Raw genomic sequence first — 57671 nt, forward strand, 5'->3', positions numbered from 1 at the left:
TACAATACTCAATTTGATGAGAATTTAGAAATTTACAAGGAGGTGAAAGCAAATGTGGAAGCTAAGAGAAGCGCCTTAGATGAGCCGAAAGAAGATTCAGACTCAACCTCAGTAAAAACAATTAAGTAAAACAACTTTAAGATTCTTCTTCTTTATCGTGATATGCGATAAGTTTGATACTGTCTTCTATTGATCTAAATTCAAAATTTAATAGCTCTTTGATTTTTGAATTATCGTAAATTAATTTAGAATTCAGATTTTGTATTAAATTCAAGTTGATTTGTTTCTTGTAGCCAAACACAGAAATCATCGATTCTATCACCCAGAGAATATACATCAAAGTTTTGCTAAGCTTAATGCTAGGAGGTTTTGCACCATACGCATTAGCGATAAGCGTCATCACACGTTTAAAGTCTGTATTTTCGCTGACCAAGATAAAACGTTGTTGTTTAACCTCATGTTGTGTGAGTTGATACATGATTTCAACACAATCATAAACATCAACAAATCCCGTTTGTTTAGGAATGTAAAAAGAAAAACCAGCTTTTGCCTTTTTGAGGATTAATCCGCTGCCTGACGCTTCAAAACCATCACCAAGCACAACACCAGGGTTCACAATAACTGCATTTAAGCCTTCTTGCGTTGCTCTCCAAACCTCTCGCTCTGCACCATATTTTGCAATGGCATAAATGTTTGTTTTGTCTTGCTCAGAGATCGTGATTTTTTCGGTGATTCGGTCAGAAATTTCATCAGGACTCAGTGTCGCAATTGAGCTGACGTGACAAAGTTTTTCAACTCCGTAATCCAAAGCAAAATTGACAATGTTTTTAGTTCCCTCAATATGTAATCGTCTCATTTGTTTATAATCTGAAGGCGAATTGCTGATAAGCCCAGCGCAATGGTAAAGATGCTTAATTTGAGTTTTAAAAATCTCTTCTAATCTAGGAACATCTAAAATGTCCGCTTTTTCCCATTTGATGTTTTCAGAAATAGATTCTGAGGTAATTGCATCATATTTTAAAAGAACATCAATACTGTGTTTTTTCTTTAGTTCACTCCTAAAAATAGCAATTGATCTTTCTTTTTGAAGAATTAATTTGGCTAATAGATGCGTGCCTAAAAAACCTGTTGCGCCTGTCACTAAATTCATGCTGTAAATATACTCAGGTTATAGGAAAAAAGAAGCATTATAATATCTTTGTACCAAATTATTAAAAGATGAAAAAGGATTTTGTAAAAGAGGTCACCTGGAGAGGAATGGTACACGATGTCATGCCAGGTACACAAGAGCATTTGAATGAAGAGGTAAGAGCTGCATACGTTGGTATTGACCCCACTGCAGATTCACTTCATGTTGGGCATTTGGTTGGTGTGATGTTGTTAAAACATTTTCAGTTGTCAGGTCATAAACCTGTTGCTTTAATTGGTGGTGCAACTGGAATGATAGGTGATCCGTCTGGGAAATCAGATGAAAGAAATCTACTAGATGAAGAAACGCTTGCAAAAAACCAAGCAGGCATTAAAAAACAATTATCTAAGTTTTTAGATTTTGAAAGTGATGCTGAAAATGCTGCAATTTTGGTTAATAATTATGACTGGATGAAAGAATTTAGTTTCATTGATTTTATTCGTGATGTTGGAAAACACATGACTGTCAATTATATGATGTCTAAAGACTCTGTCAAGAAAAGATTAGATGCATCATCTCAAGTCGGTCTGAGTTTTACTGAATTTACTTATCAATTGGTTCAAGGCTATGATTTTTTACATTTATTTCGCCATCATTCATGCAGTTTGCAAATGGGTGGTAGTGACCAGTGGGGAAATATCACAACCGGAACTGAGCTGATAAGAAGAGTTGACCAAGAAAAAGGTTATGCCTTGACTTGTCCTTTAATCACAAAAGCTGATGGAGCTAAATTCGGAAAAACAGCCTCTGGTAATATCTGGTTAGATCCTGAAAAAACATCTCCTTTTAAATTTTACCAATTCTGGTTAAATACAAGTGATGATGATGCAGAAAAGTTTATCAAGATTTTTACTTTTAGAGATCAAGAAGAGATTGAAGGCTTAATTGAAAAGCATAAAGCAGAACCTCACTTGAGAACTTTACAAAAAGTATTGGCTGAAGATTTAACAATCACGGTTCACAGTGAAGTTGAATTAGAAAAAGCCAAAAAGGCAACGCAAGTTCTTTTTGGTAAATCAACTTTTGATGATTTAGCGTCAATTGATGAACAAACTTTTTTGGATGTGTTTGATGGTGTGCCTCAAGCTGAAACTAGCTTAGAAGATTTTAATGATTTAGAAATTGTTGAGGTTTTAACGACCTTGTCTGGGTTTATGAAATCAAAAGGAGAGGCGAGAAGAGCTTTAAAGCAAAACTCTATATCGGTGAATAAACAAAAAATTGATGCTGATAAAAAAATGAGTCCAGAGGACCTTATTAACAGTAAATATGTGCTAATAAGTAAAGGGAAGAAGCAGAATTATCTTTTAGTTGTAAGATCATAAAGGCTGTAAAAATAATAAAGCCCCGAAAATTCGGGGCTTTACCTTAACTAACCAATCTATTATGAAAAAACTTCATCCTACCACAAACATAAAACAATTTTTCAATTAAAAAATGATTTTCAAATAAAAATTATATTTTTATATAAAAGTCATAACGCCATAAGGTTACAGCCCCTAATATCACTATTGTCAAATCTTCCTATCACTTCAAATTTACTTTTTGTTAATTTTCTTCCTAAATCTTGTGTTGCAATAAAGCTACATGAGTGTAAGTTTGCAAGATCAATAACATTAATACCCCCATTTTTATTTTCACCAATGAGCTGTAAAGGATCTTCAGTATCACGTATTAATACTTGCATTTGTTTTGGTAAATCGAAAACTCCATGGCCTTTGCTATAGGCTTGCGACAATAGTTCTGTCATCCCATATTCGCTGTGTATTTTATCTGTATTGAAACTCTTTTTTAATAATTGATGTACTTCTTCACGAATCATTTCTTTGCGTCTGCCTTTCATGCCGCCTGTTTCCATGACAATAATGTTTTCAAGATCAACATGGTAATTTTCAGCAAGATCTAGCAAAGCAAAAGTGACACCGATTAATAAAACTTTCTTTTTCTTGATTTCGGGGTTTTCTAAAGTTTTGACGAGTTCGTCTAGGTTGTTTAAATAAAAGCCACTTTCACTGGATTGACTTCTTTTAATAAAGTCATTTGCCATGTGAACCAAGGATGAGTTATCTCTTTCTAAATAAGAAGGTAACAAAGCTAAAACCGTGAAATCTTCAACTGAACCATAAAACTTCTCAAAAGTGAGAAGACAGCTTTTTTCATATAAATCTGTATCAGCAACATAATGAATGCTTCTTTGCTGACCAGTTGTACCGCTACTCATAAATTGAATGTCAGCATCACAGTTTTTATTTAAAACTTTATGAGATTTGAAAAACTCAATAGGCAAAAAAGGAATTTCTGCTGTTTTTTTTACCTCATCTGGATTGACCTTAAGCAAATCGCAATATTTCTGGTAAACCAAAGTATGCTCATATTGGTATCGAAAAACTTTTAAACAAGTTTTGATAAAATCTTCCTCAGATTGAATATTAAAGATTTCTTCTTCAAGTTTCATAAAAATTGTTTCAGACAAAAAAAGCACCTCAACAGAGGTGCTTTTGCAAATATATTTATTTTAAATTGATTATCTAACAATCAATTTCTTTGTAATGCTATTTGACTCTTGAGTGATTTTAACTAAGTAAACTCCAGATTTTAAAGCTGAAATGTTCAAGCTTTCGTTAGAGTTCATTTCTTGAGAAATAACTGCTTTACCTAAAATATCATAAACTTCAACAGTAAAATCATCTGAATTTGAAGTGTTGATGTTTACATAAGTTCCTTGAGTAGGGTTAGGATAAACGCTAAATTCAGTAGCGTCAAAAGATGTGTTTCCTAAAGTTGCATTGAAATCATCTAAGCTTCTTGGGAATAACTGACCATCTCCTCCAAATTCAGAAACAATACCTACAACATTGTTTAATTGAGTTGATGGAATTACTTCACCAATAAAATCAGCATTTTGAAATTGAGTTCTAAGAATAGTTGAGTTTGATCCATCGGTTAAAGTGTAGTTAGTTCCTGCAGCGAACATTGCAGTACCATCACCTTCAGTAATTGTTACATTTTCGATAGCAACAACTTCAGATTCGTAGTTATTAAAGTTTGTAAGCAACTCATTAATCGTGATAATTTGTGGCACAATTTCGTTGTTATTAGAAGTTGCGACACCTGGATCTTCACTTGGGATGAATTGCATGATACCGTTGTATTCAGATACAGAACCTGTGATCCCAGTGATACCATCTCCAATATTATAAGATGTTGTAATGTTTCCAGCAGGATCATCAATTAATATAGCAGCAGTAGCATCTTCAATATACTTTTGACCTCTAAAGTTTTGTTGGAAAGTCAATATAGCCTCGCTTGATAAAGTGAATAGGCTTCCATCTTGAGCGCTAGCTCTTAAAGCTGCGATATCAGAAACAGTACTTGTAGAAACAACATTAAAGTTAACTTCAGCAGTTACAGCAGGAGATAAAGGTTGGTCGCTTTGATCAAGCAATTCCATGCTAACACTGTGTGCACCTTCACTTAAACCAACTAGGCTAATAGGAGTTGAATCATATTGAGCAATTGGTGTACCACCATCAACAGTGTAAGAGATATAGCCATCACCAGTTCCATTTCCTAAAGCGAAGTTTTGAACGCTAAATTCAACGTCAACGTCACCAGAAGAAATGTTTTGACCTTCAGCAGGTGTTAAAATTGCTAATGCAGGACCAGATAATGCTTCAACTTTAAAGTTGTCAATGTAAAATAAGGAACCATCAACCCAGTCATCAGCGATATCATAAAAACGAATACCAAATTCTTGAGAACCATCTGCTGTTGGCGTGTATTCAAAAGAAATTGTTTGCCATTGGTTAATAACAGCAGGATCAGAATATTGGCTTGGTTCATAACCAGTAGCGTTAAAGACTCTAACTCTTGCTTGGCTGTTAGTTGCGTAAACATCTAGACTTACCTTATAAGTTGTTCCGCTAACTAAACTCACTGACTGTCTGATGTCAGTATTTCCTTGATCCTGAGTAAGTAAATTAACACTTGCAGATGAGTTACCTTCTGAAACAAAAGCTGCATCAGTGTTTTCTGTCAAGTCAGTTGTTGAAAAATCAATAACTGGCCATCCGTCAGGTGCACCTGATGTCCAATCTTCAAAGCTACCGTTGGTTGCCAAGTTTTGACCAACCATCGCAAAGCTAAAAAGCAAAGCAAATAATAAAGTAATTTTTTTCATAATGTTTGTTTTTAATTTTCGCTTCAAATATAGGCTTTTTTAAGCTATTTGTCATTCATAAGTTAATAGACTTAACGATTTGATGATATAAGTCATGATTATCATTTTTAAAATATGGATTTGATAAAGGAAAAATTAATAGTATTTTTATTTGATAATAAAAACTAAAAGAGTTAATGAACATTATCAATTATTGAAAATGCAAACTGCTCTTTTTGGTATAATATTTTTTAGTTATTAAAGGTTAACTAAAGTTTACTAAAAAACTCCTTATCATAATTATTTATTAATTTAGGTGTCTGATATATTTGTCTAAATTTGTATCAGAAATATTTAAAATCTTTATGGAAAAATCAGAGATTACAATTTTAATTGCAGATGACGATCCGGATATTTTAGAAATATTAAGTTATAATCTTAAACAAGAAGGTTACAAGGTTGTAAAAGCTGAAAATGGCGCTAAGGCTGTTAAGAAAGCCAAGAAGAAAAAGCCTGAACTCATCATCTTAGACGTGATGATGCCTGAAATGGATGGAGTTGAAGCCTGTGAGAAAATTAGAGAGATTAAAGGTTTAGAAAATACCGTCATTACATTTTTAACAGCAAGAGCAGAAGATTACTCTCATGTTGCAGGTTACGATGCTGGAGCTGATGACTATATTACCAAGCCTATTAAGCCTAAAGTATTGATGAGCAAAATCAAAGCTTTGCTGCGTCGTTTTAGAACTGAAGGACCTGAAGAATTAAATATTTACAGCGTTGGCGATATGACTGTTAATCGAGATGAATATAAAGTCACTAAAGCTGATCAAGAATTTTCGCTCCCACGAAAAGAATTTGAGCTTCTCGCTTTGCTATCTTCTCAACCTGAAAAGGTTTTCAAACGTGAAGATATCCTCAATACAGTTTGGGGGGATGAAGTGATTGTGGGCGGCCGTACAATTGATGTTCACATTAGAAAACTGCGTGAGAAAATTGGTAACGATAGATTTAAGACCGTTAAAGGCGTTGGTTATAAATTTGTTGTTTAATGTCTATTAAATATAAACGCTCATATAAATTTGCTTTTTTCACTTCGACTTATATCACATTATTTCTAAGTGCACTTATTCTTGTTTACCAGTATTATTTTTTTGAAGTCTTATGGCTTTCTATCTTGATATTTGCACTGCTTTGTTATATCTTTTCTTTTTTTATTATACAATTACGTATAGAGTATTTTATATACAAACGTGTTAAATCTGTTTATGATAGCGTTGCATTGTTAGATGCCGAGTCTTTGAGTTCTCAACGATTAACTTCAGATATGAAAACTTTAACTGCAGAAGTTGAGCGATTTGCCAAACATAAAAGATTAGAAATAGAGACTCTAAAAGGTCGTGACAGTTACCGAAAAGAATTTATGGGTAATGTAGCTCATGAGCTTAAAACGCCACTGTTTACAGTGCAAGGTTATATCTTGACTTTGCTTGATGGCGCTTCTAATGATGAAAAAGTTAGAGATAAATACTTGGCAAGAGCTAGTAAAGGTGTTGATCGTTTGATATACATCGTGAAAGATCTAGATATGATTACCAAATTAGAAACAGGTGATCTTAATCTTTTTCAAGAGAAATTTGATATCAATGAACTTTTGGATGGCGTGCATGATTTGTTGGAAATGAAAGCTGCCAAAAAAGAAATAAGTATCAGTATCCACTCTTATGCAAAACCAATTTTTGTTAAAGCTGATAAAGAACGTATGCAGCAGGTTTTAGCAAATTTAGTAGTTAACTCAATTAAGTATGGTAAAAAGGGAGGGATTGTTAAAATGGTCGTTGAAGACATTTCTTCTCATAAAATAAAAGTAAGCGTTAGCGATAATGGAGAAGGTGTTAAGGCTCAAAATATTCCTCGACTTTTTGAACGCTTTTACAGAGTTGACAAAAGTGGATCACGTAAAGAAGGCGGTTCGGGTTTAGGTTTGTCTATTGTTAAACATATTGTTGAAGCGCATCAAGAAAAAGTGAAAGTCGATAGTGAATATGGTGTTGGTAGTGAATTCTCATTTACTCTAACGAAGTATCAGGAAGAATGAGTTTAGTATCTTCAGAATTCAATTTTTGAAATCCAGTGTATTTTTGGTCCATACTCATGAAATCTGCGGCTTCAATGTCTTTTTGATTTTTGTAATCAAAGATTCCTTTCTTTTTGAGGTGTTTGGCTAAATAAATTTGTTCTGGTTGCTGAGGTGTCGGAATCAGAATTCCTTTTTTATGAAGCCGCGCTAAATCCATCAAACTTGAATAACCAGATCTACATATTATATATGACGATGCATTAAGTGTGTCAGAAAGTTCCTGACTTGTCATATAATTGACATAAGTGAATCTATGATATTTGAAGGTTTTCTGTTCATCCTCTAAGCGTCCACCTATCATAATTGATTTTTCTTCTTTCTTCTCAAAAATAGCAATCAATTTTTTTTCTAATAAACTGCGCTGAGGCTCTGGGCCAGACAACAAAACACAAAAATCATAAGTTGAAGGAGCTTCTTTTTTTTTAAAAGCAGAACATAAGCCGATGTAATGTATTTTATTCTCAGCTTTTTTCCATTGAGATAGCCGACCACTTAATTTGTTTTCCCCTCGACTATCAGGAACCCAAATTTGATCAAATTTATTAAGGAAATATCTGTAAATAACATGAGGGAGCCAAGCTGAAAAATGATATTTAAGGTTGAGCTGATGTGAAACGATCACCGATTTTACAGTTTTGCTTCTGACGCCTAAGCGATTATCAGAAATAATTAAATCGATTTTTTCAGCATTACAAATTTCACGTGTTATCCTTTTTTCTCTTTTTATATGAAGAAGCATTTTAAAACTCGCTTTAAATAAGCTGAGTTTCATGTAGGTTTTCCCTTGACTATAAATAATATCAGCAGATTGAAATTGATAGCTTTTTAATTCTGGAAATTCTTTATTTAATATGTCTAAAGCTTTGCCATCACTTGCAATCACAATGCGGTGCTCTTGAGATAGTAGTTTTCTAATAATCGGAATACAACGCGTCGCGTGACCCAAACCCCAATGAAGTGGTGCTACAAGAATATTTAATTTTCGCATCAATTTTTATTTCAGTTTGAGTACAACCTTTAAATCCTTAATTTTACAAAAAATTTAATTGTGGGGAGTAAAAATAAATTAAAACGTTTTAAAGAAAACGAAACATTTGAAAATGTTATACAGCCAACGCGAGAAGAAGTCGTTGAAGAAAGAATGAAATACAGAGGCCAGTGGGCTTCTTCATTCTTTAATAATGAAAATCCAATTGTATTAGAGCTTGGTTGTGGCAAAGGCGAATATACTGTTGAGTTGGCTAAACAGAATCCTGACAAAAATTTTATTGGTATCGATATTAAAGGTGCACGTTTTTGGCGAGGCGCAAAAACAGCTACAGAAGAGAATCTTGATAATGTTTGCTTTATCAGAACACAAATAGAGCTCGTCCATCATATTTTTGAAGAAAATGAAATCAGCGAAATCTGGATTACCTTCCCTGATCCTCAAATTAAATGGAAAAGAACAAAACATAGAATGACAAATCCTGCTTTCTTAGAAAAATATAAACATATTCTCAAGCCAGAAGGAATTATGCATCTAAAGACAGATAGTGAATTTATGCATGGTTATACATTAGGTATTTTAGAAGGTTTATCCTATAATATCATATATGCACATCATGATATTTACGTAAATCATGAAGCGCCAACAGAAGTTGTAGGCATCCAAACTTTTTATGAATCGCAATATTTGAAAGAAAACAAAGCGATTACATATTTAAAATTTAATTTTAAATCATAATTTGGTAGAGCTACAAGTTTATATACTCACTTACCTTGCAGCCTTGGCTGGAGTTATTCCGCCTGGTCTAATCAATATGTCTGTTGCAAAAGCTTGCCTCAATCGTGGTAAAAGAGCTGCATTTATGATGGCTGTTGGCGCCAGTATTATCGTTTTAATTCAAGCCACAGTTTCAGTTCTTTTGTCCTCATATATTTTTAATCATCCATTTGTTAAAGGGATGTTGTTAAGAACAGGTTTGGTGATTTTAATTTTGATGATGCTTTATTTTTTATTTACAGCGATTTATAGTAAATCCAAAAATGAGATAAGTAAATCGAAATCTTCTCGTAGCTTCTTAAACGGTCTTTTAATTGCTACTTTAAATGTTTTTCCTATTCCTTATTTTGTAGTTTTATCAACTGTTTTTGGATCTGAGTTCGAATTTAAATTCACGATTATAAATATTATTCTTTTTGCTTTAAGTGCGGCATTGGGGACATTTACAACCTTATATGCTTACATTGTTTTTTTTATAAAAATTGAAGATAAGACCACAACCTTTAAAAAATATTCAAACTATTTCATGGCAGCTTTGATGCTTATCTTGGCTTGCGTTACTACATGGAGAATTTATTATAAAGGCGGATGAAAAAGACAGAAGATTTTTATGAAAAAGTTTATGAGGTTGTCCGTCAAATTCCTGATGGAAAAGTCACCAGTTATGGAGCAATTGCAAAAGCAATAGGCGCAACCAAAAGCGCAAGAACTGTTGGTTACGCCATGAATAATTCATTAAAAAGTGACGCTGGATTACCTGCTCATCGCGTTGTAAACCGAAATGGCGTCTTGACAGGAAAACATCATTTTAATGAAATTGATCTGATGCAAAAACGACTTGAGGCTGAAGGTCATGTTGTTGAAAATGATCAGATTAAGAATTTTCAAGAAGTTTTTTGGGATCCGTTCGAACTCTATTAAAATCAAGATAAAAGCATCTTTATTAATCGCATAAATCGTATATTTGCATTTAGATTAAATCTTAATAAATATCCCATAAGTTTATGAAACTCAATAAAGAAGATATCAAAAAGGCATTGTCAACAATAAGCGTTGCTGGCGAGGGTCAAAACATGGTTGAAAGCGGTGCAGTTCAAAATATAATCACTTTTGGTGATGAGGTTATTGTTGATTTGAAATTGAAAACACCAGCTTTAAATATTCGTAAACGTGCCGAAGTAGATGTAATGAAAGCTATCCACGAAAAGGTTTATGAAAAAGCAAAAGTTGAAGTTAAAGTTTCTGTTGAAGCATCATCTCAAAAGAAACAAACAAACGAGATTAAAGGTAAGCCTATTCCAGGTATTAAAAATATAGTCGCAGTTGCTTCTGGTAAAGGTGGCGTCGGAAAATCTACAATCACAGCTAATTTAGCTGTTAGTTTATCTAAACTTGGTTTTAAAGTTGGCTTGCTTGACGCTGATATTTACGGACCTTCTGGGCCAATTATGTTTGATGTTGCTAATGAAAAACCATTATCAGTCAATGTAAATGGTAAATCAAAAATGAAACCTATTGAAAACTACGGCGTCAAAATGCTATCAATTGGTTTTTTTACTAAACCAGATCAAGCCGTTATTTGGAGAGGACCAATGGCTGCAAAAGCATTGAACCAAATGATTTTTGATGCTGATTGGGGAGAGTTAGATTTCCTTTTAGTCGACCTACCTCCAGGAACTGGAGATATTCATTTATCTATCATGCAATCAATGCCTATTACAGGCGCTGTTGTTGTGAGTACGCCTCAAAATGTTGCTTTAGCCGATGCAAAAAAGGGTGTTGCAATGTTTAACCAAGAAAGTATCAATGTACCAGTTTTAGGTATTGTCGAAAATATGGCTTACTTCACACCAGCTGAATTGCCAGATCATAAATATTACATCTTTGGTGAAAAGGGAGCAAGCTATCTCGCAAAAGACTTAGATGTTCCATTTTTAGGTGAAATTCCACTTGTACAAAGTCTTCGTGAATCTGGCGATATCGGAAGGCCTGCTGCATTACAAGATGATACATTATTAAGTAATGCATTTTTAGAACTAACAAGAAATGTGGTACAGCAAGTTGTTGATCGTAATGAGAATTTACCTGAAACGGAAGCAATTCAAATCACAACGATGGCTGGCTGTAGCGCTGTAAATAAGTAGAATAATGACAGGACAAGAATTACATGATAAAGTGCAAGTTGCACTTGAAGAAATCAGACCATTTCTTAAAAATGACGGTGGTGATATCGAGCTGCTTGAGATCGAAGATGATAAGCATGTAAAAGTGAAATTGCTTGGGACTTGTATCGATTGCACAGTTAACCAAATGACATTGAAGTCTGGTGTTGAAATGACAATTAAAAAACACGTGCCGCAGATTGAATCTGTGACAAATGTGAAGGCTTAAAAACATTAAGCAAATTTGACAAAAGTCATTTGAATTCTTTTTAGGATCAATGACCTTTGCATTTTCAAAGTAAAAAAATATGATTGAAACAGATATTCTTATAATAGGTGCTGGACCAACAGGACTTTTTACAGTTTTTGAAGCAGGATTATTGAAATTAAAATGCCATTTAATTGACGGGCTTCCACAGCCTGGTGGACAACTTGCTGAACTCTATCCAAAAAAGCCTATTTATGATATACCAGGTTATCCAGAAGTTTTAGCTGGTGATTTGGTTGATAATCTAATGGAGCAAATCAAACCCTTTGAGCCTGGATTTACATTAGGAGAAAGAGCGCAGGATCTAGAAAAACTTGATGATGGAACTTTTATCGTTACGACAGATGAAGGTACAAAACATCACGCCAAAGTTGTTGCTATTGCTGGTGGTTTGGGTAGCTTTGAGCCTCGAAAACCACCAATATCAAACCTAGCAGATTACGAAAAGAAAGGTGTTTCTTATATGGTGAAGAATCCTGAAGATTACCGTGATCAATCTGTTGTTATTGCAGGTGGCGGTGATTCAGCTCTCGACTGGTCTATTTACCTTGCTGATATTGCTTCAGAAGTGACTTTGATTCATAGAAGAAATGAATTCAGAGGTGCTCTAGAATCTGTCGATCGTGTTAAAGAATTAAAAGATTTAGGTAAAATAAAACTAATCACTCCAGCTGAAGTTGTCGGTATAGAGGGTGAAAGCCAGCTTGAATCTCTCGTCATTAGAAAAAACAATAATCCTGAAGAGGATTTTAAAATAGAAACAGATCATTTTATTCCACTTTTTGGATTGTCTCCTAAATTAGGACCAATTTCAAAGTGGGGATTAGAGATTGAAAAAAATGCTATTAAAGTTGATAATTCATTAGATTACCAAACGAATGTTCCTGGTGTTTATGCCATTGGCGATGTGAATACATATCCAGGTAAACTCAAATTGATTTTGTGCGGTTTTCATGAAGCTACGATGATGTGCCAAAGTGCTTACCAGCGTATTTTTCCTGATAAACGTTACGTGATGAAATATACAACTGTTGGTGGTGTAACAGGTTTTGATGGGTCAAAAAAAGAAGCACCTAAAGCTGTGGTTAAAGCAATCGATTAATTTATGGATATCAAAATAACGATTACAGATCGTGAGGGAGAAACTCATGTCGTTGATGCGCCTACTGACATAGCGATGAATTTAATGGAAATCGTAAGATCATACGAATTGGCCCCAGAAGGAACAATTGGTATTTGTGGCGGAATGGCTATGTGTGCATCTTGTCAATGTTATATTAAGTCCGACACTGAGTTACCAGAAATGGAAATGGACGAAGAAGCCATGCTTGCTGAAGCTTTTCATGTAAAAGAAAATAGTAGGCTGGGGTGTCAGATTCCTATTACTGAAGATTTAGAAGGCCTAGTCGTAGAATTAGCACCTGAAGAATAATATATTTTTATAACATTTAAACACTGTTGTTGATTGAATAAATTGGCAGCAGTTCTATTTTGCAATACCTTTTTGTAACTGAATTGTTTTCAAAATCTGATTCCAAACTTTTTCCCTAAGCTGATAAAATGTTTTTAAATTTTCGATTAGTTTTTCACAATTTGTGTCCTGATAAACAATCATTTCTTTGAGTTCATTTTTTAGGTTTTGAGTTAGATGCTCATTCTTTATTTCTTTTTCAAAAAACATTTTCAAAATTTCAAAATTATGTTTTGGAAACTTTTGTTGTAAATATTTAATAGTATTTAAAGATAGATTTGCAATCACTTTTCTTTGACTGAAAACTGAAAAAACTAACTTATGATGCTTTTGACTTGAAGAAATTTTTGAATAATAAAAATCAAAAAAATCCAATTGAGCTTGAGATAGTTCAATATTTTTAATGTCATTAAATTTTATATCAAGATAATCAAACAAGGCGGTAATTTCAGGTGAAGAATTATCTTTGTTTGAATTCATCTTTTCTAAATAATAAATTTCAATTGCATAACTTTCCAAAAAGCAATTTAAATCCTGAGGACTTTCTATCAGTGGAAATAAAAAGTGATCTCTGGTTTCACTTTCATTTTGTCTCGATATTTCTTCTAAGTTCTTTATACAGCTCATATTAAATAATAAAAAAAGCGGCTTTGATTAAAACCGCTTTTGAAGTAAAAATTAATTTTTTTTTATTTAAAAGCAGGAATTCCTGTGACATCTGCACCTGTAATTAGTAGGTGGATGTCGTGTGTTCCTTCGTAAGTGATGACACTTTCTAAATTCATCATGTGTCGCATAATGCTATATTCGCCAGTAATTCCCATGCCACCAAGCATTTGTCTTGCTTCTCTAGCGATATTAATTGCCATGTCTACATTGTTACGTTTTGCCATAGATATTTGTGCTGTAGTCGCTTTGCCTTCGTTTTTAAGTTGACCTAAGCGTAAAGCAAGCAATTGTGCTTTTGTGATTTCAGTAATCATTTCAGCAAGTTTCTTTTGTTGTAGCTGAAAGCTTGCAATAGGTTTGTCAAATTGCATACGTTCTTTTGAATATCTTAAAGCCGTGTCGTAGCAATCCATCGCGGCACCAATTGCACCCCAAGCAATACCAAATCTTGCAGAATCTAAGCAAGAAAGTGGAGCGCCTAAACCACTTTTGCCAGTTAGTAAATTTTCTTTAGGAACTTTCACGTTGTCAAAAATAAGCTCACCTGTTGCTGATGCTCTTAGCGACCATTTGTTATGTGTTTCCGGTGTTGAAAATCCTTCCATGCCACGCTCTACAATTAATCCATGGATACGACCTTCTTCGTTTTTCGCCCAAACAACAGCGATATCACAAAAAGGAGCATTCGAAATCCACATTTTTGCACCATTGAGTAGGTAATGATTACCTTTATCTTTATAGTTTGATGTCATTCCGCTTGGGTTAGAACCGTGATCTGGTTCAGTTAAACCAAAAGCACCCATAAATTCTCCTGAAGCTAATTTTGGAAGAAATTTCTTTTTTTGTTCATCAGTTCCATAAGCGTAAATCGGGAACATCACGAGTGATGATTGTACAGATGCAGTTGATCTTACACCGCTATCACCACGCTCGATTTCTTGCATGATTAAGCCATAAGAAATTTGGTCTAAACCTGCGCCGCCATATTCTTCTGGAATGTACGGGCCAAAGGCACCGATCTCTGAAAGACCTTTGATAATTGATTTCGGGAATTCAGCTTTTTGTGCTGCTTCTTCAATAATCGGACTGACATCTCTTTTAACCCAATCACGGGCAGCTTGCCTGACAAGTCTGTGTTCTTCGGTTAATAAATCATCAATATTGTAATAATCTGGAGCTTGAAAAGTATCTTGTTTCATAATTTCTAATAAATTGACCCAAATTTAAGGAATATTCAGATCATCTTGACTTGACTTTTGTTATAATTTTAGAAAATTCTTAGTCAAAACAAGTTTGTTTTTTATAAGAAGCCAGTTTACATTTTGAGATAGAAATCTTTTACCAAATTGATGTATTCTTCAGTGTAATCATGTCTCGCATTTTCAATCACAAGTTCAGAGATTAGCGTTTCTGTTTTAGTAAACGTCAAATTGATCAAACTTCTTTTAATTTCAGTTTCTTTTCGTCCTTTTATATTTAAAATATCAGAAGGATAGAGTTGATATTTTTCAGCGATTTTAAGAAATTCATTTTCAGCTTGAGCAGGAATAATCACTGAGAAATTTCCTTTTTGAGATAGAAATTTTTTAACGCCAAATATCAATTCTTCAAAAGTTAAGGCATCTTGAAAACGTGCTTTTTCACGTGAAAGATCTAAATTTAAATTGTTTTGCTTTTTAAAGTAAGGTGGGTTAGAGACAATGAGATCGTAAGTTTCGTCGACCTCTTCAGTGAATTCTTGAAAACTAGCGTGATAACAGAACAGACGGTCGCTCCACGGACTTTCTTCAAAGTTGTGAACACATTCTTCAAAAGCGGAATCATCTAATTCAATCCCATCAATTTGTTCAGCATAACTGCGTTGTGCAAGCTGTAAAGCAATAATGCCTGTGCCGCTGCCAACATCCAAAATGCTTTTAGTATTGTCATTAATTTTTGCCCAAGCACCAAGTAAAACAGCATCAGTGCCAACCTTCATGGCAGCATGTTGATGATGGATAGTAAACTCTTTAAAACGAAATGGTTTCTCTGACAAAACTGAAGTTTGTTTTATAGGTATAAATCAAGAAGACCTTCAGGTAGATTAAAGTCGATGCGTTTATTATCTTTATCAATCTCTTTGATAAAAGCATCATTCACAGGTACTAAAATTTCTTTTCCGTCTTTATCAATTAAAAACAAAGCCTGTGGCGAGTTGCTGTCAATACCTTTTATTTTACCAAAAAAACCTTCTTGAGCATCGTGTGCTTCAAATCCGGCAACTTCATGAAAGTAAAATTGTGAATCATCGAGATCAGGAAGTTCAGAAAGTGGTAAGTAAACAGCCTTTTTTATCAAATCCAAAGCATCTGCTTCGTTGTCAACATCTTCAAGTTTAACGCGGAGAAGGTTTGTTTTCTGCAGATTAGATTTTATAATAAAAAAAGGAATCAGCTTGTCGTTAAAATCGACAAGAACTGATTCCAAGTTTGTGTAAGCTCCAGGCTCGTCCGTATCAAGTTTGATTTGAACTTCACCTTTGAAACTAAATTTACTGACAATTTCTCCAAGATAAAAACATTCATCTTTTGTCATCGCCAATTTTTTAAGCTTTGTCTTCTTCGTTAGACTCTTCAGCTTGCGCTTCTTCAGTTTTACCTTCAGCAGCCTCGGCAGCTTCAGCTTCTGCAGCAGCTTTCGCCTCATCATCAGCAGCTTTTGCTTCAGCCTCGCGCTTAGCGTTCACTTCTTTTTCAGCAGCTAATGCTTTTTCTTTAGCATCTTTCTCTTTCTGACGAGCGCTAGCGTTAGCAGAATCAACTTTTGAATTTTTTTCTTCTAACCAAGCTTCAAACTTTTTGTTTGCTTCTTCTTCAGTTAATGCGCCTTTATCAACTCCTGCAAGCAAGTGTTTCTTAAGCATCGCACCTTTGTAAGATAGAATTCTTTTTGCTGTATCAGTTGGTTGAGCACCTTTGCGTAACCACTTCACAGAAGCATCGACATCTAATTCTATCGTTGCTGGAATTGTTGTTGGATTGTAAATTCCTAATTTCTCAATGAATTTACCATCTCTTTTTTCACGACTATCTGTCGCAACTACCCAAAAAAACGGTTTTCCTTTTCTACCGTGTCTTTGTAATCTGATTTTTGTAGGCATAAAAAATTAAATTTTGAGGTTCTCGACCTCCGTTATTAATAATCGGCAAAGATAAGTTTTATTTTTCTAAAATTTTCAATTATGTATTCATAATTTTTATATTACATTTGTTAGCAAAATTTTAAGAATGAAGCGATTTACCCTAGTTTTTCTTATTGCCATCCTTACTTTAAGTTGTTCTGATACAATTACAAGAGATGAAACAGTGTTTCAAACAATGATTGATAATGACTTTTTTAGATCTCAAACAGGAGTAGCTTATCTAAACGATGAAGGACATTTGACTATTGAAAGTACAACGAATGAGAGTGTAAAATTAACCACCGAGTTTAGTCAACCAGGTATTTATACACTTGCACCAACGGGAGTTAATTCTGCAACCTATAAAACTTATTTAGGAGATGTTTATACCTCAAAACATTCAAATGTTGACGGAGTTATAGAGATTTTACAAATTAATGAAGATGGTTACGATGGTAATTTTAACTTCAATGCTGTCAATGAAACTGGTGATACGATTGTTTTTCATAAAGGTGCTTTTTTTAATGTGCCATTAGGAAATCCTGGCGGAGGTGATATTGACGAGCCAGGCGATTTGCCTACAGAGTATATGTTAGCAACTATTGATGGAACTTTACTGGAAACTCAAGGCGTAACAAGATCAATTTCGGATGGTCGTATTTCTGTAACTGGTGATTTTGACGGAGCTGAAATTAATATTTCTTATCCAGAAACACTCGAACCAGGAACTTACACCATCGCTGATCAAGCTGATTTAAGTATGGATTATACTGAAGGCGGAACACTTGATGCAGCAACTTCAGGTCAATTGACAATCAACGCTGCCGAAAACGGATTTTATTTAGGAACTTTTAATTTCACAACAGAGTCAGAACTTCTTATTGAGGCAGGCTCTTTTAATGTACAATAATATTTTGGGCGTTACCTTGCTTAAAAAAAAGCAAGGTCAGGCTTTCCGCTGTATCTTTGCTTTTAAAAAAAAGCAAAGGATGCCGCATCAATCCTTAACGCAAGTTGAGGATTTTTTTATTTAAAAGTTTTCTAATAAAAACAGAAATCAATTGAAGTTTCGCCTCGCACTTTTTAATATCTCACTCAATTCATTATCAAATTTCTTTTTTTATTAATAAAGATTTCTTGTTTTGAGATTCTTATTTAATTATTTTAAACCCAATTTATAATTGTTTTCAGAAAGTGTTTTTAGCTAAAAATCATTGTGGATAACTTCTTGACTTAAGCATCAAGCTCGCATCTTTTTTTGTGTAATTTTACGCAAAATCTTGCTCTATGTATATCATATTCGATACCGAAACTACGGGTTTACCAAAACGCTGGAATGCGCCAATCTCCGATGTTGATAATTGGCCAAGAGCCATACAAATCGCATGGCAGGTGCATGATGAATGGGGCGAACTTGTAGAGCATCAAGATTTTTTAATCAAGCCTGAAGGTTTTGATATTCCTTATGATTCAGAGCGTATTCACGGAATTTCTACAGCTTTAGCCGAAGAGAAAGGCGTGCCGATTCTTGAGGTTTTAGAAAAATTTAATATTGCCTTAGGCAAAGCTAAATTCGTAGTTGGGCAAAATGTTGGTTTTGATGTCAATATTATGGGAGCGGAATATTACCGTGCTCAAGTTGACTCGCCAATGACGGAAATGCCAGTGCTTGATACCTGTACAGAAACCACAGCTGAACTTTGTCAAATTCCTGGCGGTCGAGGTGGTAAGTTTAAATTACCAACATTAACTGAATTACACGAAAAGTTATTTGGCGTTCCTTTTAGTGAAGCGCACAACGCAACTGCAGATGTTGAGGCGACAACACGTTGTTTTCTTGAGCTGATCAGAACAAACATTTATTCTGAGAATAAACTTCAAGCTGAAAACGGTTATCTTCAAGAGTTTCAAGCAAAAAACCCAGAACCTTTTAAAGGCATTGGTTTAAAGCATGTGAATCTTCAGAAGGCTTCAGAAAAAATTAAAAAGGCGCAAAGCGATTCTTCAAACGAGCCAACGAAAGCTGAAATGAATGAGAATCTTGAAAAAATTCAAGATGCAAATTTTATTCATTTACATAACCATAGTCAGTTTTCAGTTTTACAATCTACAACATCGATTCCTGATTTGGTTGAGGTGGCTGCCAAACATAAAATGCCAGCAGTTGCTTTAACAGATCATGCCAATATGATGGGCGCTTTTCATTTTGTGAATGCAGTTCAGAAGCATAATAAATCTATTGATGAGGAAAGTGATCAAGTGAAAATCAAACCGATTATTGGCTGTGAGTTTTTTGTGTGTGAAGATCATTTAGATAAATCTCACAAAGACAATGGTTATCAAATTGTGCTTTTAGCTAAAAACAAAAAAGGCTATCACAATTTGGCAAAAATGTCTTCTATTGGTTTTACAAAAGGTTTTTACTATGTGCCACGTATCGACAAGAAAGTCGTTGAAAAGTATAAAGATGACCTGATTGTATTATCAGGAAATATGTATGGTGAAATTCCAAGTAAAATTCTGAATATCGGCGAAAAGCAAGCCGAAGAAGCTTTGTTGTGGTGGAAAGAAACTTTTCAAGATGACTTTTACATCGAGTTGATGCGTCACGGTCAAGAAGATGAAGATAGAGCAAATGAGGTTTTAATCAAGTTTGCAAAAAAACATCAAGTTAAACTAGTGGCTTCTAACAATACTTACTACGCAGATCAAGAAGATGCCAACGCACACGACATTTTACTGTGTGTAAAAGATGGTGAAAAACAATCGACACCAATTGGTCGTGGTCGTGGTTATCGTTATGGCTTGCCAAATGACAAGTATTATTTTAAGTCAACAGAGGAAATGAAATCTCTTTTTAAAGACGTTCCTGAAGCAATTACGCATACGCAAGAAATAGCTGATAAAGTTGAAGCTTACGAATTGGCGCGTGATGTATTATTGCCTGCCTTTGGTATTCCTGAGCGTTTTCTTGATGCAAAAGATGAAGAAGATAATGGCAAACGAGGTGAAAATGCTTATTTAAAATACCTCACTTTTGAAGGTGCAAAAGAGCGTTATGGTGAAATAACACCTGATATTGAAGAAAGACTGAATTTTGAATTATCAGTGATTGCTAATACAGGTTATCCGGGATACTTCTTAATTGTTGAAGATTTTATTCGTGAAGCCAGAAAAATGGATGTTTCTGTTGGGCCAGGTCGAGGATCGGCAGCGGGAAGTGCTGTGGCTTATTGCTTGAAAATTACAAATATTGACCCGATAAAATACGACTTGCTTTTTGAGCGTTTTTTGAATCCTGAACGTGTGAGTATGCCAGATATTGATATCGATTTTGATGATGAAGGCCGAAGTCGCGTCATGGATTATGTCATCGATAAATATGGTGAAAATCAAGTTGCCCAAATTATCACTTACGGAACAATGGCTGCTAAATCTGCCATTCGAGATACAGCGAGAGCTTTAGATCTACCTTTATATGAAGCTGATCGTATTGCAAAGTTGGTTCCTGATATGTCAAAACTCCACAAGATTTTTGGCAAAGATGAAAAAGAATTAAGAGCAAAATTCAGATCTGAAGATGTTGAAAAAGTGATGGAATTAATCGGGATTTCAGAGCAAAATACACCTGAAGCTGAAACGGTTAATCAGGCTAGAATTCTGGAAGGCTCTGTTCGAAATACAGGAATTCACGCTTGTGGTGTGATTATCACACCAGATGATATTACCAAATTCGTCCCTGTTTCTGTCGCAAAAGATTCAGACTTATACGTCACTCAATTTGACAACTCAGTTGTTGAAGACGCTGGTCTGCTCAAGATGGACTTTTTAGGTTTAAAAACTTTGACGCTGATTAAAGACACGGTTTCTATTGTTAAAGCTAGACATGGTTTAGATCTTGATCCTGAAGCTTTCCCTTTAGATGACGAGAAAACTTACGAGCTTTTCCAGCGTGGAGAAACAGTTGGTGTTTTTCAATATGAATCTCCAGGGATGCAAAAACACATGAAGGATTTAAAGCCAACTGTTTTTGAAGATTTGATTGCGATGAACGCGCTTTATCGTCCAGGGCCGATGGAATATATCCCGAGTTTTATTAAAAGAAAACATGGCGCTGAAGAGATTAGCTATGATTTACCTGAAATGGAGGAATACCTTGAGGAAACCTACGGAATTACGGTTTACCAAGAGCAGGTGATGTTACTATCGCAGAAATTGGCAAGTTTTACCAAAGGTGAAGCCGACGTGTTGCGTAAAGCCATGGGGAAAAAGTTGCAAGATGTTCTTGCGAAGCTTAAACCAAAGTTTATTGAGCAAGCGAAAGCAAATGGACATCCTGAAGATAAACTAGAGAAAATTTGGAAAGACTGGGAGGCTTTTGCGAGTTATGCATTTAATAAATCTCACTCCACGTGTTATGCTTTTGTGGCTTATCAAACCGCTTATTTAAAAGCGCATTATCCAGCAGAATACATGGCGGCTGTACTTTCGAATAACATGAACGATATTAAAAAAGTGACTTTCTTTATGGAAGAATGTCGACGAATGGGATTACCTGTTTTAGGACCTGATGTCAATGAATCTTACCATAAATTCTCTGTGAATAAAGAAAATGCCATTCGTTTTGGAATGGGAGCGGTCAAAGGCGTTGGCGGTGGGGCTGTCAAAACAATAGTTGAAAACAGAAAAGAAGATGGACATTACAAATCTATTTTTGATCTAGCTAAACGTATTGATTTACGAGCCGCCAATAAAAAGGCTTTTGAAAGTTTAGCCTTAGCAGGCGCTTTTGATAGTTTAGGAAATGTGCACCGTGCGCAATATTTCCATCAAACAGAAGGCGAATTAACTTTTATTGAAAAAGTTGTCAAGTTTGCAGCAAAATATCAAGAGAATAAAAATTCAGCTCAAGTCAGTCTTTTTGGAGAAGCGAGTGACGTTCAAATTCCTGAACCAGAAGTGCCACCTTGTGATGAATGGCACACCATGAAAACACTGAAAGCTGAAAAAGAAGTGATAGGCTTATTTCTTTCAGGACATCCGCTTGATGATTTTAAACTTGAAATGAATAATTTCTGCTCTCATGATTTACGCGTTTTTGAGTCTATCGAAGATCACTTGAATAAAGAAATTAGTATTGGTGGCGTGATCACGGAATTTGCTCATAAAACCAGTAAAATGGGAAAAGGTTTTGCCGTTTTTACTGTTGAAGATTATTACGATAGCCACGAGTTCTGGATTTTTGGTGAGGAGTATCTGAAATTCAGACACTTTTTAACGCTTGATAGTTTTGTGCATATAAGAATGACAGCAACACAATTTATTGATAGAAAAACAGGCGAACCTGGTCGTGTACGCATCAAGTTTAAAAACTTCAAACAATTGCATGAAGTTTTAGCTGAGTTTTCAAAACGAATCAAATTACAGCTTGACATCAATCAGTTAACTGAAGAAAACATTGAAAAGTTGGAAGAGTTGATTCTTTTAAATCAAGGTGAGAAACAATTGAATTTTCTGCTTTTTGAAAGAGAGAATAAAATCAAACTCGATATGGCGAGTCGATCAAAATCTGTCGATATCAATAAAGAATTATTAGCAGGTTTAGATGACATTAATTTTCATTATAAATTGATGAAATAATTTAAGATTAATTAAACCTCTTGATATTTTAAATATGTTAAGGGGTTTACTCATTCTTATTGATTATTGTAATTTTGAATAAAAATTATAAGTGATGAAAATCTTATTAAGATTGATTATTTCTGCGATTATTGTTGTGGTTTTAGCAAACATACTTCCTGGTGTTTATGTTGATAGCTTTTTAATTGCTGTTGTTGCTGCTGCAGTGATATCAATGCTGAATCTTTTTGTAAAGCCAATTTTACTCATCTTAACTTTACCAGTGACCATTATAACTTTTGGTTTATTCCTGTTGGTCATTAATGCTATTATTATTTTGCTGGGTGATGCCTTGGTGTCAGGATTTCAAGTTGACGGTTTTTGGTGGGCATTATTATTTAGTTTATTGCTGACTTTCTTCCAATCTCTTGTATTTCAGCTTGCCGAAAAAGCATAATTTTTTATGAAGAAAATCAATCTTTTTGCAGCGTCAGTTGTGACGCTATTTGTCTTTCCAGCGGTTGCTTTTGTTGTTGGACATTTCAGCGATTCGTTTGATTACTTTTCAATTTTCCCAGAGTTTTTTAGCGGTTTATCAATAGGAGTAGGGTTATTATTTGGTCTCATTGCTTCAGGATTAGGGATTCTGCTTTTAAAGCTTGATATCTTTAAAAATGTCAAGAGTTTTTATTCAGAAATCTTTGCAGATGTAGAGATCAAAACACCAGATATCATTTTTTATTCACTGTGCGCAGGCATAGGAGAGGAGATTTTCTTTAGAGGAATGTTGCAAGAGTTCTTTGGTATCTGGCCAGTCGCAATCTTCTTTGTTTTGATTCATGGTTACTTGAATTTCAAGGATTGGAAGAAAAGCATTTATGGCGTATTTCTGATTCTGATTTCTGCTGGTTTTGGTTATTTATATGAGTATTTTGATATCTATGCTGCCATATTAGCACATACGATTTATGATATTTTTATGTTTAAACTCTTGTTGAAATCTAAGGAAAAACAAACTTGATTTTCATTCATAATCAAGTCAATACCTCAAAATAAACTTGATTTAAGTATTTGATGAACTGATTATCAAAAACTTGTCAAGACGTTAAATAAATTGTAGTTTTGCAAACTCAAAAAACTATTGGATAGAAATGGATATAAGTTTAGAAAATAAAGATGCATTAAATGCAGTTGTAAAAGTTGATATCGCTAAAGAAGATTATAGCGAAAAGGTTGATGGTGTTTTAAATAATTACAGAAAAACAGCTAACATTCCAGGTTTTCGTAAAGGAATGGTTCCTAAAGGAATGATTAAAAAACAATATGGTCAAGCGGTTTTAGTTGATGAGGTGAATAGACTTTTACAAGATTCACTGAACAATTATATCGCTGAGCAAAAGTTAGATATTTTAGGAAATCCACTTCCAGTTCAACAAGACAATTTTGATTGGAATGCTGAAAACTATAGTTTTGAATTTGAGTTAGGTCTTGCGCCTGAATTCGAATTAAGCCTTGATAATAAAGAGCCAATTACGCATTACATCGTAACTGCTGATGAAGAAATGATTGACAACCAAGTCAAAATGATCCAGAAGCAATATGGAAAAATCGTTTCTCAAAACGAAGTTAAAGAAGGCTACACAATTGAAGGTGTTTTCCATAATGAAGAAGAAGGTATTGAGCACAACACAAGTTTCAATATTGATGAAGTTGACGGAAAAACAAATGCTAAACAGATTTTAGGTGCTAAAACTGGTGAGCAAGTGACTGTTAAGACTAACAAGCTTTTTAAAGACGATGAAACTTTAGCAAGTAAATTAGGTATTGATGCTGAAAAAGCTGAAGACCTTAAAGTTGAATTGACCTTAACGATTAACGAAATCAACGAAAATATTCCTGCTGAACTGAACCAAGAGCTTTTTGATAAGTATTTTGGTGAAGGTGAAATCACTTCAGAAAAAGAAATGCGTGAAAAGATCGCTAAAGATTCTGAGCAAACTTTCGCACAACAAGGCGATCAGCAATTATTAAATGACATTACTGAGCACTTAATCGGTTCAGTTGATTTTGAATTACCATCAGAATTTTTGGTCAAATGGTTGCAAACGCAAGGTGAGCAAAAAATGACTGAGGAAGAAGCGCGTGAAGAGTTTGAAAATTCTAAGAAAGGTTTAAAATACCAATTGATTGAAGGAAAGATTATCAAAGCAAACGATTTAGAGGTTTCTCAAGAAGACCTTAAATCAATGGCGATTGATAGAATTAAAGCGCAAATGGCGCAATTTGGTCAAGCAAATTTACCTGACGATCAGTTAGAAGATATCGCAATGCGTGTGTTGTCAAATCAAGATGAGGCAAGAAAAATGGCTGAACAAGCGATGAGTCAAAAGCTTCTTGATTTTTATAAAGAAAAAATGAACCTTAAAGAAGAAAAGGTTACTTATAAAGAGTTTATCGATAAGGTTTACAAATAAACATCTATTCATAGACGAAGAATTTAAATATGCTAAAAGATAACTTTTAGCATATTTTTTTCATAAACTAATCAAGTTCAGTTTATCTTCGTAGCACAAATTTGAAAATAATGGATTTAAATAAAGAATTTCAAAAATTTGCGACTAAAGATCAAGGGATCAATAGCAATTATTACGACAAGATTATCACGAGTATGTATCCTGTTGGGATGACGCCAAACATTATTGAAGAACGTCAAATGAATGCCGTGGCAATGGATGTTTTTTCTAGATTAATGATGGATAGAATCATTTTCTTAGGAACACCAATCAATGATCAAGTCGCGAATATTATACAAGCACAACTTCTGTTTTTAGAAAGTACCGATGCAGCAAAAGATATCCAAATTTATATCAATTCTCCAGGCGGAAGCGTTTATGCAGGTCTCGGGATTTATGATACAATGCAGTTTATCAAACCAGATGTTGCGACAATTAATACAGGTATTGCTGCCTCTATGGGAGCGATTTTGTTATGCGCAGGAGCAGAAGGTAAAAGAAGTGGTTTGCCGCATTCACGTGTGATGATTCACCAACCTATGGGTGGCGCTCAAGGTCAAGCTGATGATATTGAGATTACTGCTAAGCAAATCATTATGTTGAAAGAAGAACTTTATAAAATTCTCTCTAAACATACAGGGAAATCTTATGATGAGGTTTATGAAGATGGTGACCGTGATTTTTGGATGAATTCTTCAGAAGCAAAAGATTACGGAATGATTGATGAAATCTTGAAGAGAGATTAAAAATAAGTTATGGCTAAAGAAGTATTAGAATGTTCATTTTGTGGACGTAAAAAAGCAGAAACCAATTTATTGATTGCTGGTTTAGATGCACATATCTGTGATCGTTGTATTGAACAAGCGCACGGTATTGTGATAGAAGAAGCGAAACAAGATTCTAAATCTGATTTGTCTTCTGAGCTCAAACTCAAAAAACCAAAAGCAATTAAATCATTTTTGGATGAATACGTCATTGGGCAAGATCAAACCAAAAAAGTAATGTCAGTTGCTGTTTACAACCATTACAAACGTATTCTGCAACCAAAAACCGATGATGATATTGAGATTCAAAAATCAAATATTGTTGTAGTTGGACAAACAGGAACAGGAAAAACATTGGTCGCAAAAACAATTGCAAAAATGTTAAACGTTCCTCTAGCTATTGTTGATGCTACAATATTAACAGAAGCTGGTTATGTAGGTGAAGATGTTGAAACCATCTTAACAAAACTCCTTGCAGCTGCAGATTATAATGTTGAAAAAGCACAAAGAGGAATTGTTTTTATCGACGAAATTGATAAAATAGCACGTAAAAGTGATAATCCTTCTATTACACGTGATGTCAGTGGTGAAGGTGTGCAACAAGCATTGTTAAAACTTTTAGAAGGCACAACGGTTAACGTACCGCCAAAAGGAGGCCGAAAGCATCCTGATCAAAAATTCATTGAAGTTGATACAGAAAATATTTTGTTTATTGCAGGTGGTGCTTTTGATGGAATAGAACGTACTATTTCAAAACGTTTGAACATGCAAGCTGTTGGTTATGGCGCTTCAAAAAAAGGTGAAGATATTGATAAAGAAAATTACCTGAAATACATCACACCAAGAGATTTAAAAGAATACGGACTCATACCTGAAATCATTGGACGTTTGCCTGTGTTGTCTCACATGAATCCTTTAGATAAAGACACCTTAAAACTGATTTTGACAGAACCTAAAAATGCAATTATCAAACAATATCAAAAATTGTTTGAAATGGATGATGTTGATTTTAGCATTACTGATGGTGCGCTCGACTATATTGTCGAAAAAGCATTGGAGTATAAATTAGGCGCAAGAGGCTTGCGTGCATTATGCGAGACAATTCTCACAGATGCAATGTTTGATTTGCCTGAAAGCGATGTGAAAGAATTTAAAGTCACAAAAACCTATGCAGAAAAAGCATTAAACAAATCAAACCTTAAATTGCTGAAACAAGCGAGTTGATAGTTATAACATATTCTTTATAGAAAAGACTTATCTCAATTTAAGATAAGTCTTTTTTATTTATAAGTAATCTGTTATTTTTCAAATAATATCATAAATACTTAATAATGAGTTAATGTATAAATTATTAAATTTGTACCGAATCAAAACAATTATATTATGAAAACAAATTTACTAGGCTATAAGTATGTTTATAGCTTTATGTTATGTGTAACCATGCTGTTTAGCTATTCGATTAGTTGGGGGCAAGGTTTAGAAGATTTTTCAAACTCTAATCAAGGATCCAGTTATTCTGATAATAGTTTCTTAGGGAATAACGGTATAACTTGGAGTTATGTAGAGTCTCGCGATGGTAATGGTGATGAGAATAATTCAGGAATCAATTTGCCAGCACTCATGTTAAGAAGAAGTTCAGATAATAGTGCTGTGACTTCTAGTAGTATCTCAGGTGGTATCGGTAATTTTTCCGTAAAACTATATAAAGGTTTTACTGGAGGAGGGAATAGACAAGTTGAACTTTTTGTTAATGGAGTCTCTCAAGGTACTTCAACACCTTTTGATGATTTCAATGAGCATGTATTTACTGTGAATAATATTAATATTTCTGGTGATATTACAATTGAGATTAGAAATATTACGAGTAAGCAGATTATTGTGGATGATATTTCGTGGACAGCTGCAGCTCCTACTGTAGGACCACAAATCACTAACATCACTACAACACCTGCAGGAGGAATTACCTCTTCGGATGCTGTAACTGTAAATGCAGATGTTATCGATGCTGCAGGAATTGCAAATGTAGCTTTAAAATGGGGAACTACTTCTGGAAGCTTAAGCAATAGCCTTGCAATGACAAATACTACAGCAGATGTTTACGAAGCGATTATTCCTGCACAGGCAGACGGGACTACGGTATATTATGCACTAGAAGCAGAAAACACTACCGGAGATACCAATACATCTACCGAGATGTCTTATACGGTAGAAGACCCAGTTGTAGTTAATTTACCTTATACAGTAGATGCAACAACTGTAAATCTGTTTACTGACGGATGGACAACACAAGACTTAGCAGGCGGAAATACATGGCAATACAATACCGGTAGTGGTGTTAGCATGAATGCTTATAGTGATAATTGTGATGCTGAAGATTGGTTAATTACACCAGCATTTGATCTTTCTACAACAGCTAATGAATTACTTTCTTTTGAATTATACGAGAATTATTCAGATACCTCTATAGATGTATTATACTCTACAAATTATGATGGAGTTTCAGATCCTAATACAGCTACTTGGACTAACATTACAACAATACAATCTGGAAATTCTGGAGTTATAACCGATAATATTAGCTTACAAGGACTATCTGCAAATAAAGTATATGTAGCTTTTTTATATGAAGGGACAGGAGGGTCTTGTTCAAGTTGGGAGTTAACCAACTTCTCTTTGGAAGAAGAAATAAACGTTATAGCTACTACATTAGGTTTTACAATAGAACCTATAACTACAATTGTAGATGACGTGATGTCGCCTGCAGTAAGCGTTGCATTTACAGATGCTAGCGGAAATATAGATGTAAGTAAGAATGGTATTGTAAGCTTAGCTACTAACGGAACTTTTGCAACAACAGCAACCACTAGTGTTACTGCTGTAAACGGTGTTGCTGTATTTGATAATTTAGTGTTTTCTGCAATTCAGTCAGGAATTACATTAACAGCAACTACAACAGAAACAGGAATAACAGGAGACACTTCAGCAACTTTTGATATTGTTGAAGCGCCAACTGTTCCGTCATTAATTTTTACAGAAATTGCAGACCCGAGTGATATTTTTGAAGCTCGTTTTATAGAAGTGTATAATAATGGTTCAGCGCCTATAGATTTTAATACAACAGTAGTTTATTTAGCACGCTATGCCAATGGGGGGATTTCACCGCAAAAGGTTCAACTTACAGGGGTTTTAGCAGCAGGAAGCTATTATACGGTAGCTTATGATGAGATGGAATTTAACACGGCGTATGGTTTTGATGCAGATTTAAGTAGTGGTATTATTAATGGAAACGGGAATGATGTTTATGCTTTATATTTTGATGGAGATGATACTACAGGAGTTTTATTTGATATTTATGGAGAGATAGGAGTTGATGGTTCAGGAGAAGTATGGGAGTATGAAGATTCTCGAGCAGTTAGAAATGATATTAATACTTTACCTAATACGGTATGGACTGCTTCTGAGTGGACTATATCTCCAGCTGCTACTACAGATATGACACCAGGAGAAGGAGAAGCTCTACCAGCCGATTACACCTATACTTCAGGTTCATGGTCTCCAGAAGATCCTAATGGAATGGCTTCACCTACAGATAACATAGAAGTTTTAGACGGTACTGCAACTTTTAATAATGCCATAGGAATAAATAACCTAAGTATAGCTACAGGTGCTACTTTGGAAGTAAAAGATGTTTTAACCGTAAATGGAAACATTACCAACGACGGGAACATTATTTTTAAAAGCACCGAGACAAAAACGGCTCAATTAGATGAATTTAATGGGACAATTTCTGGTAATGGAGATGTCGTTGTTGAGCGTTTTATTCCAGAAAAAAGAGCATTCCGCTTACTTTCATCACCTGTTAATGGACAAACTTTTGCTGATGCATGGCAACAAAACACGCATATTACAGGAGAAGGAGGTGCTACTAATGGTTTTGACCCTACACCAACGAATAATCCGTCATTATTTATATTTAATAATTCGTCGTCAACACAAGCTGAAGGAGCAGCTTGGGAAGCAGTAACAAGTACATCTGATGCTATTTCAGCAGGCCAAGGCTACAGATTAATGGTGAGAGGTGATCGTACAATTGATTTAACAGATCAAAATGCGACGCCAACACCAACAACTTTAGTTTCTGAAGGTGTTCTTACGACAGGTAATTTTACACCAACTCTAGCTCAAGCAGCTGATTTTTATAGCTTTGTTGGAAACCCTTATCAAGCTGTAGTTGATTTTTCAGCATTGACTTTCGCTGGAGATATTGATGATTCAAGAATGTATGTTTGGGACCCAACTTTAGCAGGTGCAAACGGTCGTGGAGCTTATGTAACAGTTGATGTTAATACAAACTCACCAAGCCCAAGTTCTTCACAGGCCAATAAATTTATTATGCCAGGTCAGGCGTTCTTTGTTCAAAACAAAAGTACGGTCAACCAAGCGCCAAGCATAACTTTTACAGAAAGTGCTAAAACGACTTCTGAAGTTCAAACTGAAATTTTCTCTAATGTTGATGAGTTTTATGTCAATATGCGTTTATACAAGCAATCAGCTTTACAAAACGGAGAGACAGAAAGTGATGCTATCGGTTTAAGATTTGCTGATTATTACACGACACCTTCAAGCAATGAAGATGCAAGTAAGTTAGGTAATCCTGGCGAAAACTTTGCGGTTTTAAATGATAAATATACTTCTATTGATAACAGGGCTTTCCCTGATGAAAACGAGGAGATTCAATTATTTGTTTCTGGTTATGATGAAGAAAATTATGTCATCCAGTTTACCATGGATCATAAGCCTGAAGATTTAGAAGTTATTCTTAATGATACTTACACAGATGAATCTTTAGAACTTTCAGATGCTGTTAATTATGTTTTCAATATTGATTCTAATATTTCTGAATCAATTGCTTCTGATCGTTTCTATATCAGTTTTGAAAATGTAACCATGGGAACAACTCAACCAGACTTAGCAAATGCGATACGTCTATATCCTAACCCAACTGAAGATTTATTGACAATTGATGTTAATGATTTTGATGTGGAGCAATTGAAACTATATTCAATTCAAGGTCAAGAGCTAGACTCAATGACAATGCCTGAGAATAATACGTTGAATGTTTCACACTTGAATACAGGCGTTTATATTATTAAAATAATTACTAATCAAGGAACGTCAGTTCAGAAATTTATTAAAAAATAAAGCTATGAAATCATTGTATAAATATTTAATCATTATGTTTTTGGCTGTCAGTTTTACAGCTGAAGCGCAATCATTGGAAGATGCGCTAGGTTTTAATGATAATGTGCAAGATATACCAGCAGCTCCTATTAATGGGTTGATTGGGATTGCATTAGCAGCTGGAGCCTACCTAGGGTTCAAGAAGCTTAAAAAATAATATTGTTTAACTCAAATGATAAAGCCGCTACAATTCGTAACGGCTTTATTTTTTGACACGTTTTTTATTTTGAGAAATAAAGGCTTCCCAACCTGTGTAAGATTTTGAGCCTATTGTTTTTGAGCTGTTATAGAAATGACAAACAGCAGCTGCAAGTCCATCTGTAGCATCTAAGTTTTTTGGAAGGCTTTTTAATTTTAATGTACTTTGTAACATTCTCGCAACTTGTTCTTTGCTGGCATTTCCGTTTCCTGTAATTGCCATTTTTATTTTTTTTGGAGAATACTCTGTAATTGTCACTTCTCTTGACAAACCTGCTGCCATAGCAACACCTTGAGCTCGCCCCAACTTTAGCATTGATTGAACGTTTTTCCCAAAAAAAGGTGCCTCAATAGCAATTTCATCAGGATGGTGACTGTCTATCAGTTCAATTGTTCGCTCAAAAATTAATTTTAATTTAGTGTAATGATCTTTATATTTCTTAAGATCTAATTCATTCATTTGTATAAATGACATTTTTTTGCCATCAATTTTAATAACGCCAAACCCCATAATGGTTGTTCCTGGGTCAATTCCTAAAATAATTTTTTCAGCCATTACAGTATTTTAATTTATTACTTTTGTCAATCTCATGACAAACAAAACTAAACAAATATTTATCAAAGGACTTCAGCTCATTGTAGCTATTATTTGTTTGCTTTATATTTCTTATGAGATTTCAGAGGAAAAACAATATGTCAATACTCTTGTTGCTTACCAAGAAAATATCAACTTAATTGATAAGCTTTTACCTCTTAGCGCTGTACTCTTTATTTCTGTGTTAAATTGGTCTATAGAGTTTCTAAAATGGAAAATTTCAGTTTCTCATTTTCGCAAAATTAATTTTTCAAAAGCAGCTTATCATTCATTTGCATCTCATAGTATCGCCATTTTTACGCCGCAACGTATTGGGGAGTATGCTGCCAAATTCATTTTTTTTCATAAAAGAAATAGGAAAAAAGTTTTATTGGCAAATTTTAGAACTTCGTACTCGCAATTGATGAGTACCTTAGTTTTTGGTCTAATTGCTTTGTTTTATTTTGTAAAATATTATGGTTTAGAATTAAATAATACAATTATGTATTCAGTATTGATATTAGTGATTTTATCTGCGACAATCTTATTTTTCACAAAGGAAAATTTTCAAAATAAAATAAAATCTCTACTGATCAAAAGGCCAAAACAATTGATGCTATTAATTACGCTATCTTTAATCAAGCATTTAGTTTTTAGCCATCAATATTTCTTTTTATTGAATTTTATAATTGAAGTTGATTATCTTGAAACGATGATGGCGATTAATTTGATGTATTTATTTGCTTCATTTTTACCGAGTTTTTTTATTGTTGATTTCGCTATTAAAGGAAGTGTCGCCATTTTTATATTTAATTATTTAGGTGTTTCTGCTACTGCGGTTGGGCTTGTTAGTTTTGTTATGTGGTTTCTTAACTTTGCTTTGCCAGCAATCATAGGAACTGTTTTGTTAAGTCAACATACACTTAAAAAAACAGCTTTAAGTTGAGTTTACTTATGATCATATTCAGTGCTATTGCAATTCTATATTTCCTCACAATTGGTTGGGCAATAAGGAAAATTTCAAATTTTAAATTTTCTGAACAAAAATTTAATTCAGATTCTGAATTGACAAGATTTAGTGTTTTAATATCTTTCAGGAATGAAGCTAATAATCTCCCAAAATTATTACAATCCGTATCAGAAATAGATTATCCATTGGATAAATTTGAACTCATTCTGATCGATGATCATTCGTCAGATATGTCAAGAACTGAAATGATTGATTTGATCAATAAATTTGATATGAATATTCGTCTTTTTCATTTATCAGATGTTGGTTTATCAACTAAAAAACAAGCGGTTAAATATGGCGTGAGTCAAGCTTCTGGAGAATATGTATTAACAACGGATGCAGATTGTGTTTTACCAAATGGGATACTCAAGGCACATCATTTACAGATTATCGATCAACAACCAGACTTGATAGCGGGAGCGGTGAGCTTTATAAAGAAAAACACCTTTCTGAGTCAATTTCAATACTATGATTTTATGGCAATTCAGGCTGTGAGCATGTCTTGCATGATTCATGGAAAACCAATTGCAAATAACGCTGCGCACATGAGCTTTAAACGTTCTGTTTTTTTGAAATTAAATCCTTATCAAAACAACATGAATATTGCGAGTGGTGATGATGTTTTTTTATTGGAAAGATTCATTCAAATGGAACGTAAAATCAGATATTTAGAATTTCCTGAAATAGTTTTATCTGCTTCTCAAGAATCTTTTTCAGCTTTAGTTCAACAGCGCAAAAGATGGTTTCTTAAGTCTAAATATGTAAAGAATAGAACTGCAAAACGTATAGGTTTAATTTTGTTTTTAGGGCAAATAAATATGGTTTTTGGCTTTATATTATTGTTTTTTTTAAATCAAATAGAACTTATTTTTAGTTTGTTCATAATTGTCAAATTCATTATCGATTATCGGCTTTTAAATCAATTTTCTAAGAAGTTTCATTTAGGGTTTTGTGCAAAAGAACTTTTATTATTCTACATAGTTTATCCTTTTAGTCTTTTTATTTTTATTTTTGCATTAGCAAATCAAAATTATAGTTGGAAGTCACGCCAATTTAAAATTTAAACATATTTAATTTACCTCACTATGAAGTTCACCTACTCACTTTGTTTATTATTTTTAGTATTTTTTGCGAGTGCGCAAAATAATTTGACCATAGATCAAAAAGTTTATGATGTAAAACCTTTAGTTGACGGTGAGTTAAGCTTGTATTCAGAGAAAACGACTGGTGATCATCTCTACATCATGAGCTATAATAACAAACACGTATTATTAGAAAGAGATAATTATAGACAGCAAATCGAAAGCTTGCTTGACCGTTCTTTAGATATTAAGAATTTGAGCTATAGAACGCGAGCTTTTGTGATATTTACAGAAAAATTTAATCATCGTATTGACGAAAAAATAGATAAGCTTAGTCTTGGATTAAGTGTTTATGGAGGTGTTTCAAATGAATTTTTGTTCACCAATCCAAATAACGAGAAATATGGTATTATTGGAGCTGAACTTGAGCTCTATAATAGAAAGATGTTTAGAAGACACAGCCTTTTCTTTCAGTTTAATCAAACGATAAATACGTCAGATTACGATTTTAATCTTTCTCAATTAACTTTAAATTACAGATTCAGATTTATTGATACAAAGTATTTTTATGCTGCTGCTAATGTAGAATTTTTTAGTTTGAACTACGTTTCATTTGAAAATTCATATTACAATCAAGATGAAGAACTGGTGGTTGAAGACCAGGAGGCAACTGCACTTGATACGCCAATTAGTTTTGGCGCAAGTCTTAATTTTAATGTTTCTAAGGTTACAACAATTTTTTTGAGTTATAATGATTTTGTTGCTCTTGGTGTGAACGATAACGGTGAAACGCCTCTTGACTTCAGTTTTGGTTTGCGCTTCGCTTTATAACTATTTAAATTGTAAAGGAATATCAAAACTCAGTTTAACAGGAACACTTCTTTTTTGCGCTGGGTAAACAGGTTCTAATTTAGAGATGCAGCTATCAATTTTCTGTGAAAGTTTTAAATTATTTTTTGTCGAAGAAGCTAATGAGTCGAAGATTATTTCTCCACTTTTAGAAACACTCAAGTGCAATTGAAAACAATCGCTTGTGTTTTTAAGTTGAGTAGGAAGACATTGATCTAGATTTAAATAAGCACCAATATTTTCAGTAAAGCATAAGAAGCTTTTTTCTTTACTTAATCCTTCTTTACAAAATTCAAAACCTGGATAAATATCAACTTCATTCCAATTGATATGCTGTTTTTCGTTTTCTAAAATTTGTTGTGCATTTTGCTTTTCAAATTTTTGGCATCCTAAAATCAGGAAAATAAATAAAACAGCTAAAATTGATTTCATGATGCTAAATTAAAAATAAGTCTGATTTTAATTCAATCTTCACAAAGATATGATATGTTTTGACTTTAATACTTCTTCCTTTTTAACAATCTTAAAATCAGTTTTGTATTCTGAGATATTTTATATTTACAATAAAAAAATGAGCATTCTATTAATCACTATTGGTTTTATACTTTGTATTGTTGGCATTCTCGGTAGCTTTTTACCGGTTCTGCCAGGTCCTCCTTTGTGCTGGTTGGGTTTGTTGTTTTTTTATCTAGCACCAGTAATCCCGATGAATTATACTATTCTTATTGTGACCTTTGTGGTTGCTTTAGTTGTATTCTTGCTAGATTATATCGTTCCTGCGATTGGTACAAAATCTTATGGTGGTAGTAAATATGGCGTGATAGGAACCACAATAGGACTTATCGTTGGGCTCATTGCACCAATCCCTTTCGGATTTTTGATAGGGCCATTTGTTGGTGCTTTTATAGGTGAATTTATTTTTAATAAAAGCAAAGGAAAAACAGCTCTTCGTGCTGCTTATGGTTCGTTTCTAGGTTTCTTAGGATCAACTTTGATGAAGTTTACTTTTAGTTTAGCTTTTAGCGTGTATTACATTTATCAAATCATCAATTATCGTGATTTGATATTTTAATCAAAGAATTCAATCTTTTCATCTATTGAAGTTTGTCGCTCACCTTCTGGCCACTCCTCATCTGTTTTTCCTAAATATAACAAGCCTAAGCATTTTTCACCTTCTTTAAAATCAAAGAATTCTCCAAAATCCTTAATCATTTTTGGCGAACTCCAGTAGCATCCTATTTGCATTTCAGTCGCAAGTAGCCACATGTTCTGAACCGACATTGCTACAGCGGCAACTTCTTCCCACTCTGGAACGCTTTCTTTAAGATCTCTTTGTAAGCAAATTGCAATAACTGCTGACGATTTCTGAAACTTATCAATAATTTTTCTCTGCTTAAATTTAGAAGGCTTATCAGCTGACTTGAGATATAATGAACCAACAAACGCACTAAATTTTGTTTTAGATTTTCCTTCTAAAACCTTGTAACGCCAAGGCTCAGTTTTGCGATGTGTTGGTGCCCAATTTGCCGCTTCTAAAAGTTTTTGAATTTCTTTTTTTGAAACTTTTTCATCATTATATTGATGTGGGTAGATTGATCTTCTTTTCTTGATAATATCAGCAATCGTTTGCATAGAAATTTTTACCGTAAATCTAATTGATTTAACTTCAGGAATCAAGTTCAGATGATGAACGAAATGGTAAGAGCACAGTTTTTAAAATGATTTTAATATCTGTTGAAAAACTGATATCTTCAGCATATTGAGAGTTTAATTTTAACTTTTGAGGAAAAATGACGGTGTCATTATAGTTTAACGGATCACTTTGTGATTTTAAAATCTGCTCTTCGTTGGAAAAATGTAGAGAAGCATAACCAGTTAATCCTGGCTTTAACTTGCTTATGTTTTTATATTTTTCTCCTAATTGGTCATAATATCCTGGTATATCTGGCCGAGGTCCTACAAAACTCATTTGCATCGCCATAATATTGATCAATTGTGGTAATTCATCAAGTTTACTGCGTCTTAAAAACGCCAAAAATCTTGTCGTTTTCCCATTTTTATTAATGGTTTTAAATTTGAAAATTTTAAATTTCTTTTGATGTTGGCCTATACGTGTTTGAATAAAAAAAGGGCTTGACCGATGTGTAATTGAAAGGATGATAGAGAGTATCAATAAAACGGGTGTCAAAAAGACGAAAAGAAGAAAAGCGCCTAAAAAATCAAAAAATGGTTTAATATAAAATTGATACATAAATTCGTAAACGGCTCATTTAAATGCTGACTTCCTATTTGTTAGATTTTAAACTGAATCTCTAAAAATACAGAAAATAAATGTATGTTATTTTTATGCTTTTAAACTCAAAAAAGTATTTTATTTTAAGATTTAACAGCTACTGTTTTTGATTGATCAGAATTTCCTTTCTTAAATTTAATAACTGTTATTTCTGGCCAAATCCCAACTCGACCTGGATAAGCTAAGTATCCAAATCCTCTATTGACGTTGATGTAACGTTTTTTGAATTCATAAACTCCGGCCCATTGCTTATATCGATACTGGATCGGACTCCATTTAAACCACCCAGGAATTTCAATGCCAAATTGCATTCCATGTGTGTGTCCACTTAAAGTTAAATGAAGATTTTTTTCATGCTGATGTAAAACTTTGTCCCAGTATGATGGATCGTGACTCAATACGATTTTAAAATCTTTTTGGATTAAACCCTCGCAAGCTTTATCGATGTTGCCAGCTTTTTTGAAACGACCTTTTCCCCAGTTTTCAACACCAACTACGGCTAAATGCGCATCGTTTTTTTTGATGAGTCTGTGTTCATTTCTGAGCATCTGCCAACCCATTTCTTCATGAACTTTCAAGAAGTTCTTAAAGTTCTCTTCTTTATCTTTTGGCTCTTTAAATTTATAGTAATCGCCATAATCGTGATTGCCCAAAATTGAATAAATCCCATCTTTTGCCTTTAATTGACCAAAAAGATCTTTCCAATCATCCATTTCAGAGGCTAAACTATTTACAAGATCACCTGTAAACATGAGCGCGTCAGACTCTTGTTTGTTAATGAGGTTAATAGCGTATTTTATTTTCTCATGATTGTTGAAGCTTCCCGAATGAATATCGCTTAATTGGGTGATTTGATAACCGTCAAATTCTTCTGGTAAATCTTCAAAGGCGAGTTCATAGGTCAAGACTTTAAAATTATATTTCCCTTGAAACATACCATAAATAAGAGAGAAAAAAGGAATAGAACCAAGTCCCATAGCGATTTGACTTATAAATTTACGACGACCTTCAATTTGAACATGCTCAGAAGGCTTTTTAAGCTTTTTATAAATATAACGAAAACTCCTAAAAATGTCTTCTCCAAACAAGAACAAAATAAGCATGTTTTTAAGTGAGTAAACAGCAAGCACAATTCCAAGCACAATCGCTCTGTACTCATTAAATGTTTTGTCTTCAGTGTTGTTGTAAAAATTATAGATCAAGATGATAATTGGTAAAAAACTTAGCAAAAAGTATGTAATGCGTAATTTTTTTGAAGAAGTTAATCGTCTTATAGCTTGAAAAGCATAAATCTCAAGTATAAAAACAATTATAAAGAACAGCAGCCACCGCATATTTTTTTTAGGCGCAAATATAAATGCAGGTTTGTAATATTGGCTATCATTTAAATTTAAATTATACTTTGTCGCAATTTTCAGATATACATCATAACTTTGTCGCATGTCAGGTATCTATATTCATATTCCTTTTTGCAAACAAGCATGTCATTATTGTGATTTTCATTTTTCAACTTCAATGAAATATAAAGAGCAACTAGTCTCTTCTCTGATGAAAGAAATAAGTTTGCGTCGTGATGAAATTTCTCCAAACATAAAAACAATTTATTTTGGAGGAGGCACACCGAGTTTATTAAATCAGGATGAAGTGACTAAAATTATTAATCAAATTCATAAAGAGCTTAATGTTGATGAAAATGCTGAAATTACCTTAGAAGCAAACCCAGATGATTTAGATGAAAATTACCTGAAGGAACTCAGTCAAACTAAAGTAAATCGTTTAAGTATAGGTGTGCAGTCTTTTTTTGAAAAAGATTTAAAAATGATGAATCGTGCGCATAATTCTGAAGAAGCGCACAAATCAATTCAACTCGCAAAAAAGTATTTTGATAATATTTCAATAGATCTTATCTACGGAATTCCTGAGATGTCGATTCAACGTTGGAAAGAAAATATCAATAAAGTTTTTGAGCTAAATGTTCCGCATATCTCATGTTATGCATTGACTGTAGAGCCACAAACAGCCTTAGCAAAATTTATTGAAAAAGAAATCATCAAACCCGTTGATGATGCCTTAGCGAGAGAACATTATGAAGTTTTATGTGAAGAAATGTCAGCTAATGGCTTTGATAATTATGAGTTTTCTAATTTTGGAAAAGCGGGTTATTACTCGCAAAATAATATGGCTTACTGGACGGGAAAATCTTATTTAGGAATTGGTCCTGCCGCGCATTCCTTTGATGGTAAAAAGCGAAGCTGGAATATTAATAACAACATCAAATATATTAAGGCGATTGAAAGTGGTAAACTGCCAAGTGAAGTTGAGACTCTAACCAAAAGTGACCGGTTTAATGAATATATCATGACAGGTTTACGCACCAAATTTGGTGTTTCTTTACAAAAAATCAAAAATGATTTTGGTCAAGTTTTTTATGATCATATTCAAAGAGAAGTTTCACCTTTAGTTGAAGAAAACCATCTTGAATTGATTGATGGATTTATACACATTACGCCAAGTTCACGATTTTTAACGGATGGTATTTCATCTGAACTTTTTAGAATTATTTAAATGGACATAGAACAAATAAGAGATTTTTGCTTGTCACACAAAGAAGTGACTGAATCATTTCCTTTTGATAAAGATGTTTTAGTTTTTAAAGTTTTTGACAAGATTTTTGCTTTGATTCCACTTTCAAATTGGGAAAAAGGAGAGCAAAGTCTTAACCTAAAATGCGATCCAGGTGTTGCTGCCGAATTGAGGGAGAAATATCCGCAAACTGTTCTGCCAGGTTATCACATGAATAAAAAGCATTGGAACACTTTAATGCTGCAAACAAGTGAATTTTCAGAAAAAAAAGTCAAACACTTTATTTTGCATAGTTACAAATTGGTGGTGAGTAAATTACCAAAATCAAAGCGAGAATCATTGAAGTAAATTTAAATTAATTCGCCACGTAACATTTCTCTTTTTCCGGGTGGGCCAGGCATGCGTTTCATCTTAAAGCCCAAGCTTTCAAGATTACGCCTTACACTTCCTTTGGCACAATAAGTGACAAAAACTCCTTTATCTTTTAAGGCAGTTTTAAATAATTCTAAAGTTTTCATGTCCCATAAATCAGGTTGAACACGTGGGCCGAAAGCATCATAAAACACAATATTTGCGGTATCGATTAAACTGAGCTGATCAAATTTTTGATGTATTTTATGTAATTTGAAATTTGATGAAATCTCTGTTCTTTTATCCCAAATAGCAGAATGTAATTTCTTAAAAATAGCATCAGCTTGTTCGCCTTCAATCTGTTGAGGATAGTTGAGTTTCGAAACTTCTTTTTCTGCAACAGGAAAAGCTTCTAGGCTGATATAATTAACTTTTACTTTGTTTTCTTTCGCCCAGAAATAGGAGAGAAGCGCATTCAAACCTGTTCCAAAACCAGCTTCAAGAACCGTAATTTCTATATCATTTTCTCTGAAATAATCAAGATCAAGAGAAGCTAAGCCTGTCTTTAAAAAAACATGTTTGGCTTCCTGAATTGCACCATGTTTAGAATGGTACTGCTCATTCCATTCTGGAATTTGAATGGTTGTTGAGCCATCTTTGGTTGTGATGATTTGGTGTGAAAGCATAAAATTGTAAATCTTTTCAAATTTAAGCTATTTCTTGAAGTAGTCAAATCTTTGTGAAAGCCTAGTGTAAGAGGTGACTCATTTTTAAATTCTCTTAAGTAAAGTCTGAGATTAAAACTCTATTTATTATTCAAAAAAACTTAGTTTTGTTAGCTAAATTCAGAAATGTGAACATTCAATTCTACGAAGATAAAATCTCTAAAACGAATCTGAAACTTAATAAAGTTAAGTCCAAATTGTTGTTATCAAGCCTTTTCAGGCTTTTTGTGTTTATGGCAACGCTATTTTCTGTTTATTGGTTTTGGGGCTCAGCAAGATTTGTCATCGGAACAATAATTGTTTTCATCATTCTCTTTTTGGTACTCGTTACGAGACATCAGAAAATTGTAGATCAAAAAACAATTTTATTGAATATAATTACGATTAATCAAAACGAGATTCAAGCGCTTAACGGTGATTATTCAGCTTTTGCAGATGGTGAAAATTATACGGATCCAACACATGAGTTTAGCCATGATATTGATTTGTTTGGCTTGCGTTCATTTTTTCAATTTTTAAATAGAACAGCTTTAAAAGAAGGAGAGCAGAAGTTAGCAAATTTATTGACCTCAAATGATCACGATCATATTCATCAAAAGCAAAAAGCCATACAAGAGCTTGCTAGAAAGGTTGATTATCGTCAATCATTTTCAGCTGAAGCCATGCGGGTTGAAACGCAAACAAGTACTAAAGAAATTCATGATTGGGTGTCGAGTTACAAAACTTTTGTACCTAAAATAATGCGCTGGCTGCCAACTGTTTTTTCAGTTTTATCGCTTGTTGTTATCGGCTTATACTTCTTCGATGTAATCAAGGTGATGCAGCTTTTACTATGGATGTTTATCGGTTTAATTATCGTTGGAGTTTACGTTAAAAAAACAACGAAATTATATCAAGATATCAGTCGGATGCAAAGCTTTTTTCAGAGTTATCAAAAGTTGATTTCCGATATAGAAAATGAAAATTTTGAAAGTGAACTTTTAAAAGAATTACAATCTAAAATAAAAAGTACGCCAAAAGCTTCAGAAAGACTGAGAAAGATCAATCGTGCGATTGATGGATTTGAACAACGTAATAATCTTCTTTTAGGTTTGTTTTTAAATGCATTTTTGTTGTGGGATGCAAAATACACTTACATTATTGAGCAATGGATCATCAATAATAAAACTGATGTTTCTAATTGGTTTTATTGCATAGCTGAGTTTGATGCTTATCACAGTTTAGCCAACTTGGCGTATAATAAAACGACTTATAATTATCCTGAAATTTTAGATGATAAGAGTGAATTTGTTATCAAATCTGAGAAAGCTGTTCATCCGTTACTAGATGAAGGTGTTGCTGTTAAAAATGATTTCAAGATCTCTTCTCAAGAATTTCTGATTGTGACAGGAGCAAATATGGCTGGGAAAAGTACTTTTTTGAGAACCTTATCTTTACAGATTTTAATGTCTAATTTGGGTTTGCCAGTTCGTGCAGAATCTTCAGAATACAGACCGATTAAATTGATTACAAGTATGCGAACTTCAGATTCATTGATGGATGAATCCTCTTATTTTTATGCTGAATTGAGTCGATTAAAGTACATAATCGATCACAGTGAAAAGGATGATTATTTTATCATTTTAGATGAAATCTTAAAAGGAACAAACTCAAAAGACAAAGCTGAAGGTTCTAAAAAATATGTGGAGAGATTATTAAAAACATCGAGTCAGGGTGTGATCGCAACGCATGATTTAAGCCTTTGTACATTAGAAAATGAACATCAAGAAATTAGTAATTATCATTTTGATGCAGATATTACAAATGATAACTTAACTTTTGACTATAAATTGAAATCAGGTATTTGTGAGAATATGAATGCTTCTTTCTTGATGAAGAAAATGAATATTGTTTAATCTTTTAAAACTAAATTAATCACATCAATTTTTTGTTCACCAATGATTTTTCTTTCAATAAAATAATGATCAAAATCTGTGGGCTTATAACTGCTAAGTGAAGTCTTTTCAATCTTTTCACCATCTATCTTGACTAGATAAGCATCGTCAAAAAACCATTTCTCAAAAAGAAATTGTTCAATTTTGTTTTGCTCGGGTTCTTTGTTAAATATTGGTAGGAAGCTAGGAAGCTTTTCATTATTGACTTGCTGTTCAAAGCTCATTTTCTTATAAATATCTTTGATAAAGTTTAACTCTATTTCTCTGTAATAGCGCTCATCTTCTTCAAGCGATTTCCAATACCTAATCAACGTATTATATTGAGAAATTATGCTTTTTGTAACGACACTACTATTCGAAAAATTTTGAATAGAGGATCTTTGAATGTTTAAAACATTATAATCTGTTTTCCGGATTTTTTCTTTAATTTCATCAATAAAAAGATCGCTTGTTGTATGGTCAACGATGAGAGTTAAACTAGTGAGATGCTCAGAATCATGAATTTTCGGGGTATATTCTTCAGTCAAAACTTGATGAAGCTCGTTGAGATTAACTGCTTTATTGTTAATGAAAATAATAGAATCATTTTCTACTCTCAGTTCATAAAACCTGTTTTGAGACATCAGAACTGAAAAACTCATGAGTAAAAAAGCACATGTTATGTATTTCAACATTTTTTGATGTAAAATTAAACAATATTTAATGATTGAATTTTAATTTTCAAGATGTTTAATCTTTTTTTGAAATAAATAATGATACCTTTTAGATAATATGATAACTAAAAAAATAAAAGCATATTCAATCATAACTATCCATAGATTCTCACTGAAATAATTTTGATGATAAGCGTGGTAGCTCAAAATGATGCTCAAGCTCCATACCCAAAACAATTTTTGTTTCGTTAACATGCTAACACCAAAAGGCAGAATTAAATACCAAGGGTGTATCGTTGTTGAGAGCAGCAAATAAATTGTAAATATATAAACAATACGTTTTAAAAAATCGACTTCTCTGTTGTTTTTATATTGATAAAAACTCGTGAATATCACCAAGCTAAAGATGCTAATAGCAAGGAGTTTCCCGATTAAACTTATCGCATTATAATCTACCCATTGATATCCGATTTCTCTAAAAATATAATACAAACTCGCGTTAAATTCAAATTTTTGAAACCACAAACTTAAACTACTTTGATAAGATGAAATCAAATTTTCATCAATGAAATTGACGTAGGCTAAACCAATTATTAAACTTGATAGAAGAAGAATTTGAGTTGATTTTATAAAATTCTTTTTATTGTTTCCTCTGTAAAATTGATAGCTAAGAATTAATGGAAAAATAATTAACGGAAGTAATTTTGACAAAATGGATAATGACAAGAAAATTGAGATTAATCTCACAGATGAATTCTTTAACATGTGATAGATGAATCCTAAAAAGAAAAATAGCATTACAACTTCAAAGTGCAGATTCCCCGTGATTTCTAGTATTATTAACGGGTTAAGAATAAAGTAAAAAACATAGTGTTTTTTTATTTTGAGAAATTTTAAAATTTTTATCAAAAAAAAGATGATTCCTATTTCAGCTAACCAGTTGATTGCTCTCAAAAAAATTATGTTGTTGATTAGTGAATCTTTGGAAACTCCGTAGCTTAAAGTATAGATCCATTGCGCTATTGGTGGATAATTTGTATGATTCCCAGCGCTTAAATCACCCATTTTCTGTACAAGGAATTTTGCGAAACCGAGATTCTCTAGATGATGTTTTTCTAAAAATGTTTGAGGTAAAGCGACATAAGCATTATAGCCTTCCCAGTTGAGCATTCCATCCCAAATAAATCTATAAAAATCTTGTGATAAAGCAGGAATGTGATTAATGAAAAAAAGCCGAATGATGATTGCTAAACCAAAAAGTAGCCAAACTTTTTTTTTGAAAAGTTCCGTTAGAATTATACTGAATCCGAAAGCAAGTCCATAATAACTAAAAAGCTTCAGGTGTTCGTAACGCTCTGTATTAAAGCTTAGTTCAGCATAAACAAGTAGCATCAAAGCAATCGATAGAAAACCTGCTAACTTTTTGTTTTGATGTATAAAATTTAATGCTTTCAATTAATCTATTTTGAAAAAATACTCTTGTAAGAAACAAAACTAAAACCTAAAAACAACATCACATGAAAGAATAATAAACCGTATTCATTTAATCGAAAAGCTGAATAAATCCCGAATGCGAAATAGATTGCCAAGCAAACTTCAAGAATATTGACGACTGATATTTGTTTCTTAATATAAGTGTTGTTTTCTAATACATTATTAAGTTTAGGCGTTCTGATAAAAGCAGATTTCTTTCCAAAGTGTCCTTCCAAAACAGCAATTGAATTATGTAATGATAAACCCATTGCAGCAGAGAAAAAAGAGACAAATAAAAAGATGAATTCAAAGAAATTAACTTTTGATTGTTCATTTATCGATTTAAAGCTTTTCCAGTAAACAATTAAAAATAAAATAGTGCTTATGCCCAAAATACTCATCGCATAAAAAAACCATTTTAATTCGGGATGAGTTGCTTTGATAAATAATAAAGGAACGCTGATTATGGCGAGCAATAGGACAACAAGAAACATACTACTATTAAGCAGATGAAAAAAGCTATGAATTTTTGTTCTTAAACTCATCTCTGAACTTTGAAAAACTTTTTTGAAATTCTTTCTAAAATTTTCTGCTGCGCCTTTATTCCATCTAAATTGTTGCGATCGTGTTGCACTCATAACAGCTGGAAGTTCAGCTTCAGCAACAACACCTTCAAGATATACGAATTCCCAATTTTTGAGCTGAGCTCTATAGCTTAAATCTAAATCTTCCGTCAGAGTATCACCTTGCCAATTGCCAGCATCAATGATGCAGGTTTTACGCCAAACACCTGCGGTTCCATTAAAATTGATAAAATGTTTTGAAAGATTTCTGCCAACTTGCTCAAGTGTAAAATGAAAATCTAGTGCAAAAGCTTGAATTTTGGTCAACAAACTATCTTCTCTGTTGATGTGTCCCCAACGCGTTTGAACCACACCAATTTTATCATCGCTAAAATGCGGAATTGTCTTTTTAAGCCAATCTGATGAAGGCATAAAGTCGGCATCAAAAACAGCAATAAACTCACCTTCAGCATTTTTCAAACCTTCTTTTAAGGCGCCTGCCTTGAAGCCAACGCGGTTCTTTCGCCAGATGTGTTTGATGTTGACACCTTGATGTTGATAGTTTTCAACAATTTTTTTTGTTTTGATGATTGATTCGTCTGTAGAATCATCGAGAATCTGGATCTCTATTTTATCTTGAGGATAATCTATTTTGACAATATTATGTATCAAGCGTTCAACAACGTAACTTTCATTAAAAATAGGAAGTTGAATTGTGACTTTAGGCCAAGATTTAAGCTGTTTGATTTTATGCTTTTGAGGTTGATTCCTGTATTTAAGATAAAGATCAAATTGCACTAAACTGTAAAGAAAAACTAAGAGCAAAAGTAGCGCATAGATGATAAGGATGAGATATGTCAAAATCACTTTGCAGGATATTTAATAATCCAACCAATTATTTTTATACCAGCAAAAACAGCACCTTTCACAGTTCCTGAGACTTTAGAAGTTCCGATTCTGTTTCTGTAATTTACCTTAACTTCCTTATACTTCAAATTATATTTTAGTGCTTTCAATTGCATTTCAATTGTCCAGCCATAAGTCTTGTCTTGCATATCAAGCATCAACAGCTTATCGTATTTGATAGCTCTAAAAGGACCAAGGTCAGTAAATTTTGCATTGTATAAAATCTTCATGAGAGTTGTAGAAAGCCAGTTTCCAAAAACCTGAGGGAAAGTCATCGCACCTTTTTCTCTTCCTTTTTTGTGGCGAGCTCCCAAAACAAAATCATAATGATCATTAATAATTGGGGAAACAATTTGCGTTAAATCTTCAGGATAATCACTGAAGTCTCCATCTAAAAAAACAATTATGTCAGTTTCAGGTGCATTATTTTTGATGTAATCCATACCTTTTAAGCAGGCATAGCCATAACCTTTTTGCTTTTCTTTTAAAACTGTCGCACCAGCATTTTTAGCGTTTTCTTCAGTTTGATCAGTTGAGTTATTACTGATAACAATCACTTCATCGACAATTTTAGGAATGTGACTAACAACTTTTCCGATGGAATCTGCTTCATTGAAAGCAGGAATAATAACCCGAATACTCTTTTTCATTATTTTGTTTTCTCATTGAAAAATTCCATCAAATCAATGTCGTTACCCGTTGTGATTTCTTTTTGATTAATGCGGTTATCAAGTGAATCGTTTTCTAGTTTTAATACACCACGAGGGCAAACTGAAGCACAGATACCGCAACCAACGCAAGATGAACGCACAATGTTTTCTCCCTTTTGAGCATAAGCTCTAACATCGATTCCCATTTCGCAATAGGTAGAACAGTTTCCGCAAGAAATGCACTGTCCGCCATTTGTTGTGATTCTGAATTTAGAAAATAAGCGTTGTTGCATACCTAAAACTGCGGCCATCGGGCAGCCAAAACGACACCAAACACGATTTCCAAAAATGGGGTAGAAACCAACGCCAATTACACCAGAAAAAGCTGCACCAATTAGAAAACCATAAGTTTCGCGAAGCTTGTGTGCTGGGAAAAGAAAAATATCTTGATTATAATTGAAGTAATTGATACATATCATTGAGAGGATCACAATGAGGTAACCAGCTCCAGCATATTTTGCGTCTTTGGCAAGTTCTTCTTTTTTGAAATACATGAGCAAACCAAAAACAAGGCTAAGAAAGCCAGCTGAACTCCATAGAAAAACATCTTTTGTAAACCAAAATTCGTCTGGGTTTTGACCTAAATATGAATATATAACAGCGATTGTCATGACTGTTACAAAAACTAAAACACTGTGAATCACCCAACGCTCAACTTTCCATGCAAAAACTGATTTATCAGAAAGATGTCTGTAAGGGTCGCCAGCAGTTTCTGCTAATCCACCACAACCGCATACCCAGCTGCAATACCAGCGTTTACCATATTTGTAGGTGAGAATAGGAGAGATCACAAAAATTGATAGAATGCCAAAAGTGAACATGATCAAGCCAATCGAACCAGCGCTAAAAAATGAATCGAGTTTATAGCCAGCAAAAAGATCATAATTTAAAGGCCAAATATTGGCTGGATTAAAGTAAGGCTGATTCAATCGCATGAGAATTTCAGGAATCAAAAAGGCAAAGCCTAACTGAAAAAACATCACCGAGAATGTTCTCAAAACTTCATATCTGTTATGTCTGTATTTTTTAATGAATTTATATCCGAAAATGAAAATTGCCAAAGTATATAAAGTTCCGTATACAAACCATTGACTAGCTGGACCGCCATTAATGAGGCGACTCAATGGATCAAAAAGAGAGATGATACCTGTGTTTGCGCCTTCGCTATTTAATCCTAAATATTCAGGATACCAATATAAAGCAACGTAAAACATCGTTAACGCTAAGGCTGTTATCCATGCATAAAGCCCACGACTTGTCATTGATTTAAACCAAACCCCATCATTTTTAATTCCAGGTTGTTTGCTTTTGTACAAGTCATAAGAAAAACCGACTGTTCCTAAAGTCATGAGCCCGAGACTTAGACTTAAAAAAAGTGTTTTATTGGGAAAATTGACATTTGCAATGGCTAAAATAAGTATGAAAAGTCCTGTTATTCCAATAGCACTAAATATCTTCTGTGCTTTTGATAATGCGGCTGGCTTTTCACCAGTCATTGCCATGTTTCTTTCAAACTTGCTCATCTATTTAATATTAAAGATGTTTTTGGTAACTTTTAAAAATATCTTTTTCATGTGACTGATAAAACTCTGGATCAAAATTGGCTTGTTTTAAATTTTTCATCACTTCCAGAATTGTTTTGTTTTGCTCAAGCCATCCATTCACAACCTCATGTCTCAATCTAATTCCGAATGTATTGATACCTACAAATTTATCGTTTTCTTTATTGAAGTTCACCGTCATTGCTTTCGTTCCATCTGAGTGAGACCAATGCAATTGTTTGTGATTTTCAATTTCGGTAGGATAAACCCAGCCATAAGTTTGATATTCAATATCGAAAAATTTAGCCGAGTTAAACCAATGTCCAGGATTGTAGGTCATCGGTTTGCCACAAATCGTTTGTGCGACTGTTTCGCCCATCATTTTTCCTGTGTACCAAACAGCTTCAATTGAAGGCCTGTTCTGGATAGCTTCACGATGTTCAGCACAATCTCCAATTGCATAAATATTGTCATAATTTGTTTTTAAATAAGGATTGACAAGAACACCCCTATTTGTTTCAATCGAAGTTTGGCTTAGCATTTCTAATCTGGGTTTAACGCCTGTTGTTAAGCCAACGAGATCACATTGAATGGTTTCGCCTGTTTCCTTTATTTTGACAGCCCTAACTTTTCCGTTTTCATCGGTTAGAATTTCATCAAGATTTATTTTCAACCTTAAATCGATTTGGTGTTTTTTGATGTGTTCATCAATAAGCTGTGCGTCGTGTTTGGGTAAAACGTTGTTCCAAAAATGTTTTTCTCTAACCAAAAATGTAACAGGAATGTCACGTGTTGACAACATTTCAGCAAGTTCAATTCCTATTAATCCTCCACCGACGATGATAGCTCTTTTACAAGCACGATTGTGAGGTGCATTTTTTTCTAAAAGTTCTAAATCTTGCTTGCTGTAGAGTCCTTGAACGCCATGAGCCTCTTGTCCTTTCCAGCCAAACTTTTGAGGTTCAGAGCCTGTTGCTATGATTAAATCTGTGTATTGTAAATGGCGTCCATCCTCTAGTTTGATACTTTTATCTTCCGGACTAATTTCGGTTACATAAGCTTTTAAGAGATTTATTCTATTTTTCTTCCAAAATTGATCTTCATAAGGTTTGAGATGGTTCCACTTCATGTGTCCCATATAAACGTACATCAAGGCAGTTCTTGAAAAAAAATATTCTGATTCAGAAGAAATGATCGTGATTCTTTTATCAGATAGTTTTCTGATATGCCTCGCAGCAGTCACTCCTGCAATTCCGTTACCGATAATAATGACGTGCTCTTGTACCAATTTTTGTTAAAGTTTATTGAATCTTAAAAGTGGATAAAACTAAGAAATTGAATGTACTCATTTTCTAAACAAACTCCCAAAAAATAAAAAAGAGGTTTGACAAATCAAACCTCTTTCTCATATTTTCAAAGAAGATATAAATTATAGCTCAAGTGCTTTTTTGATATCTCCATCCATCAATAATTTTTCAGGATCTTCAAGTGCTTCTTTAATAGCAACTAAGAATCCGACAGACTCACGGCCATCAATAATTCTGTGGTCGTAAGATAATGCTAAATACATCATCGGTCTGATCTCAACTTTACCATCAATGGCAACTGGTCTTTCAATAATGTTGTGCATTCCTAAAATACCGCTTTGCGGAGGATTGATAATTGGCGTTGATAACATAGAACCGAAAACGCCGCCGTTTGAAATCGTGAAAGTACCACCTGTCATTTCATCAACGGTAATTTTTCCATCTCTTGCTCGTGTTGCTAAGCGTTTTACTTCTTGCTCAACACCTCTGAAACTTAAGTTTTCTGCATTTCTCATGACAGGAACCATTAATCCTTTAGGACCTGATACAGCAATACTGATATCTTTATAATCATAAGTGATCATTTCTCGACCTTCAATCATACTATTAACAGCAGGATATTCATCAAGTGCACGAACAACTGCAAGCGTAAAGAAAGACATAAAACCAAGGCTCACACCGTGTTTTTCTTTAAACTTCTCTTTGTATTTAGAGCGGATATCAAAAATAGGCTTCATGTCAGCTTCGTTGAATGTTGTCAACATCGCTGTTTCATTTTTAGCTGTCACTAATCTTTCTGCGACTTTACGACGAAGCATAGACATTCTTGATCTTTTTTCACCTCTTTTGCCAGGGCCAGGAGTTCCCATAGAAGGTTTGCCTTCAGCTTTGACAGCATCGTCTTTTGTGATTCTACCATCGCGACCACTTCCCTTAACGTCTTTGGCGTCGATGCCTTTTTCGTCAAGTGTTTTCTTGGCGGCAGGAGATGGTGAACCAGAAGCGTAAGTTTCTTTTTCTTTAGAATCAGATTCTTTCTCTTCTTTTGTTGGTTGCTTTTCTTCTTTCTTTTCGTCAGATTTTTTCTCTTCCTTTTTTTCCTCCTTGTCGCTATCGCTACCTGAAGGCTTCTCTGCATCTGTGTCAATTAAGCAAACAACGCCACCAACATCAACAACATCACCTTCTTCAGCTTTAAGCGTAATAATTCCGCTTGCTTCTGCAGGTAATTCTAATGTTGCTTTGTCAGAATCAACTTCTGCGATTGTTTGATCTTTCTCAACGTAGTCGCCATCTTGGACTAACCATTCCGCGATTTCAACTTCGCTTATAGACTCGCCCGGTGAAGGGACTTTCATTTCTAAAGCCATAATATTTATTGTTTCGTCGTCTTAATTTATTTTTTATAATCTAATATACAATTGTCTTTTGAAGAATCAAAAACGTAATCAATTACTTCTTCGTGACGTCTTTTAAATCTTGCAGGACTTCCAGCTGCTGGTGAACCGTAGAATCTTCTACTTGCAACTCTAAAGTCTTTTGCTTTTGTGTAATGCAGCAACAAGTGAGAATATGTTCCCATATTTCTTGGTTCTTCTTGCGCCCACACAATTTCTTCGGCTTTGCTGTACTTCTTAATCACTTTATCCATTTCCTTTTCTGGTAATGGGAAAAGTTGTTCTATTCTTACAAGTGCAACATCTTTTCTGCCTTCTTCCTCTCTTCTTTCTAATAAATCATAGTAGAATTTACCAGTACAAAGAACTAAATTTTTAACATCTTTAGCTTTAGGATTGTCTGTATCAATAACTTTTTCAAATTTTCCTTTTGCTAATTCAGCCTTTGTTGACCTTACTTTTGGATGTCTTAATAAGCTTTTTGGAGTGAAAACAATCAATGGCTTTCTAAAGCTCAATTTCATTTGTCTTCTCAATAAATGGAAGTAATTGGCTGGCGTTGTACAATTCGCAATATACATATTGTCTTTTGCACATAATTGTAAATAACGCTCCATGCGTCCAGATGAATGCTCAGACCCTTGACCTTCATATCCATGGGGAAGAAGCATGACAAAACCATTTTGAGATTTCCATTTATCTTCAGCAGAAGAAATGTATTGGTCAATCATGATTTGTGCTCCATTACTGAAATCACCAAATTGCGCTTCCCAGATTGTCAATGTATTTGGGCTTGCCATTGCATAACCATAATCGTGACCAACAACTGCGTATTCTGATAATAATGAGTTGTAAATGTAGAAGTTTGCATCATCACTAACATGTGCGTGAGGTACATATTCTTCTTCACTTTCCTCAACTTTAATGACTGCATGTCTGTGAGAGAAAGTACCACGCTCAACATCTTGACCTGAGATACGGACGTCATGTCCTTCTTTTAGAAGAGTTGCGTATGCTAAAAGCTCACCCAATGCCCAATCAAGACTATCCTCATCAAACATTTCTTTTCTTGACTTCATCAAGCGTTCTACTTTACGTAAGAACTTTTTACCCTCGGGTAATTTTGTTATTTTTTGAGCTAATTCTCCAAGTTCTTTAATGTCGAATGTTGTGTCAACATCCTTCATCATATCTTTACGCTTACCGTATTCAATACCTTCCCATTCTTCTTGAAGGATTTTGGTAACAACAGCATTGTTTTCTTTTTTAGAGCTTTCAAAATTTTCTTCAAGAGTTTCTTTATACTCTTTTTCAATTTTTTCTAAATAAGACCTATCAATGACACCTTCATTAACTAATTGTTTTGTATAAATCTCACGAGGATCATCGTGATTAGAAATAGCTTTGTAAAGTTTAGGTTGTGTAAAACGTGGTTCATCACCTTCGTTATGTCCATATTTACGGTAACCTAAAAGGTCGATAAATACATCTCTGCCAAACTCCATTCTATAGCCTAATGCGAAATTCATTGCATGGACGACAGCTTCGGCATCATCAGCATTCACGTGTAATACTGGTGACAAAGTTACTTTAGCAATATCTGTACAATAAGTTGATGAGCGTCCATCGGTATAGTTTGTTGTAAACCCTATTTGGTTGTTGACCACAATATGTATTGTTCCGCCAGTTCTGTAGCCATCAAGTTGTGACATTTGTACAACTTCATAAACAACGCCTTGACCAGAAACAGCAGCATCACCATGAACAACAATAGGTAATACTTTTTGTATTTCAGATTTATGGTGATCATCTTGTTTTGCTCTCGCAATACCTTGCACAACAGCACCCACTGTCTCAAGGTGAGAAGGGTTTGGTGCAATGTTGAGGTTGATTTCTTTACCACTATCAGTGTGGCGCTCACATGTCCAACCTAAATGATATTTAACATCTCCATCAAAGCCATCGATATCATAATCTTTACCTTGAAATTCGTTGTAAATATCTTTCGGGCTTTTGCCAAAAATGTTTGTAAGCGTATTTAAGCGGCCACGGTGAGCCATTCCCATCACAAACTCTTTAACACCCATATCTGCTGCACCTTCAATAAGCGCATCAAGTGCAGGAATAAGTGTTTCGTTTCCTTCTAATGAAAAACGTTTTTGACCAACGAAGTTTTTATGAAGAAAAGTTTCAAATAAGTAAGCCTTATTTAACTTTCTTAAAATCTTCTTCTTTTGATCAGTATCGAATTTCGGATGGTTTTTGTTTTCGTAAATTTTGTTTTGAATCCATTCAATCTCTTGTGGCTTTCTAATATAAGCATATTCAACACCTATAGATTCACAAAAAACTTTTTCGAGGAAATCGACGATATCTCGAAGCTTTGCTTTCCCAATTCCGATAATATCTCCAGCTTCAAATTCAGAATCTAAGTCTGATTTTGAAAGGCCAAAAAGCTCTAAAGTAATTTTCGGATGGTAATCACGTCGGTCTCTGACGGGATTTGTGTGTGTGAAAAGATGTCCGCGATGTCTGTAAGCATCGATGAGATTGACAACTTGGAATTCTTTCTGTACGTTTTCAGGTACAGTGATTGTTTCAGTTTCCTTCGTTTCAGCGTCTCTTATAACAACTTCTTCAGCAGAGCCATTTTCGGTCATGCCAAAATCAAATCCTTGAAAAAATGCGCGCCAGCTTGGCTCGATAGCATCAGGATTTTGAAGATAATTGTTGTAAAGTTCAGCTAATTGTTGAGGATGTACTGCGTTTAAAAAAGAAAATTGGTCCATATTTGGATTTGCAATAGTTTTGAATAAACAAAATTACAACTTCTAATCTAATAGCACTCATAATATCATATTTTATGATTTTGTTTTCAATTAACAATATTGAATTTTATATAAAAATATTGAATTATTATTAGTAAATCACATATTTCGATTTAAATAAATTCGTTTTACTTAAGATTTATGCGTTTAAAGTAACTTTTGTTAAGATTTACTTTTTTTATGTTGCTAATAATGTAAAGCTAGCTCAACTTATTTTAATAAGATTTAAAAACAGTTTTTGCTTTACAATTCTTATTAATATCTCAAATCATATAACAAACTCTTTAAAAAGTTTATTTTCGCCCAAAATATTTTTAGAGATGAAAAATATCGACGTTTATAAAGCTAAGTTTCTCGAAAATCTTGAGGGAAGATACACGGATAAAAAACCAGACAATTTGTATCAGCCTATTGAGTATATTTTAAATTTGGGAGGTAAGCGTATTCGCCCTGTTTTGGTTTTGATCAGTGCCGATTTATTTGCTGATAAATCTTCTGAAGCGATAGATGCAGCTTTGGCAATCGAGATATTTCACAATTTCTCACTTGTACATGACGATATTATGGATGCTGCTCCATTGCGTCGTGGAAAAGCAACTGTGCATGAAAAATGGGATATCAACACAGGTATTCTTTCTGGCGATGCGATGTTAATTACTGCTTATCAATTATTTGAAAATTATCCCGTTGAACATTTCAAACCATTGGCGCAATTATTTAGCAAAACAGCGCTTGAGGTTTGCGAGGGTCAGCAGTACGATATTGATTTTGAAACTCAAACTGAGGTTGATATCGATGCATACATTAAAATGATAGAGTATAAAACGGCAGTTCTCGTTGGTGCTGCTTTAAAAATGGGAGCCATTATTGCGGGTGCTAATCAAGAGCAACAAACATACATTTATGAATTCGGTCGTTTATTAGGAATTGCTTTTCAAATCAAAGATGATTATCTAGATGTTTTCGGCGATGAATCTGAATTTGGAAAACAGTTGGGTGGCGATATTATTGAAAATAAAAAGACCTATTTATATTTAAAAGCTTTGGAAGGTAAACAGAAGGAGCAACTTCAACATTTGTTTTCTGTAACACCTTTAGATCCGAGTGCAAAAATCAAAACCGTTAAGCATATTTATGAAGCTTCTGGAGCTGCAGAGGCAACTTTAAAGGAAATTGAAAAATACACATTAATGGCTTTTGAATGTCTGGAAAAAATCGAACTTTCTGATGATAGAAAAGCTTATCTGAAGAATTTTGGTTTGAACTTGATGAATCGAACTTTTTAGAATCTTAGAATTTTCATAAAACTTAAAAAACTTTTATTGTTCTAAAAGTTTTTGGCTTAATTTTGCCCTCTGTCATGAGGAATCAAATTATTCATAAAGCAACTGAGATGTTTTTAGAACTGGGTTTTAAAAGTGTCACCATGGACGATTTAGCCCATGAATTATCTGTTTCTAAAAAAACAATTTACGATTTAGTTGGAAAGAAATCTACATTAGTTGAGCTTGTTGTGCAAAGCGTTATTGCTGAAATTGATGCTGAAATGAGCGATGTGTCTAATCAAAAGCTTGATGCAATTACTGAAATGTTTGCTTTCCGAGATATTGTTGTTAAACGCTTAAGAAATCAAAAAGCATCACCTCAATTTCAGCTCAAGAAATACTATCAAAAAACATACGATAAATACAGAGAGAAACAGATTGATATTATGAGCCAGAATATTAAGAAGAACATTCTTAAGGGTATTCAAGAAGCTTATTATCATGATGATTTATCAATTAATTTTGTTGTGAATTTATATATTGTTGGTCTTCTTGATATTAAAAATGAAGAGTTACTCAATGTAGAACAATTTACGCCAAAACAGTTGTATCACGAGTTTGTGTTGTACCACTTAAGAAGTATGACAACACAAAAGGGACAAAAGAAAATGAATGAAATTTTAAAGGCATAAGAAATGAATTTAAAAAAACACTTTTTACTAATTTTTATATTTCTGACAACGCTGACTTTCGGTCAAGAAACTCAAGAAAAATCAGAAGTTTATAAAATGACATTACAAGATGCTATTGATTTTGCGATGGATAGCGCCTACGCAAACATCAATGCTCAGCAAGATGTTGCAATTGCGATCAAGAAAAAATGGGAGACAACTGCAGACGGTTTGCCACAAATTAACGGTCAGGTGAATTATGAAAATAATCCCAAATTGACAGTGACACCATTACCTGGCGAATTGATCGGTGAGCCAGGAACAACCGTGCCTGTTAGTTTCGGTAACAAGCACAACATGAATGCATCAGCGCGTTTAGATCAATTGATTTTTGACGGTTCATATATCGTCGCGCTTCAAGCTGCAAAAACTTTCTTGGAATATTCTGCTAATAATAAACTGAAAACAGAATACGAAGTCAGGACCAACGTCATTACGGCTTACGGAAACGTTTTGCTCTCGAAAAACTCAATTGATATCACTGAAAATAACCTTGACAATGCTGAAAATAATCTCGACGAAACTCAGAAGATTTTTGACAATGGTTTAGCAGAAGAGGAGGAAGTTGAACAGCTCAAGATAACAACTCAGCAACTCAAATCTCAACTGAACAATGCTAAACGTATGCACGAAATTGCAAAGGAAAGCCTGAATATGGTTTTGGGCTTGCCAGTTGAAGCGGAGGTTATTTTGTTAGACGAATTAGAAATTTTAGCAACTCAAAATATTTTAGAAACTGATGCTTCTGAAGATTTTAAGTTGGAAGAAACTGTTGATTTTAAAATTGCTAAAAACTTAGTTGAGCAAAGAGATTTAGAGTTTAAACTCGAGAAAAGTAAAGCCTTGCCAACTTTGTCAGCATTTGTCAATTATGGGGCGACAAGCTTCGGTGATGAGTTCAACTTTTTTGAAAGTGGGAAAGATTGGTATGAGTTCTCAACAATTGGCGTGAGTTTAAGCGTTCCGATTTTCAGTTCATTCCAGCGTCACTCAAGAACTCAGCAAGCAAAAATGGAGCTCGAGAAAGCTGAGGTGCAAAAGGAGCAAGCCATTAATGAAATTAAGAGAACTTACAATGCAGCTAAAAGTGAAATGACTTATGCTACTGAAAATTTCGAAATTTCTAAAGATAATTTAAACCTTGCAGAGAGAATCTCACATAAAAATGAAATCAAATTTAAAGAAGGTTTAGCCAGCAGTTTCGAACTTCGACAAGCACAAGTGCAGCTGTATCAAGCTCAAAACGAATATTTACAAAGTATGCTAAATGTAATTAATGCTAAAGCAGAACTTGAAAAAATTAAAAATAAGCCACTCCAAAACTAAAAGATCAATGAAAAATTCAATTCTTTTTATCGCAATCTTAAGTCTGTTGATGACGACATCATGTCAAAATAAGGAACAAACGGTTGATGAAGTTATAGATTCTGGAAAAGTTGACTTGATGAAAGAAAGACGTCAAGAACTCAACAAAGAGCAAAGATTGCTCAATACAAAAATCTCAAAATTAAGTAAGGAAATCGAAGCGCGTGAAGATGCTAACTCCTTCTCACTTGTGAGTGTCAAAAAAATAGAA

54 protein-coding genes (2 of these 54 cut by a window edge) are annotated in these 57671 nt (G+C 33.9%); 31 read left to right on the forward strand and 23 right to left on the reverse strand.

Annotated features, from left to right (window positions below; genetic code table 11):
• A protein-coding gene (locus BLV84_RS10605) for a DUF4296 domain-containing protein (RefSeq protein ID WP_093244955.1) crosses the window boundary here: on the forward strand, positions 1 to 129 show its final stretch. Its footprint begins 255 nt before the window's first position; only the last 129 of its 384 coding nucleotides appear in the window; its start codon lies off the left edge, out of view; the stop codon is at positions 127 to 129.
• A 7-nt stretch (positions 130 to 136) separates the two neighbouring features.
• Here BLV84_RS10605 and BLV84_RS10610 read toward each other — a convergent pair whose 3' ends face one another.
• Entirely contained in the window at positions 137 to 1150 is a 1014-nt protein-coding gene (locus tag BLV84_RS10610) for an NAD-dependent epimerase/dehydratase family protein (protein WP_093244959.1), read from the reverse strand.
• A 68-nt stretch (positions 1151 to 1218) separates the two neighbouring features.
• Here BLV84_RS10610 and tyrS point away from each other — a divergent pair, with 68 nt between their 5' ends.
• Positions 1219 to 2514 (forward strand): tyrosine--tRNA ligase, encoded by a 1296-nt coding sequence (tyrS, locus tag BLV84_RS10615; protein ID WP_093244964.1) that lies wholly within the window; start codon positions 1219 to 1221, stop codon positions 2512 to 2514.
• 149 nt (positions 2515 to 2663) lie between these two features.
• Here the strand turns inward: tyrS and BLV84_RS10620 are convergent, their stop codons facing one another.
• Positions 2664 to 3644: a LuxE/PaaK family acyltransferase gene (locus BLV84_RS10620; protein ID WP_093245186.1), complete on the reverse strand. Its 981-nt coding sequence runs from the start codon at positions 3642 to 3644 to the stop codon at positions 2664 to 2666.
• Positions 3645 to 3713: 69 nt separating this feature from the next.
• Positions 3714 to 5369, reverse strand: coding sequence for a T9SS type A sorting domain-containing protein (locus BLV84_RS10625; protein WP_093244969.1), 1656 nt, complete (start codon positions 5367 to 5369; stop codon positions 3714 to 3716).
• Between the two features lie 344 nt (positions 5370 to 5713).
• On the opposite strand from BLV84_RS10625, the gene BLV84_RS10630 reads away from it, so the two are divergent.
• Entirely contained in the window at positions 5714 to 6400 is a 687-nt protein-coding gene (locus tag BLV84_RS10630) for a response regulator transcription factor (RefSeq protein WP_093244973.1), read from the forward strand.
• A complete protein-coding gene (locus BLV84_RS10635; protein WP_093244978.1) occupies positions 6400 to 7446 on the forward strand; it encodes a sensor histidine kinase in 1047 nt (348 codons plus the stop codon). Before BLV84_RS10630 ends, BLV84_RS10635 begins: the two co-directional genes overlap by 1 nt.
• Here the strand turns inward: BLV84_RS10635 and BLV84_RS10640 are convergent.
• Complete coding sequence (locus tag BLV84_RS10640) at positions 7418 to 8476, reverse strand: glycosyltransferase (RefSeq protein ID WP_093244984.1); 1059 nt, start codon at positions 8474 to 8476, stop codon at positions 7418 to 7420. The two genes, BLV84_RS10635 and BLV84_RS10640, sit on opposite strands and share 29 nt — an antisense overlap.
• 60 nt (positions 8477 to 8536) lie before the next feature.
• Here BLV84_RS10640 and trmB point away from each other — a divergent pair, with 60 nt between their 5' ends.
• The 7 genes from trmB to BLV84_RS10675 all read left to right on the forward strand — a co-directional run bounded on the left by trmB (position 8537) and on the right by BLV84_RS10675 (position 13115).
• Positions 8537 to 9214 (forward strand): tRNA (guanosine(46)-N7)-methyltransferase TrmB, encoded by a 678-nt coding sequence (gene trmB / locus BLV84_RS10645; protein WP_093244988.1) that lies wholly within the window; start codon positions 8537 to 8539, stop codon positions 9212 to 9214.
• 1 nt (position 9215) lies between these two features.
• On the forward strand, positions 9216 to 9845 hold the full coding sequence (locus tag BLV84_RS10650) for a LysE family translocator (protein WP_093244993.1): 630 nt from the start codon (positions 9216 to 9218) through the stop codon (positions 9843 to 9845).
• A complete protein-coding gene (locus BLV84_RS10655) occupies positions 9842 to 10174 on the forward strand; it encodes an MGMT family protein (protein WP_093244998.1) in 333 nt (110 codons plus the stop codon). The genes BLV84_RS10650 and BLV84_RS10655 overlap by 4 nt, the downstream gene beginning before the upstream one ends.
• A gap of 83 nt (positions 10175 to 10257) precedes the next feature.
• Positions 10258 to 11397, forward strand: a complete 1140-nt coding sequence (locus BLV84_RS10660) for an Mrp/NBP35 family ATP-binding protein (protein WP_093245003.1) — start codon at positions 10258 to 10260, stop codon at positions 11395 to 11397.
• A gap of 4 nt (positions 11398 to 11401) precedes the next feature.
• On the forward strand, positions 11402 to 11644 hold the full coding sequence (locus BLV84_RS10665) for a NifU family protein (RefSeq protein ID WP_093245008.1): 243 nt from the start codon (positions 11402 to 11404) through the stop codon (positions 11642 to 11644).
• Between the two features lie 79 nt (positions 11645 to 11723).
• A complete protein-coding gene (locus BLV84_RS10670) occupies positions 11724 to 12785 on the forward strand; it encodes an NAD(P)/FAD-dependent oxidoreductase (protein ID WP_093245012.1) in 1062 nt (353 codons plus the stop codon).
• 3 nt (positions 12786 to 12788) lie between these two features.
• Complete coding sequence (locus tag BLV84_RS10675) at positions 12789 to 13115, forward strand: 2Fe-2S iron-sulfur cluster-binding family protein (RefSeq protein WP_093245016.1); 327 nt, start codon at positions 12789 to 12791, stop codon at positions 13113 to 13115.
• Positions 13116 to 13169: 54 nt separating this feature from the next.
• On the opposite strand, the gene BLV84_RS10680 is transcribed toward BLV84_RS10675, so the two are convergent.
• The 5 genes from BLV84_RS10680 to BLV84_RS10700 all read right to left on the reverse strand — a co-directional run bounded on the left by BLV84_RS10680 (position 13170) and on the right by BLV84_RS10700 (position 16962).
• Positions 13170 to 13781, reverse strand: coding sequence for a DUF3050 domain-containing protein (locus BLV84_RS10680; protein ID WP_093245021.1), 612 nt, complete (start codon positions 13779 to 13781; stop codon positions 13170 to 13172).
• A 62-nt stretch (positions 13782 to 13843) separates the two neighbouring features.
• Positions 13844 to 15022 carry an acyl-CoA dehydrogenase family protein gene (locus tag BLV84_RS10685; protein ID WP_093245025.1) on the reverse strand — a complete coding sequence of 393 codons (1179 nt, stop codon included), beginning with the start codon at positions 15020 to 15022 and terminating at the stop codon, positions 13844 to 13846.
• A 116-nt stretch (positions 15023 to 15138) separates the two neighbouring features.
• Entirely contained in the window at positions 15139 to 15858 is a 720-nt protein-coding gene (locus BLV84_RS10690) for a tRNA1(Val) (adenine(37)-N6)-methyltransferase (protein ID WP_234953142.1), read from the reverse strand.
• A gap of 14 nt (positions 15859 to 15872) precedes the next feature.
• Entirely contained in the window at positions 15873 to 16397 is a 525-nt protein-coding gene (rimM, locus tag BLV84_RS10695) for a ribosome maturation factor RimM (RefSeq protein ID WP_093245030.1), read from the reverse strand.
• Between the two features lie 10 nt (positions 16398 to 16407).
• Positions 16408 to 16962, reverse strand: a complete 555-nt coding sequence (locus BLV84_RS10700) for a 30S ribosomal protein S16 (RefSeq protein WP_093245035.1) — start codon at positions 16960 to 16962, stop codon at positions 16408 to 16410.
• 127 nt (positions 16963 to 17089) lie between these two features.
• Here BLV84_RS10700 and BLV84_RS10705 point away from each other — a divergent pair, with 127 nt between their 5' ends.
• The 9 genes from BLV84_RS10705 (at position 17090) to BLV84_RS12465 (ending at position 31277) form a co-directional block, all read left to right on the forward strand.
• Positions 17090 to 17893, forward strand: coding sequence for a DUF6252 domain-containing protein (locus BLV84_RS10705; protein WP_093245040.1), 804 nt, complete (start codon positions 17090 to 17092; stop codon positions 17891 to 17893).
• A gap of 377 nt (positions 17894 to 18270) precedes the next feature.
• Positions 18271 to 22623, forward strand: a complete 4353-nt coding sequence (gene dnaE, locus BLV84_RS10710) for a DNA polymerase III subunit alpha (protein ID WP_093245045.1) — start codon at positions 18271 to 18273, stop codon at positions 22621 to 22623.
• A 94-nt stretch (positions 22624 to 22717) separates the two neighbouring features.
• The gene (locus BLV84_RS10715) at positions 22718 to 23059 is read left to right on the forward strand and encodes a phage holin family protein (RefSeq protein ID WP_093245049.1); all 342 of its coding nucleotides are present in this window, start codon (positions 22718 to 22720) and stop codon (positions 23057 to 23059) included.
• A 6-nt stretch (positions 23060 to 23065) separates the two neighbouring features.
• A complete protein-coding gene (locus BLV84_RS10720; RefSeq protein ID WP_093245053.1) occupies positions 23066 to 23623 on the forward strand; it encodes a CPBP family intramembrane glutamic endopeptidase in 558 nt (185 codons plus the stop codon).
• Positions 23624 to 23753: 130 nt separating this feature from the next.
• Complete coding sequence (tig, locus tag BLV84_RS10725; protein ID WP_093245058.1) at positions 23754 to 25076, forward strand: trigger factor; 1323 nt, start codon at positions 23754 to 23756, stop codon at positions 25074 to 25076.
• A gap of 110 nt (positions 25077 to 25186) precedes the next feature.
• Positions 25187 to 25861, forward strand: coding sequence for a ClpP family protease (locus BLV84_RS10730; protein WP_093245063.1), 675 nt, complete (start codon positions 25187 to 25189; stop codon positions 25859 to 25861).
• A 9-nt stretch (positions 25862 to 25870) separates the two neighbouring features.
• A complete protein-coding gene (gene clpX, locus BLV84_RS10735; RefSeq protein ID WP_093245067.1) occupies positions 25871 to 27103 on the forward strand; it encodes an ATP-dependent Clp protease ATP-binding subunit ClpX in 1233 nt (410 codons plus the stop codon).
• 159 nt (positions 27104 to 27262) lie between these two features.
• Positions 27263 to 31081 carry a T9SS type A sorting domain-containing protein gene (locus tag BLV84_RS10740; protein WP_093245071.1) on the forward strand — a complete coding sequence of 1273 codons (3819 nt, stop codon included), beginning with the start codon at positions 27263 to 27265 and terminating at the stop codon, positions 31079 to 31081.
• Between the two features lie 4 nt (positions 31082 to 31085).
• Positions 31086 to 31277, forward strand: a complete 192-nt coding sequence (locus tag BLV84_RS12465; RefSeq protein ID WP_143521354.1) for a hypothetical protein — start codon at positions 31086 to 31088, stop codon at positions 31275 to 31277.
• A 45-nt stretch (positions 31278 to 31322) separates the two neighbouring features.
• Here BLV84_RS12465 and ruvC read toward each other — a convergent pair whose 3' ends face one another.
• Positions 31323 to 31874 carry a crossover junction endodeoxyribonuclease RuvC gene (gene ruvC / locus BLV84_RS10745; RefSeq protein ID WP_093245075.1) on the reverse strand — a complete coding sequence of 184 codons (552 nt, stop codon included), beginning with the start codon at positions 31872 to 31874 and terminating at the stop codon, positions 31323 to 31325.
• Positions 31875 to 31908: 34 nt separating this feature from the next.
• Between ruvC and BLV84_RS10750 the strand changes: the two genes are divergently transcribed.
• The 3 genes from BLV84_RS10750 to BLV84_RS10760 are packed head-to-tail and all read left to right on the forward strand — an operon-like array spanning position 31909 to position 34817.
• Positions 31909 to 32838 carry a hypothetical protein gene (locus BLV84_RS10750; protein ID WP_093245080.1) on the forward strand — a complete coding sequence of 310 codons (930 nt, stop codon included), beginning with the start codon at positions 31909 to 31911 and terminating at the stop codon, positions 32836 to 32838.
• Positions 32835 to 33968 carry a glycosyltransferase gene (locus tag BLV84_RS10755; RefSeq protein WP_093245084.1) on the forward strand — a complete coding sequence of 378 codons (1134 nt, stop codon included), beginning with the start codon at positions 32835 to 32837 and terminating at the stop codon, positions 33966 to 33968. Before BLV84_RS10750 ends, BLV84_RS10755 begins: the two co-directional genes overlap by 4 nt.
• 21 nt (positions 33969 to 33989) lie before the next feature.
• Positions 33990 to 34817 carry a hypothetical protein gene (locus tag BLV84_RS10760; protein WP_093245089.1) on the forward strand — a complete coding sequence of 276 codons (828 nt, stop codon included), beginning with the start codon at positions 33990 to 33992 and terminating at the stop codon, positions 34815 to 34817.
• Here BLV84_RS10760 and BLV84_RS10765 read toward each other — a convergent pair whose 3' ends face one another.
• Entirely contained in the window at positions 34818 to 35267 is a 450-nt protein-coding gene (locus tag BLV84_RS10765) for a hypothetical protein (RefSeq protein ID WP_093245093.1), read from the reverse strand.
• Positions 35268 to 35406: 139 nt separating this feature from the next.
• On the opposite strand from BLV84_RS10765, the gene BLV84_RS10770 reads away from it, so the two are divergent.
• On the forward strand, positions 35407 to 35907 hold the full coding sequence (locus tag BLV84_RS10770) for a DUF456 domain-containing protein (protein WP_093245097.1): 501 nt from the start codon (positions 35407 to 35409) through the stop codon (positions 35905 to 35907).
• Here BLV84_RS10770 and BLV84_RS10775 read toward each other — a convergent pair.
• The 3 genes from BLV84_RS10775 to BLV84_RS10785 all read right to left on the reverse strand — a co-directional run bounded on the left by BLV84_RS10775 (position 35904) and on the right by BLV84_RS10785 (position 38570).
• Positions 35904 to 36467 carry a nitroreductase family protein gene (locus BLV84_RS10775; RefSeq protein WP_093245102.1) on the reverse strand — a complete coding sequence of 188 codons (564 nt, stop codon included), beginning with the start codon at positions 36465 to 36467 and terminating at the stop codon, positions 35904 to 35906. The two genes, BLV84_RS10770 and BLV84_RS10775, sit on opposite strands and share 4 nt — an antisense overlap.
• A 34-nt stretch (positions 36468 to 36501) precedes the next feature.
• On the reverse strand, positions 36502 to 37086 hold the full coding sequence (locus BLV84_RS10780) for a sugar transferase (protein WP_093245107.1): 585 nt from the start codon (positions 37084 to 37086) through the stop codon (positions 36502 to 36504).
• 125 nt (positions 37087 to 37211) lie between these two features.
• A complete protein-coding gene (locus BLV84_RS10785; RefSeq protein WP_317041021.1) occupies positions 37212 to 38570 on the reverse strand; it encodes a metallophosphoesterase in 1359 nt (452 codons plus the stop codon).
• Between BLV84_RS10785 and hemW the strand changes: the two genes are divergently transcribed.
• Entirely contained in the window at positions 38569 to 39693 is a 1125-nt protein-coding gene (hemW, locus tag BLV84_RS10790; protein ID WP_093245112.1) for a radical SAM family heme chaperone HemW, read from the forward strand. The two genes, BLV84_RS10785 and hemW, sit on opposite strands and share 2 nt — an antisense overlap.
• On the forward strand, positions 39694 to 40059 hold the full coding sequence (locus BLV84_RS10795; RefSeq protein ID WP_093245116.1) for an MmcQ/YjbR family DNA-binding protein: 366 nt from the start codon (positions 39694 to 39696) through the stop codon (positions 40057 to 40059).
• Between the two features lie 2 nt (positions 40060 to 40061).
• Here the strand turns inward: BLV84_RS10795 and mnmD are convergent, their stop codons facing one another.
• A complete protein-coding gene (gene mnmD / locus BLV84_RS10800) occupies positions 40062 to 40748 on the reverse strand; it encodes a tRNA (5-methylaminomethyl-2-thiouridine)(34)-methyltransferase MnmC2 (protein ID WP_093245120.1) in 687 nt (228 codons plus the stop codon).
• A gap of 272 nt (positions 40749 to 41020) precedes the next feature.
• On the opposite strand from mnmD, the gene BLV84_RS10805 reads away from it, so the two are divergent.
• Positions 41021 to 42682: a MutS-related protein gene (locus tag BLV84_RS10805; RefSeq protein ID WP_093245125.1), complete on the forward strand. Its 1662-nt coding sequence runs from the start codon at positions 41021 to 41023 to the stop codon at positions 42680 to 42682.
• On the opposite strand, the gene BLV84_RS10810 is transcribed toward BLV84_RS10805, so the two are convergent.
• The 8 genes from BLV84_RS10810 to BLV84_RS10845 form a co-directional block, all read right to left on the reverse strand.
• Positions 42679 to 43395 carry a hypothetical protein gene (locus BLV84_RS10810; RefSeq protein WP_143521356.1) on the reverse strand — a complete coding sequence of 239 codons (717 nt, stop codon included), beginning with the start codon at positions 43393 to 43395 and terminating at the stop codon, positions 42679 to 42681. The genes BLV84_RS10805 and BLV84_RS10810 overlap by 4 nt on opposite strands.
• A 39-nt stretch (positions 43396 to 43434) precedes the next feature.
• Positions 43435 to 44829: an MptA/MptB family glycosyltransferase gene (locus BLV84_RS10815; RefSeq protein WP_093245141.1), complete on the reverse strand. Its 1395-nt coding sequence runs from the start codon at positions 44827 to 44829 to the stop codon at positions 43435 to 43437.
• Between the two features lie 5 nt (positions 44830 to 44834).
• Positions 44835 to 46277 carry a cellulose synthase family protein gene (locus tag BLV84_RS10820; protein WP_093245144.1) on the reverse strand — a complete coding sequence of 481 codons (1443 nt, stop codon included), beginning with the start codon at positions 46275 to 46277 and terminating at the stop codon, positions 44835 to 44837.
• Entirely contained in the window at positions 46274 to 46966 is a 693-nt protein-coding gene (locus BLV84_RS10825) for a glycosyltransferase family 2 protein (protein ID WP_093245147.1), read from the reverse strand. Before BLV84_RS10825 ends, BLV84_RS10820 begins: the two co-directional genes overlap by 4 nt.
• Positions 46966 to 48549, reverse strand: coding sequence for a 4Fe-4S binding protein (locus tag BLV84_RS10830; protein ID WP_093245150.1), 1584 nt, complete (start codon positions 48547 to 48549; stop codon positions 46966 to 46968). The genes BLV84_RS10825 and BLV84_RS10830 overlap by 1 nt, the downstream gene beginning before the upstream one ends.
• 10 nt (positions 48550 to 48559) lie before the next feature.
• Positions 48560 to 49855: an NAD(P)/FAD-dependent oxidoreductase gene (locus tag BLV84_RS10835; protein ID WP_093245154.1), complete on the reverse strand. Its 1296-nt coding sequence runs from the start codon at positions 49853 to 49855 to the stop codon at positions 48560 to 48562.
• 141 nt (positions 49856 to 49996) lie between these two features.
• Complete coding sequence (odhB, locus tag BLV84_RS10840; protein WP_093245158.1) at positions 49997 to 51244, reverse strand: 2-oxoglutarate dehydrogenase complex dihydrolipoyllysine-residue succinyltransferase; 1248 nt, start codon at positions 51242 to 51244, stop codon at positions 49997 to 49999.
• 26 nt (positions 51245 to 51270) lie between these two features.
• On the reverse strand, positions 51271 to 54060 hold the full coding sequence (locus BLV84_RS10845; protein ID WP_093245161.1) for a 2-oxoglutarate dehydrogenase E1 component: 2790 nt from the start codon (positions 54058 to 54060) through the stop codon (positions 51271 to 51273).
• Between the two features lie 359 nt (positions 54061 to 54419).
• Between BLV84_RS10845 and BLV84_RS10850 the strand changes: the two genes are divergently transcribed.
• The 4 genes from BLV84_RS10850 to BLV84_RS10865 all read left to right on the forward strand — a co-directional run.
• A complete protein-coding gene (locus tag BLV84_RS10850) occupies positions 54420 to 55385 on the forward strand; it encodes a polyprenyl synthetase family protein (RefSeq protein WP_093245164.1) in 966 nt (321 codons plus the stop codon).
• A gap of 74 nt (positions 55386 to 55459) precedes the next feature.
• Positions 55460 to 56056: a TetR/AcrR family transcriptional regulator gene (locus BLV84_RS10855; RefSeq protein ID WP_093245167.1), complete on the forward strand. Its 597-nt coding sequence runs from the start codon at positions 55460 to 55462 to the stop codon at positions 56054 to 56056.
• 3 nt (positions 56057 to 56059) lie between these two features.
• Positions 56060 to 57421: a TolC family protein gene (locus BLV84_RS10860; protein ID WP_093245170.1), complete on the forward strand. Its 1362-nt coding sequence runs from the start codon at positions 56060 to 56062 to the stop codon at positions 57419 to 57421.
• A 7-nt stretch (positions 57422 to 57428) separates the two neighbouring features.
• A protein-coding gene (locus BLV84_RS10865; protein ID WP_159429423.1) for an efflux RND transporter periplasmic adaptor subunit crosses the window boundary here: on the forward strand, positions 57429 to 57671 show its 5' end (the start). 933 nt of this gene lie beyond the right edge of the window; only the first 243 of its 1176 coding nucleotides appear in the window; it begins with the start codon at positions 57429 to 57431; its stop codon lies off the right edge, out of view.

Source organism: Psychroflexus halocasei (assembly GCF_900107595.1).
Lineage (GTDB): Bacteria > Bacteroidota > Bacteroidia > Flavobacteriales > Flavobacteriaceae > Psychroflexus > Psychroflexus halocasei.

Bases quoted from the DNA above. Each gene is read 5' to 3' on its own strand.
- BLV84_RS10625 (WP_093244969.1), bottom strand. From the start codon at position 5,369: ATGAAAAAAATTACTTTATTATTTGCTTTGCTTTTTAGCTTTGCGATG.
- BLV84_RS10635 (WP_093244978.1), top strand. From the start codon at position 6,400: ATGTCTATTAAATATAAACGCTCATATAAATTTGCTTTTTTCACTTCG.
- BLV84_RS10795 (WP_093245116.1), top strand. From the start codon at position 39,694: ATGGACATAGAACAAATAAGAGATTTTTGCTTGTCACACAAAGAAGTG.
- BLV84_RS10620 (WP_093245186.1), bottom strand. From the start codon at position 3,644: ATGAAACTTGAAGAAGAAATCTTTAATATTCAATCTGAGGAAGATTTT.
- BLV84_RS10785 (WP_317041021.1), bottom strand. From the start codon at position 38,570: ATGCGACAAAGTTATGATGTATATCTGAAAATTGCGACAAAGTATAAT.
- BLV84_RS10830 (WP_093245150.1), bottom strand. From the start codon at position 48,549: ATGAGCAAGTTTGAAAGAAACATGGCAATGACTGGTGAAAAGCCAGCC.
- BLV84_RS10665 (WP_093245008.1), top strand. From the start codon at position 11,402: ATGACAGGACAAGAATTACATGATAAAGTGCAAGTTGCACTTGAAGAA.
- BLV84_RS10705 (WP_093245040.1), top strand. From the start codon at position 17,090: ATGAAGCGATTTACCCTAGTTTTTCTTATTGCCATCCTTACTTTAAGT.
- BLV84_RS10680 (WP_093245021.1), bottom strand. From the start codon at position 13,781: ATGAGCTGTATAAAGAACTTAGAAGAAATATCGAGACAAAATGAAAGT.
- BLV84_RS12465 (WP_143521354.1), top strand. From the start codon at position 31,086: ATGAAATCATTGTATAAATATTTAATCATTATGTTTTTGGCTGTCAGT.
- BLV84_RS10685 (WP_093245025.1), bottom strand. From the start codon at position 15,022: ATGAAACAAGATACTTTTCAAGCTCCAGATTATTACAATATTGATGAT.
- BLV84_RS10765 (WP_093245093.1), bottom strand. From the start codon at position 35,267: ATGAAATCAATTTTAGCTGTTTTATTTATTTTCCTGATTTTAGGATGC.
- BLV84_RS10715 (WP_093245049.1), top strand. From the start codon at position 22,718: ATGAAAATCTTATTAAGATTGATTATTTCTGCGATTATTGTTGTGGTT.
- BLV84_RS10760 (WP_093245089.1), top strand. From the start codon at position 33,990: ATGAAGTTCACCTACTCACTTTGTTTATTATTTTTAGTATTTTTTGCG.
- rimM (WP_093245030.1), bottom strand. From the start codon at position 16,397: ATGACAAAAGATGAATGTTTTTATCTTGGAGAAATTGTCAGTAAATTT.
- hemW (WP_093245112.1), top strand. From the start codon at position 38,569: ATGTCAGGTATCTATATTCATATTCCTTTTTGCAAACAAGCATGTCAT.
- BLV84_RS10860 (WP_093245170.1), top strand. From the start codon at position 56,060: ATGAATTTAAAAAAACACTTTTTACTAATTTTTATATTTCTGACAACG.
- BLV84_RS10655 (WP_093244998.1), top strand. From the start codon at position 9,842: ATGAAAAAGACAGAAGATTTTTATGAAAAAGTTTATGAGGTTGTCCGT.
- BLV84_RS10850 (WP_093245164.1), top strand. From the start codon at position 54,420: ATGAAAAATATCGACGTTTATAAAGCTAAGTTTCTCGAAAATCTTGAG.
- BLV84_RS10675 (WP_093245016.1), top strand. From the start codon at position 12,789: ATGGATATCAAAATAACGATTACAGATCGTGAGGGAGAAACTCATGTC.
- BLV84_RS10740 (WP_093245071.1), top strand. From the start codon at position 27,263: ATGAAAACAAATTTACTAGGCTATAAGTATGTTTATAGCTTTATGTTA.
- BLV84_RS10720 (WP_093245053.1), top strand. From the start codon at position 23,066: ATGAAGAAAATCAATCTTTTTGCAGCGTCAGTTGTGACGCTATTTGTC.
- odhB (WP_093245158.1), bottom strand. From the start codon at position 51,244: ATGGCTTTAGAAATGAAAGTCCCTTCACCGGGCGAGTCTATAAGCGAA.
- BLV84_RS10825 (WP_093245147.1), bottom strand. From the start codon at position 46,966: ATGAAAAAGAGTATTCGGGTTATTATTCCTGCTTTCAATGAAGCAGAT.
- BLV84_RS10670 (WP_093245012.1), top strand. From the start codon at position 11,724: ATGATTGAAACAGATATTCTTATAATAGGTGCTGGACCAACAGGACTT.
- BLV84_RS10780 (WP_093245107.1), bottom strand. From the start codon at position 37,086: ATGTATCAATTTTATATTAAACCATTTTTTGATTTTTTAGGCGCTTTT.
- mnmD (WP_093245120.1), bottom strand. From the start codon at position 40,748: ATGCTTTCACACCAAATCATCACAACCAAAGATGGCTCAACAACCATT.
- dnaE (WP_093245045.1), top strand. From the start codon at position 18,271: ATGTATATCATATTCGATACCGAAACTACGGGTTTACCAAAACGCTGG.
- BLV84_RS10750 (WP_093245080.1), top strand. From the start codon at position 31,909: ATGACAAACAAAACTAAACAAATATTTATCAAAGGACTTCAGCTCATT.
- BLV84_RS10630 (WP_093244973.1), top strand. From the start codon at position 5,714: ATGGAAAAATCAGAGATTACAATTTTAATTGCAGATGACGATCCGGAT.
- BLV84_RS10770 (WP_093245097.1), top strand. From the start codon at position 35,407: ATGAGCATTCTATTAATCACTATTGGTTTTATACTTTGTATTGTTGGC.
- BLV84_RS10805 (WP_093245125.1), top strand. From the start codon at position 41,021: ATGGCAACGCTATTTTCTGTTTATTGGTTTTGGGGCTCAGCAAGATTT.
- clpX (WP_093245067.1), top strand. From the start codon at position 25,871: ATGGCTAAAGAAGTATTAGAATGTTCATTTTGTGGACGTAAAAAAGCA.
- ruvC (WP_093245075.1), bottom strand. From the start codon at position 31,874: ATGGCTGAAAAAATTATTTTAGGAATTGACCCAGGAACAACCATTATG.
- BLV84_RS10730 (WP_093245063.1), top strand. From the start codon at position 25,187: ATGGATTTAAATAAAGAATTTCAAAAATTTGCGACTAAAGATCAAGGG.
- BLV84_RS10610 (WP_093244959.1), bottom strand. From the start codon at position 1,150: ATGAATTTAGTGACAGGCGCAACAGGTTTTTTAGGCACGCATCTATTA.
- BLV84_RS10640 (WP_093244984.1), bottom strand. From the start codon at position 8,476: ATGCGAAAATTAAATATTCTTGTAGCACCACTTCATTGGGGTTTGGGT.
- BLV84_RS10660 (WP_093245003.1), top strand. From the start codon at position 10,258: ATGAAACTCAATAAAGAAGATATCAAAAAGGCATTGTCAACAATAAGC.
- BLV84_RS10810 (WP_143521356.1), bottom strand. From the start codon at position 43,395: ATGTTGAAATACATAACATGTGCTTTTTTACTCATGAGTTTTTCAGTT.
- BLV84_RS10845 (WP_093245161.1), bottom strand. From the start codon at position 54,060: ATGGACCAATTTTCTTTTTTAAACGCAGTACATCCTCAACAATTAGCT.
- BLV84_RS10775 (WP_093245102.1), bottom strand. From the start codon at position 36,467: ATGCAAACGATTGCTGATATTATCAAGAAAAGAAGATCAATCTACCCA.
- BLV84_RS10700 (WP_093245035.1), bottom strand. From the start codon at position 16,962: ATGCCTACAAAAATCAGATTACAAAGACACGGTAGAAAAGGAAAACCG.
- tig (WP_093245058.1), top strand. From the start codon at position 23,754: ATGGATATAAGTTTAGAAAATAAAGATGCATTAAATGCAGTTGTAAAA.
- BLV84_RS10855 (WP_093245167.1), top strand. From the start codon at position 55,460: ATGAGGAATCAAATTATTCATAAAGCAACTGAGATGTTTTTAGAACTG.
- tyrS (WP_093244964.1), top strand. From the start codon at position 1,219: ATGAAAAAGGATTTTGTAAAAGAGGTCACCTGGAGAGGAATGGTACAC.